The sequence below is a fragment of the Flavobacterium sp. genome (assembly GCF_030146175.1).
Classification (GTDB): Bacteria; Bacteroidota; Bacteroidia; order Flavobacteriales; family Flavobacteriaceae; genus Flavobacterium.
In genome coordinates, this window is record NZ_JASLCE010000057.1 from 1 (window position 1) to 43,370 (window position 43,370).

41 protein-coding genes are annotated in these 43,370 nt (G+C 40.5%); 21 read left to right on the top strand and 20 right to left on the bottom strand.

Features of this window, described 5'->3' with window-relative positions; all coding sequences use genetic code 11:
- From Q1R07_RS06920 to umuD, 5 genes are all read left to right on the top strand, one after another.
- Positions 1–638, top strand: a 638-nt coding sequence (locus tag Q1R07_RS06920) for a polymorphic toxin type 23 domain-containing protein (RefSeq protein ID WP_300487741.1), incomplete at its 5' end; no start/stop codon positions are given.
- Between the two features lie 12 nt (positions 639–650).
- Positions 651–1,247, top strand: coding sequence for a hypothetical protein (locus tag Q1R07_RS06925; RefSeq protein WP_300487744.1), 597 nt, complete (start codon positions 651–653; stop codon positions 1,245–1,247).
- 102 nt (positions 1,248–1,349) lie between these two features.
- Positions 1,350–1,982 (top strand): hypothetical protein, encoded by a 633-nt coding sequence (locus Q1R07_RS06930; protein WP_300487747.1) that lies wholly within the window; start codon positions 1,350–1,352, stop codon positions 1,980–1,982.
- A 73-nt stretch (positions 1,983–2,055) separates the two neighbouring features.
- On the top strand, positions 2,056–3,324 hold the full coding sequence (locus tag Q1R07_RS06935) for a Y-family DNA polymerase (protein WP_300487749.1): 1,269 nt from the start codon (positions 2,056–2,058) through the stop codon (positions 3,322–3,324).
- Complete coding sequence (gene umuD / locus Q1R07_RS06940; RefSeq protein WP_300487751.1) at positions 3,315–3,752, top strand: translesion error-prone DNA polymerase V autoproteolytic subunit; 438 nt, start codon at positions 3,315–3,317, stop codon at positions 3,750–3,752. Before Q1R07_RS06935 ends, umuD begins: the two co-directional genes overlap by 10 nt.
- Here umuD and Q1R07_RS06945 read toward each other — a convergent pair.
- The 6 genes from Q1R07_RS06945 to Q1R07_RS06970 form a co-directional block, all read right to left on the bottom strand.
- Positions 3,749–4,102: a hypothetical protein gene (locus Q1R07_RS06945; protein ID WP_300487754.1), complete on the bottom strand. Its 354-nt coding sequence runs from the start codon at positions 4,100–4,102 to the stop codon at positions 3,749–3,751. The two genes, umuD and Q1R07_RS06945, sit on opposite strands and share 4 nt — an antisense overlap.
- A 147-nt stretch (positions 4,103–4,249) precedes the next feature.
- Entirely contained in the window at positions 4,250–5,263 is a 1,014-nt protein-coding gene (locus Q1R07_RS06950) for an LLM class flavin-dependent oxidoreductase (RefSeq protein ID WP_300487756.1), read from the bottom strand.
- A gap of 66 nt (positions 5,264–5,329) precedes the next feature.
- A complete protein-coding gene (gene recJ, locus Q1R07_RS06955) occupies positions 5,330–7,027 on the bottom strand; it encodes a single-stranded-DNA-specific exonuclease RecJ (protein WP_300487759.1) in 1,698 nt (565 codons plus the stop codon).
- A 65-nt stretch (positions 7,028–7,092) separates the two neighbouring features.
- Positions 7,093–7,515: an OsmC family protein gene (locus Q1R07_RS06960; protein ID WP_300487762.1), complete on the bottom strand. Its 423-nt coding sequence runs from the start codon at positions 7,513–7,515 to the stop codon at positions 7,093–7,095.
- Positions 7,512–8,222, bottom strand: a complete 711-nt coding sequence (gene rsmI, locus Q1R07_RS06965) for a 16S rRNA (cytidine(1402)-2'-O)-methyltransferase (RefSeq protein ID WP_300487765.1) — start codon at positions 8,220–8,222, stop codon at positions 7,512–7,514. The genes Q1R07_RS06960 and rsmI overlap by 4 nt, the downstream gene beginning before the upstream one ends.
- Before the next feature lie 72 nt (positions 8,223–8,294).
- Positions 8,295–9,317 (bottom strand): hypothetical protein, encoded by a 1,023-nt coding sequence (locus tag Q1R07_RS06970; protein ID WP_300487767.1) that lies wholly within the window; start codon positions 9,315–9,317, stop codon positions 8,295–8,297.
- 104 nt (positions 9,318–9,421) lie between these two features.
- On the opposite strand from Q1R07_RS06970, the gene Q1R07_RS06975 reads away from it, so the two are divergent.
- The 9 genes from Q1R07_RS06975 (at position 9,422) to Q1R07_RS07015 (ending at position 20,083) form a co-directional block, all read left to right on the top strand.
- A complete protein-coding gene (locus tag Q1R07_RS06975) occupies positions 9,422–10,045 on the top strand; it encodes a thymidine kinase (protein WP_300487770.1) in 624 nt (207 codons plus the stop codon).
- Positions 10,046–10,048: 3 nt separating this feature from the next.
- Positions 10,049–12,481, top strand: a complete 2,433-nt coding sequence (locus Q1R07_RS06980) for a bifunctional UDP-N-acetylmuramoyl-tripeptide:D-alanyl-D-alanine ligase/alanine racemase (protein ID WP_300487772.1) — start codon at positions 10,049–10,051, stop codon at positions 12,479–12,481.
- 83 nt (positions 12,482–12,564) lie between these two features.
- Positions 12,565–12,942, top strand: coding sequence for a large conductance mechanosensitive channel protein MscL (gene mscL, locus Q1R07_RS06985; protein WP_300487773.1), 378 nt, complete (start codon positions 12,565–12,567; stop codon positions 12,940–12,942).
- A gap of 125 nt (positions 12,943–13,067) precedes the next feature.
- Positions 13,068–14,057, top strand: coding sequence for an aspartate-semialdehyde dehydrogenase (locus tag Q1R07_RS06990; RefSeq protein WP_300487775.1), 990 nt, complete (start codon positions 13,068–13,070; stop codon positions 14,055–14,057).
- Between the two features lie 100 nt (positions 14,058–14,157).
- The gene (locus Q1R07_RS06995; RefSeq protein WP_300487778.1) at positions 14,158–14,505 is read left to right on the top strand and encodes a hypothetical protein; all 348 of its coding nucleotides are present in this window, start codon (positions 14,158–14,160) and stop codon (positions 14,503–14,505) included.
- 72 nt (positions 14,506–14,577) lie between these two features.
- Complete coding sequence (locus tag Q1R07_RS07000) at positions 14,578–16,965, top strand: TonB-dependent receptor (protein ID WP_300487781.1); 2,388 nt, start codon at positions 14,578–14,580, stop codon at positions 16,963–16,965.
- A complete protein-coding gene (locus tag Q1R07_RS07005; RefSeq protein WP_300487784.1) occupies positions 16,958–17,278 on the top strand; it encodes a hypothetical protein in 321 nt (106 codons plus the stop codon). Before Q1R07_RS07000 ends, Q1R07_RS07005 begins: the two co-directional genes overlap by 8 nt.
- 62 nt (positions 17,279–17,340) lie before the next feature.
- Positions 17,341–17,844, top strand: coding sequence for a DUF4625 domain-containing protein (locus Q1R07_RS07010; RefSeq protein WP_300487787.1), 504 nt, complete (start codon positions 17,341–17,343; stop codon positions 17,842–17,844).
- Between the two features lie 130 nt (positions 17,845–17,974).
- The gene (locus Q1R07_RS07015; protein ID WP_300487846.1) at positions 17,975–20,083 is read left to right on the top strand and encodes a prolyl oligopeptidase family serine peptidase; all 2,109 of its coding nucleotides are present in this window, start codon (positions 17,975–17,977) and stop codon (positions 20,081–20,083) included.
- Between the two features lie 92 nt (positions 20,084–20,175).
- Here Q1R07_RS07015 and Q1R07_RS07020 read toward each other — a convergent pair whose 3' ends face one another.
- The gene (locus Q1R07_RS07020) at positions 20,176–20,979 is read right to left on the bottom strand and encodes a TIGR00266 family protein (RefSeq protein WP_300487790.1); all 804 of its coding nucleotides are present in this window, start codon (positions 20,977–20,979) and stop codon (positions 20,176–20,178) included.
- A gap of 211 nt (positions 20,980–21,190) precedes the next feature.
- On the opposite strand from Q1R07_RS07020, the gene Q1R07_RS07025 reads away from it, so the two are divergent.
- Positions 21,191–21,631, top strand: coding sequence for a DUF1842 domain-containing protein (locus Q1R07_RS07025; protein WP_300487793.1), 441 nt, complete (start codon positions 21,191–21,193; stop codon positions 21,629–21,631).
- Positions 21,632–21,707: 76 nt separating this feature from the next.
- Here the strand turns inward: Q1R07_RS07025 and mtgA are convergent, their stop codons facing one another.
- From mtgA to Q1R07_RS07045, 4 genes are read right to left on the bottom strand one after another with little or no spacing between them, the layout of a single operon-like run.
- The gene (gene mtgA, locus Q1R07_RS07030; RefSeq protein WP_300487797.1) at positions 21,708–22,451 is read right to left on the bottom strand and encodes a monofunctional biosynthetic peptidoglycan transglycosylase; all 744 of its coding nucleotides are present in this window, start codon (positions 22,449–22,451) and stop codon (positions 21,708–21,710) included.
- Entirely contained in the window at positions 22,451–23,569 is a 1,119-nt protein-coding gene (locus Q1R07_RS07035; RefSeq protein ID WP_300487800.1) for an FAD-dependent oxidoreductase, read from the bottom strand. The genes mtgA and Q1R07_RS07035 overlap by 1 nt, the downstream gene beginning before the upstream one ends.
- The gene (locus Q1R07_RS07040; RefSeq protein WP_136403428.1) at positions 23,569–24,255 is read right to left on the bottom strand and encodes a VTT domain-containing protein; all 687 of its coding nucleotides are present in this window, start codon (positions 24,253–24,255) and stop codon (positions 23,569–23,571) included. The genes Q1R07_RS07035 and Q1R07_RS07040 overlap by 1 nt, the downstream gene beginning before the upstream one ends.
- Before the next feature lie 31 nt (positions 24,256–24,286).
- A complete protein-coding gene (locus Q1R07_RS07045; RefSeq protein WP_300487804.1) occupies positions 24,287–25,789 on the bottom strand; it encodes a dicarboxylate/amino acid:cation symporter in 1,503 nt (500 codons plus the stop codon).
- A 259-nt stretch (positions 25,790–26,048) separates the two neighbouring features.
- On the opposite strand from Q1R07_RS07045, the gene Q1R07_RS07050 reads away from it, so the two are divergent.
- From Q1R07_RS07050 to Q1R07_RS07070, 5 genes are all read left to right on the top strand, one after another.
- Entirely contained in the window at positions 26,049–29,402 is a 3,354-nt protein-coding gene (locus Q1R07_RS07050) for a GEVED domain-containing protein (RefSeq protein WP_300487807.1), read from the top strand.
- Positions 29,403–29,537: 135 nt separating this feature from the next.
- Positions 29,538–31,439, top strand: coding sequence for a S9 family peptidase (locus tag Q1R07_RS07055; protein ID WP_300487810.1), 1,902 nt, complete (start codon positions 29,538–29,540; stop codon positions 31,437–31,439).
- Between the two features lie 333 nt (positions 31,440–31,772).
- Positions 31,773–32,480, top strand: coding sequence for a hypothetical protein (locus Q1R07_RS07060; protein ID WP_300487813.1), 708 nt, complete (start codon positions 31,773–31,775; stop codon positions 32,478–32,480).
- Between the two features lie 203 nt (positions 32,481–32,683).
- The gene (locus tag Q1R07_RS07065) at positions 32,684–33,880 is read left to right on the top strand and encodes a C1 family peptidase (RefSeq protein WP_300487816.1); all 1,197 of its coding nucleotides are present in this window, start codon (positions 32,684–32,686) and stop codon (positions 33,878–33,880) included.
- Positions 33,881–34,006: 126 nt separating this feature from the next.
- The gene (locus tag Q1R07_RS07070) at positions 34,007–35,203 is read left to right on the top strand and encodes a hypothetical protein (protein ID WP_300487819.1); all 1,197 of its coding nucleotides are present in this window, start codon (positions 34,007–34,009) and stop codon (positions 35,201–35,203) included.
- Between the two features lie 77 nt (positions 35,204–35,280).
- Here the strand turns inward: Q1R07_RS07070 and Q1R07_RS07075 are convergent, their stop codons facing one another.
- The 8 genes from Q1R07_RS07075 to pdxA all read right to left on the bottom strand — a co-directional run bounded on the left by Q1R07_RS07075 (position 35,281) and on the right by pdxA (position 42,001).
- Positions 35,281–35,856, bottom strand: a complete 576-nt coding sequence (locus tag Q1R07_RS07075) for an outer membrane beta-barrel protein (protein ID WP_300487821.1) — start codon at positions 35,854–35,856, stop codon at positions 35,281–35,283.
- Positions 35,856–36,929, bottom strand: coding sequence for a hypothetical protein (locus Q1R07_RS07080; protein ID WP_300487823.1), 1,074 nt, complete (start codon positions 36,927–36,929; stop codon positions 35,856–35,858). The genes Q1R07_RS07075 and Q1R07_RS07080 overlap by 1 nt, the downstream gene beginning before the upstream one ends.
- Before the next feature lie 99 nt (positions 36,930–37,028).
- Positions 37,029–38,378: an acetyl-CoA carboxylase biotin carboxylase subunit gene (gene accC / locus Q1R07_RS07085; protein WP_300487825.1), complete on the bottom strand. Its 1,350-nt coding sequence runs from the start codon at positions 38,376–38,378 to the stop codon at positions 37,029–37,031.
- A gap of 90 nt (positions 38,379–38,468) precedes the next feature.
- Entirely contained in the window at positions 38,469–38,954 is a 486-nt protein-coding gene (gene accB / locus Q1R07_RS07090; protein ID WP_300487828.1) for an acetyl-CoA carboxylase biotin carboxyl carrier protein, read from the bottom strand.
- A 22-nt stretch (positions 38,955–38,976) separates the two neighbouring features.
- Entirely contained in the window at positions 38,977–39,981 is a 1,005-nt protein-coding gene (locus Q1R07_RS07095; RefSeq protein ID WP_300487831.1) for a beta-ketoacyl-ACP synthase III, read from the bottom strand.
- 162 nt (positions 39,982–40,143) lie between these two features.
- On the bottom strand, positions 40,144–40,338 hold the full coding sequence (rpmF, locus tag Q1R07_RS07100) for a 50S ribosomal protein L32 (RefSeq protein WP_136403440.1): 195 nt from the start codon (positions 40,336–40,338) through the stop codon (positions 40,144–40,146).
- A gap of 9 nt (positions 40,339–40,347) precedes the next feature.
- Positions 40,348–40,881: a DUF177 domain-containing protein gene (locus tag Q1R07_RS07105; RefSeq protein ID WP_300487835.1), complete on the bottom strand. Its 534-nt coding sequence runs from the start codon at positions 40,879–40,881 to the stop codon at positions 40,348–40,350.
- A 70-nt stretch (positions 40,882–40,951) separates the two neighbouring features.
- Positions 40,952–42,001 carry a 4-hydroxythreonine-4-phosphate dehydrogenase PdxA gene (gene pdxA / locus Q1R07_RS07110; protein WP_300487838.1) on the bottom strand — a complete coding sequence of 350 codons (1,050 nt, stop codon included), beginning with the start codon at positions 41,999–42,001 and terminating at the stop codon, positions 40,952–40,954.
- A gap of 58 nt (positions 42,002–42,059) precedes the next feature.
- Between pdxA and Q1R07_RS07115 the strand changes: the two genes are divergently transcribed.
- Positions 42,060–42,650 (top strand): riboflavin synthase, encoded by a 591-nt coding sequence (locus Q1R07_RS07115; RefSeq protein WP_300487840.1) that lies wholly within the window; start codon positions 42,060–42,062, stop codon positions 42,648–42,650.
- A gap of 14 nt (positions 42,651–42,664) precedes the next feature.
- On the opposite strand, the gene Q1R07_RS07120 is transcribed toward Q1R07_RS07115, so the two are convergent.
- Positions 42,665–42,880: a hypothetical protein gene (locus Q1R07_RS07120; RefSeq protein ID WP_300487843.1), complete on the bottom strand. Its 216-nt coding sequence runs from the start codon at positions 42,878–42,880 to the stop codon at positions 42,665–42,667.
- Positions 42,881–43,370 lie beyond the last annotated feature (490 nt).

Below are 43,370 nucleotides of genomic sequence, written 5' to 3' on the forward strand. Positions count from 1 at the left end.
AATTCGGTGATTTTGTTTGGAGTAGCAGTATAAGTGCCGGTTATAATTCCGGTATGAGTTCATTAGGCGAAGCTGCTGGTGCCAGCTCTTATTATGGCATTGGAGGTTTTGCCGGTTACAATGACGGTCATGCCAATTATGGATTAGGCTATTCTTACAATTCTTTTGGTGGGAACACGGCACAAGGGGTTGGAGCCATCACTATACAAGCGGGAGATTTTGGTTTCAGACTTGATGAAGACGCGTTCATTGGAGATAACGGTGATAGATTTAGAACAGGTGGTATACTAATGACTTATAGAGAAAATAGTGATTTAACTCTGGTTTTTGGCGCAAGCATGATGACTGGGGAGGCTTTTGAAAAAGATGATATTATAGGCGGAAATCCTGGCAGAGTTAAAGGAATGCACAACGATACAATTTTAGGGAACTTGCGTGGAGGAACAATATATGGAGGTGTTATTCACAAAGGTCAAACCAGTTTTTATGGACATAATAGTGAAAAGAGACTGCACAGTGTTCAAAATTATATCCACAGACACATCCCTAACAAAACACCTTATTTTCCTAATAGAGATTTACCCTCAAAACCCTATACTTATTCGGGAAGCTATCATTCAAATTATTTGTATTATTAAAATTAGGTAGTTATGAAAATTTTAATATTAATAACAACAATACTTTTAATAGGCTGCTCTTATAAAGTAAAGGCTCCTATACAACCCTTATCATTTATAGAAACATATCCTTTAGATACCACAAAAATTAGATACGACGGATATTATAATAATATTTCAGATTCCGTTTTTATAAGAGGTAATTTTAAATATACTTTCCCAAAAAACAAAACAACAGAATTAGTTGTATTTAATAAAAATAAATTCATATACATTGATAGCGGTGCTACAATAGATGAAACGGCCTTATCCTGTGAGTATTATCAAAAAATAGAAACATGGTATAAAACTCATAATGAGGACTATTTAGGCTATTTTACAATAAAAAACGATTCAATTTATGCCTATACCATTACTACAATCGGAATTAAAAACGGAGCCAAAACCGCTGTTTTTTGTAATCATCGAGGCTTTATAAAAAACCGCGATACAATTACAGACTGGAAAGTGATACCGCCCTATCCAAAAGATTTTACAAAATTTGTAATTGAAAAAAATCAATGGCTATTTAAGTCAAAAACCCTATATTTTGTAAAAACAGATGCTGTAAAATGTTTACAGATGGATTGATATCTGCATTAAAGATGTAGCAATGGATCAAGGAAAAATGACAACTATAATACAAGCAGGTGACTTTGGCTTGCGGGTAGATGAAGATTATTTATAGTACTAATGAAACATGTATTTATCGTATTATTCGCTGTTGGTGTACTCGTTTTTTATGGAAACAACCCAAAAAAACAGGGTTCATGTTCACTAAAAACGAAAACCTTTTCAGATACCCATAACATCCGGTTAAACGGTGTCTATAGCTTATATGACACTTTTAAAGGTGTTGATAGTATTGAAGCTTTTAAGAAGTTTATTTATCATAAACCCATACTCTTTTTAAAGAAAGGTTATTTTATACAAAATACGTTTTCAACTTATGACTCTACTCTAATCGCTTGGACAAAAGGCAGGAAATCCATATTCGATTATGGAAGATATTACTTTAGTGGTGATACCATCCATCTGGAAGGTTTATTTACTTTTTTAACAACAGGAATGGATCATAGGCAATACCTTGCAAACTATACCGGATATTTAGATACAACCGGAGATACTCTTTATCTGAAATTAGCTAAGCCATTTCCTAAAATGGATATGAAGTTTAACAAAAAATTTAATAAACGTTTCTTCAAAAGAGTTCAGGAAGGTCTCTACCAGAAATATATTTTTAAACCTTTACCTAAAGACGATATTCCTGTTGATATTAATATTGAGCATCTTTTTCCAATTCAAAAAAAGAAAAAACGCAGATAATTGTCTAACAGTTGACAGTAACTTTTAACGCCTCATTTTGTCTCCCTAACGACCAAAATCGTAATTTTACACCATGTATGCTTTGGTCGATTGTAACAACTTTTACGCCTCCTGCGAGCGGGTATTTCAACCGCAATACGTGGGTAAACCCGTCGTGATTTTATCCAACAACGACGGTTGCATTATCTCGCGCAGTGAAGAAGCCAAAGCGCTCGGTATCCCGATGGGTGCTCCGGAATTCCAGGTACGGGACCAGTTAAAACAACTCGACATTAAAGTGTTTTCGTCCAATTATCCGTTATACGGCGACCTTAGTGGACGCGTGATGAATATCCTCCGACAATTTACACCTCACGTCGAAGAATACAGTATCGACGAGGCTTTTTTGAATTTCGACGGTATGGCAATAGCCGATTACCACGATTACGGAATCCAGATCAAAAAACGAGTGCAAAAGTGGCTGAGTATTCCGATATGCGTCGGCATGGCACCAACCAAAGCACTGTCCAAAGTAGCCAATAAAATTGCTAAAAAATTTCAGGAACGAACCGGTGGTGTCTACATAATCGACAACGAGGAAAAACGCCTTAAAGCCCTAAAGTGGACCAAAATTGAGGATGTTTGGGGTATCGGTTATCGTTTGATCAAAAAAGTAAAAACACAGCGAATCCTCACGGCCTACGATTTTACACTACCCGAACACGAAGCTTGGATCCGACGGGAAATGGGGGTTGTTGGTCTTCGATTGCGTAGTGAACTACTGGGAAATCCGGTACTCGAACTCGAAACACAACAGGATTCGAAAAAAAGTATCGCCATTACCCGTAGTTTCGAAAAAAAACTGTCCGATTATCGGGAAATACGCGAACGGATTGCCACTTTTGCTTCCGTTTGTGCCGAAAAACTACGCAAACAGAAATCCTGTTGTTATAGCGTGGTGGTGCTTTTGGTAAAAGATAAACATCAGACCCATACAAAACGCTACTATTTTAGTCAGATGGAAAACCTGCCGTTTGCCAGCAATTCGAATATTACAATTACCAACAAAGCCATCGACATACTCGAAAAGTTATACGAACCCAATGCGGTCTATCTGAAAGCCGGTGTAATCGTAACCCAATTGATGCCGCAGGATCAAAAGCAATTGCATTTGTTTGAAGAGGAAAATCCGAAACATCAGAAATTGATGGAGGTAATGGACAACTATCATCGAAAAACGGGCGATCGAAAAATCCGATTGGGAAACCAGGATTTGCAACGAACCTGGAAAATGAAACAACAGCATCTGTCACCAAACTATACAACCGACATTAAAGACATACTGGAAATACAATGCCACTAGACAAAACTCCCCTGAAATTTTTTATTCCCGAAGGCGATTCTTCAATGGAACTGCCTTTTATTGCCGATGGTATCAAAGCGGGATTTCCCTCGCCTGCCGCCGACTTCGACGGAACCAAAATTAGTTTGGATAAAGTGGTCGTTAAAAATCAGGAAGCTACTTTTTATGCCCGGGCCAAAGGAAACTCAATGACGGGTGCCGGTATCGACGATGGGGATATTCTGGTGATCGACCGTAGTCTGGAACCGAAAAATAATAAAATCGCCGTTTGTTATATCGATGGAGAATTTACCGTAAAACGGATTAAAATCGAAAAGGATTGTATCTACCTCATCCCGGAAAATACGGATTATAATCCGATAAAAGTAACGGAAGATAATGATTTGATCATCTGGGGAATTGTGACTTATGTATTGAAAAGTGTTTAGTTTTTACACAATTCATCCAGATAGCTATTGAGATCTAACTGGAAAAGCGTTCCTTCTACCAGGTCTTTAATCTGGTATACTTCTTTTCGCGTCACCGCAAGATCCAGGGCTTCAAAAGGCGTTTTTAATAAAAACTTATGGCAACGACCACGCATTTCACAGTCCGAACAACAGCTACTCTCACACGATAAATCGATCAGTTCCGAAAATTCCTGTATCTGTTCCCGGGTTAGGTAAAATCCGGTTTCCTTAAAGACCAACTGTACTTTATGACGTAATGTCTGCTGGTCTTTAATCCAGTAAAATGCTACTCCGAAATCGTTATGATAAAGTTGTTCTATCTGTTGCATCACCTTTAATTTTAAACAAATATAAAAAATTATTTATATTCATTCTAAATAAACTTATTTTATTTTTCAGGATAGCCAACCCTTATACCGGGGACCTACCAATATAAGGGCATTCCAAAAAACCATTTTTATTAAGGCTATCCGTAATTATTTCTGGAAGACGTCTGCCAATATTTCAAACGATCGCAATTTGGCTTTCTGATCAAAAATCTGTGAAATGGCCATGATTTCGTCAACTTTTGTAGCCTGTATAAATGCTGCAAAATGTTCCTGTAAAGTAGTCTTGTTTCCCACAAATGTAAAAGCCGTCATTTGCATCACCGCTTCCATAACATCGGCTGTCCAAACATCGTCCATATCGTCCACCGGAGGCATTAACGGGCGACGTGTGTTGGTAATGATTCCGGTAAAGGCCTGATAAAGCGAAGTAGCTAAATAGTTGGCTTCATCATCATTATCCGCGGCAACCACATTTACACAAGCCAGAATATAGGGCTCCGACAAATAATCGGAGGGTATAAAATGGTGTCGGTATAGTTCGATGGCACGGTAAAACTGCGCCGGTGCAAAATGAGCGGCAAAAGCATAAGGCAGTCCTAATTTACCCGCCAGAATAGCGCTTTCCATACTCGACCCTAAAATCCATAACGGGATATCGATGCCTTCGCCCGGAAAAGCCCTAACGTTTGCCGTACTGTTTTCGGCACTTAAATAGCGTTGTAGTTCCTGTATATGCGCTTCAAAATCATAATTCAGGTCGTAATTATTTTTGCGTAAGGCCATCGCAGTCGCACCATCGGTTCCGGGTGCGCGTCCCAATCCAAGGTCGATACGTCCGGGATATAAAGTGCTAAGCGTTCCAAATTGTTCCGCTACGGCAAGTGGTGAATGGTTGGGCAACATAATTCCTCCGGAACCAATGCGTAGGGTTTTCGTATGTTCGGCAATATTACCGATCAGAACAGAAGTAGCCGAACTCGCCACATGTTGCATATTGTGATGCTCGGATAACCAAAAACGCGAATAGCCTAAAGCTTCCACTTTTTGAGCCAGTTCCCGGCATTTTCGGAAGGTGTCGGAATAGGTGTCTCCCTGGGAAACTACCGCTAAATCCAGTATAGAATAGTGAACTCCGTGTAACGGATTTTCAGTTGAAATCATTTCTTGTTTTTTATAAAAACTAAAAGTAGAGAAATACTTTCTTCGGAAAACCCAACAAATTGTTAATTAAGATACTTTAATATCCCGTAAGCGAAGTTGTACACTTACAGTGCCATTCCATTCGTTTTCATCGATTGAAAAAACCGCATCGAAGTGTTTTCGATTGTGTGTAAGTCCGATTTTTTTGGCCAGACCAAAACCAATCGCCGCATATCCTTGTTCATCGGATTGTTGTTTAACAAACAATCGCAAATGTTCTTCATCCTGACCAATCGCTTTACCATAACCGGTATCGGTCAGATTGCGGGTAATAAAAACCGGTGTCATATTTTCAGGGCCAAACGGTTCAAACTGTTTTAGGATACGGATGAGTTTATCGTCAATATCCGAAAAATCGATTTCGGCATCGATACTGATTTCCGGTACCAGTAAATCGGGCGTAATGGTATTGGCTACGACTTTTTCAAATTGCAGTTTAAACGATTCAAAATCGCTTTCTTTTAGCGTCAATCCGGCCGCATACATATGCCCTCCAAATTGCTCCAAATAATCGGAACAGGCTTCCAAGGCATTATAAACATCGAAATCTTTAACCGATCGCGCCGAAGCTGCCAGTTTATCGCCGCTTTTGGTAAAAACCAGTGTCGGACGATAATACACTTCCGTCAATCGGGAGGCGACGATTCCGATAACGCCTTTATGCCAGTCTTCCTGATAGACAACCGTTGTAAATCGTTCCTGTTCGCCATTGGTTTCAATCTGTTTTAAGGCTTCTTTGGTGATCTGTTTGTCCAGATCTTTTCGGTCGGCATTAAAAGTTTCGATCTGACCGGCAAATTCTTCCGCCTGTTTCAGATCAAATTCGGTCAATAAGGCTACGGCATGGTTTCCGTGTTTGATTCTTCCGGCCGCATTAATACGCGGTGCGATAATAAAAACCACATCGGTGATCGTTAATTCCTGCTTTTTGACATTTTTAATCAGTGCTTTGATTCCAGGACGCGGATTCTTATTGATTACTTCCAATCCGAATTTGGCCAAAACCCGGTTTTCTCCGGTAATCGGAACAATATCCGCTGCTATCGCCGTCGCTACCAAATCCAGATAGGGAATCAGATCCAGTAAACGCTGTCCGCGCTTGGCCGACAAGGCTTGTATTAGTTTAAAACCAACACCGCATCCGCATAATTCCTTATACGGATAGTTACAATCCTGTCGTTTCGGATCCAGTACGGCAATGGCTTCCGGCAATTCATCTCCCGGACGGTGGTGATCACAGATAATAAAATCGATGCCTTTTTGGGTGGCATATTCGACCTTATCAATCGATTTGATTCCACAATCCAGTGCGATGATCAATGTGAATCCGTTGTCTTCTGCAAAATCAATTCCCATAAACGAAACCCCATACCCTTCGGCATACCGGTCGGGAATATAGGTGGCTACATTCGGATAATAGCTTCTAAGGTAGGAACTCATTAGTGCCACCGCCGTAGTACCGTCGACATCATAATCGCCAAATACCAAAATGTTTTCTCCGGCTGCTATGGCGGTTTCGATACGTGCCACGGCTTTATCCATATCCTGCATCAGGTACGGATCGTGTAAATGTTCGAATGCCGGACGAAAAAAGGCTCTCGCTTCCTCAAAGGTTTCTACACCGCGCTGCATCAATAAAGAAGCAATTAATGGCGTCACGCCCAATTCGGCAGCCAGTTGCTTTGTTTTATGGGGATTCGGATTGGGTCTGAGAGTCCAGCGCATAGTGGTATTTTGTATGGTTTATATAGTACACCTGACAGGTTTTCGAAACCTGTCAGGTGTTAGATTTATAGGGAGTGATAATGTATTTTAATTTCAACTTTGGCAAACTGACGGAACATTTCCATCACGCCACAGTATTTTTCCACAGAAAGGTTGACCGCTTTTTCCAGTTTTTTTGGCTCAAGGTTATTGCCGTAAAAATGGTAATCTACCCGAACGGTATGGTAGGTTTTCGGATGTTCTTCCGTTAATTCCCCTTCCGTTTCGATCGTAAAATCGGCCACTTCCAATTTCATTTTTTCGATAAGTGACGCCACATCCAATCCGGTACAACCGGCCAATGCCGACAACATCAATGCTTTTGGACGCAGTCCTTTTCCTTCTCCTCCATTTTCCGGTCCGGCATCAATCGTCATTAAATCACCACTGGGATTTGTCGATTCAAATTGCATTTTCCCTAACCATTTGGTACGTACCTGATGTGTCATATCGCTTCGTTTTTATCTTTTTTCGTTTCTTTTTCCGTGATCTTACCGCCTACAATCACTACAATTTCCCCTTTTGGTGGTTTGGCTTCAAAGTGTTGTAAAACTTCTTCGGCGGTTCCGCGTACGGTTTCTTCGTGTAATTTGGACAATTCCCGTGATACTGAAACCGGTCGGTCGGCTCCGAAATACTGTATAAACTCGGCTAATGTTTTCACCAGTTTATGTGGCGAAACATATAAAATCATCGTACGGGTTTCTTCCGCTAATGCAAGATAACGCGTCTGACGGCCTTTTTTATCCGGCAAAAAGCCTTCGAATATAAATTTGTCATTTGGCAATCCGCTATTGACCAAAGCCGGTACAAAAGCCGTAGCTCCGGGTAAACATTCCACTTCGATTTTGTTTTCCACGCAAGCGCGGGTCAATAAAAATCCGGGATCGGAAATGGCCGGTGTTCCCGCATCCGAAATCAACGCGATCGTTTCTCCGGATTGTAGTCTTCGGATAATATAATCGACCGTTTTGTGTTCGTTATGCATATGATGACTTTGCATCGGCGTAGCGATCTCGAAATGTTTAAGCAGTTTTCCGCTGTTACGGGTATCTTCCGCCAAAATCAAATCGACTTCCTTTAAAATACGGATCGCCCGGAAAGTCATGTCTTCCAGATTTCCGATTGGCGTTGGGACCAAATATAATTTAGACATAGCGTAAAATTTAAACACCAATCGGCACAAACCGCAGTTTATACCGATTGGTGTAATGAATTGGTATCGTGATTATGAAAAACGTTTCTCGACGATCTCCATAAAGCGTGTTTCGTATTCTTCTTTTCCTTCCCAGTTGTTGTAGTCCGGTTTTACCAGATCTTCAATAAAATTATGGGCGTCCTGATAATTGTCAAAACTGTTTAATTGCGACAATACGCGATTCAAATCTTCTCCGCTTCCGCCAAAAAGATTTTTTTCAAAAGCGATACGGTCGTTTAATCCCAACGAGATCGATTTCCCCATAGCATCGGTTTTACGACTATAGGCATCTTTTTCCGCATCAATCGAAACGGATTGTACTTCTGCCTTGGGCTCGAATACCGGTTCGAAAGTGATGTCGGCTACTTTTTCTACCTCAGCCGGTACATCTTCTACTTTTACAAATTCCGGTTCTTTATAGGTATGCTGCCCTAACAAATCCTCCAATGTGATTTGTTGCGCCTCTTTTTTCGGTTCTTCTTTTACCGGTTCAAAAACAGGTTCCTCCGCTACTTCCGGGAAAGCAGCTTTTTCTTCTTCGATCAGTGGTTCCTCTTCATCCAGATCACTTTCGTCAATGTCAATCTGACCTACGACTACTTTTTCCGCTTCTGCTTCTGCAACAACGGGCTCTTCTTCCACTTCTTCCTCCTCTTTTTCCGGTTGCGCCACAACTTCTTCAACAGCTGTATTCTCTTCTTCCGAAACCGAAGCTTCTGTAATTACGGCTTCCAGCGTCTCTTCCGGCGTAGTAATCGTTTCCACCTCCGGTTCATTTTCGGTTACAACCGGTTCTTCTTTTTTCGGCTCTTCAACTACGGTTACGACTTCCGGTTCCTTATTTTCAAAAGTTTCCTCCAGTTTTTCTTCCAGTTCCGGCAGACCGATCGTTGGCTTCGCTTCTTCAAAATTTTCTTCGTAAAAACGCAATACGGATAAGATTTCATATAACTTTTGCGTTTCCTGGTGTAACTGAATTACTTCCGATTTGTTTTTTAATTTCAAAATGCGATGCGCGATACTGATCAACTCGGCCTCTAACTTTTTCTTCATAACTTTTGCTTTTATATGGAGTAAAACGATGGTTATTTTAATAAATTTGTTTCCATTACAAAAGTAACAGAAAAAAACGCTGTTTACAGCTTGAAAAGTACAAAATGTTTCTCGAAAATACGGTAAATCATAAAGAACAATTTGGGTGGATTGAAGTCATATGTGGCTCTATGTTTTCCGGTAAGACGGAAGAATTGATACGCCGTTTAAAAAGGGCTCAGTTCGCCAAACAGCGCGTCGAAATTTTTAAACCGGCCATCGATACCCGTTACCACGATGAGATGGTAGTTTCGCACGATTCGAATGAGATTCGGTCGACACCCGTTCCTGCTGCGGCGAATATCCGTATTCTGGCCGATGGCTGTGATGTGGTTGGTATTGATGAAGCACAGTTTTTTGACGACGAAATTGTAGCGGTTTGCAACGACCTGGCCAATGCCGGCGTGCGCGTAATCGTTGCCGGTCTGGACATGGATTTTAAAGGCAATCCCTTTGGTCCGATGCCTGCACTAATGGCTACCGCCGAATATGTTACCAAAGTACACGCCGTATGTACCCGTACCGGAAATCTGGCCAATTACAGCTTCCGAAAAGCACAAAACGACAACCTTGTCTTGCTTGGTGAAACCGAAGAATACGAACCATTGAGCCGTGCTGCCTATTTTACGGCCATGAAAGAAATGCAGGAAAAGGAGCGAAATTCTAAAAACAAAAAAAACAACGAATAAGTTTTGAGTTTTACTATTAAAAATATAATCCCTGTCATTGCTGCCAAATGGTATGGGAATGACGAAAACTGCCCTATCGACAACGTTTCTATCGACAGCCGTTCGTTACAAAACGGTTCCGGAACGTTGTTTTTTGCTTTGGTGGGTCATAACCACAATGGTCATGATTATATCGAAAACCTGATCGAAAAAGGCGTTTCCAATTTTGTAGTCCATCATATCCCGGAAAAGCTTAGCGGAAAGGCCAATTTTCTGGTCGTAACCGATACCCTGCAAAGTTTACAACAGTTTGCCGCTTATTACCGGAAGTTATTCAAGATCCCAGTGATTGGTATAACCGGCAGTAATGGCAAAACGATTGTCAAAGAATGGCTTAACTTTTTACTAAGCCCGGAATATACCATCATCCGTAGTCCGAAAAGTTACAACTCACAAGTGGGCGTACCGTTATCCGTTATCGGGATTAACGAAAAACACAATCTGGGCATTTTCGAAGCCGGGATTTCCACTACCGGCGAAATGGAAAAACTGGAACCGATAATCAAACCAACGATCGGTATTCTAACCAATATCGGAACCGCACACGACGAAGGTTTTATCGATCGCCGTCAGAAAATAACCGAAAAAATCAAACTTTTCCAAAACGCAGACGTACTGATTTACCAGAAAAATGACGTTATCGATTCATTATTAGATATAAATCGTAAAACGTTTTCCTGGAGTTTTGACGATCCCAAAGCCGACGTTGTCATTCAAAAACAAGGCAATTCACTTGACATCACACATCAGGAACAGCACTTTTCGGTGACAGTCCCATTTCAGGATGCCGCTTCGGTGGAAAACACCATCCACTGTCTGATGACCTTATTGTATTTGGGCTATACCGAATCGGTTATACAGGAACGCATTCCGAATCTGTATCCGGTGGAAATGCGTTTACAGGTTAAAAACGGAATTCACAATTGTACCATTATCGACGACAGTTACAGCTCCGATTACCAATCGTTAAAAATCGCGTTGGACTTTCTCGAACAACATAAAACACATCAAAAGAAAACGGTCATTCTTTCGGATATTTTCCAAAGTGGTTTCCCAGTGGACGAACTGTATTCTAAAGTAGCTCATTTGTTAACCCGCAATAAAATTGAACGGGTAATCGGTATTGGCGAAACCATTAGCCGTTATTTATCCGATTTTAAAGGTTTTATTCCATTTAAAAACACTTCGGATTTTCTGAATCAATACAATCCGGCAGCTTTCGAAAATGAAACAATTTTAGTGAAAGGCGCACGGAATTTTCACTTTGAAGAAATCGTAACCCTTCTGGAGGAAAAAACGCACGAAACCGTATTGGAAATCAACCTAAATGCGATTAGTCATAACCTTAATTTTTACAAGTCGAAACTAAAACCGGGCACTAAGGTAATGGTCATGGTAAAAGCTTTCGGATACGGAAGTGGTAGTTTTGAAATTGCCAAATTACTCGCCCATCACAAAGTGGATTATCTGGGCGTAGCTTTTGCCGATGAAGGGATTGCATTGCGCAACGCCGGCATCGACATGCCTATTATCGTAATGAATCCGGAAAACAGTGCTTTTTCGGCTATGGTCGCCTATAATCTCGAACCCGAAATCTATTCGCCCGAGGTATTGAAGCGTTTTATTACGCTGGCACAACAAAAAAACCTGTCGAATTATCCGATTCATATCAAACTGGATACGGGTATGCACCGACTGGGATTTGAAGCCGGAAACCTGAACGAGCTGATTCAACTGTTACAACACAATAATTTTGTTTCGGTAAAAAGTATTTTCTCGCACCTTTCGGCTAGTGACGGACCGGAGTTTAATGATTTCACCTTACATCAGATTCACACTTTTGATCAGTGGTCACAACAAATTATAACCGCGTTGCAAATCCAACCGATACGCCATATCCTAAACACCTCTGGGATCTACAATTTCCCGGAATATCAATTTGACATGGTACGCCTTGGCATTGGTTTATACGGCGTAGGGAACGACGAAAACGAGATGAAACAGTTGGAAAACGTTGGCACTCTAAAAACCGTGATTCTACAAATCAAAGACGTACCAACCGGTGACAGTGTGGGATATAGTCGAAAATTTATGGCAACACATCAAACCCGAACGGCAACCATTCCGATCGGATATGCCGACGGTATTCCGCGAAGTTGGGGCAATCAAAAAGGTTATGTGATGATCAAAAACCAGAAAGCACCGATTATCGGCAATATCTGTATGGACATGTTAATGGTCGACATTACCGATATTAACTGTAAAGAAGGCGATAGTGTGATCCTCTTTGGCGAACAACCACGGGTAACCGAAATCGCCAAAACGATTGGTACCATACCGTATGAAATCCTGACCAGCATTTCCCAACGGGTAAAACGCATTTTCTATAAAGAATAAAAAATACTACTAAAATTGTTAAAATTTTAATCGGTTTTAGTACTTTAGTGTTACGTAAATTTTTAACTAAAATAGTATAAGGTATGGGAATGTTATCAGAATTTAAGGAATTTGCCATGAAAGGCAACGTTGTAGATCTTGCAATCGGGGTTATCATTGGCGGTGCTTTCGGTAAAATTGTCAGTTCGTTTATCGATGATGTGATTACACCTTTATTGTTAAAACCAGCACTGGAAGCGGCTAATTTGTCCAAAATCGAAGAGCTTACCATTTTTGGTGGCGTCAAGTACGGTATGTTTTTATCGGCCGTTATCAATTTTGTGATCGTAGCCTTTGTGTTATTTTTATTGATCAAAGGAATTAATTCCGCGAAGAAAAAAGAAGCACCGGCTCCTGCTGCTCCGGCCGGACCAACTCAGGAAGAATTATTGGCTGAAATCCGCGATTTATTGAAAAAATAATCGTCCTCCATAGTCTAAATGAAACCGTTCCTAATCCGAACGGTTTTTTTATTTATTGTTTTTTTAACAGCTTTATTATTTACATTTGTTCTACTAAAAATTAACTATATAACACCTCTATTAAAATGAAAGTAGCCGTTGTAGGAGCCACCGGAATGGTAGGCGAAGTAATGTTACAATTACTGGCAGAAAGAAACTTCCCCGTAACCGAATTAATTCCTGTCGCTTCCGAAAAGTCGGTCGGAAAACAAATCGAATTTAAGGGAAAATCATATGCGGTAGTAGGATTACAAACAGCGGTTGATCTGAAACCTGAAATTGCCATTTTTTCTGCCGGCGGACAAACATCGTTAGACTGGGCTCCAAAATTTGCAGAAGTGGGCACAACCGTTATCGACAATTCATCCGCATGGCGCATGGATCCTACGAAAAAACTGGTGGTTCCGGAGATTAACGCTTCAACATTAACCAAAGAAGACAAAATTATTGCCAACCCAAACTGTTCGACAATTCAAATGGTAATGGTATTAGCGCCGTTACACCAAAAATACGGTATCAAACGCGTGGTGGTTTCGACTTACCAATCGATTACCGGAACAGGTGTTAAAGCGGTAAAACAACTGGAAAACGAATATGCCGGAATTCAGGGCGAAATGGCTTATCCGTATCCGATTCACCGCAATGCTATTCCGCAATGTGATGTTTTTGAGGAAAACGGTTATACCAAAGAAGAAATGAAACTGGTTCGCGAAACACAAAAAATCATGAACGATAAAACGATTGCCGTTACGGCTACTGCTATCCGTATTCCGGTAGTGGGCGGTCATAGCGAATCGGTAAATATCCAATTTGCAAATGATTTTGACGTAACTGAGGTTCGCACTATTTTACACCATACACCTGGTGTTGTGGTTCAGGATAATATCGATACCAAAACCTATCCGATGCCCATTTATGCGCATGGTAAAGACGATGTATTTGTAGGGCGTATCCGTCGTGACGAAAGTCAGCCGAATACCTTAAACATGTGGATTGTGGCCGACAACCTTCGAAAAGGAGCCGCAACCAACACGATTCAAATCGCTGAATACCTGGTGGCAAACAACTTAGTATAAACCCTGTTTTATCACAATACTAACCGTTTTATTTTGGCAAAGCTTAAATTTTGTTAAAATAAAACGGTTTTCTTTTTTTCGTTTTCTATATTTGCAGGGAATGAAAAAGAAACTGGCGATATTTAACCTTTCTCTAATTCTGGCGGTATTGTTTGCAATACTGTTCCAGTCGGTTCATTCATTCGAACATTTGGCAGAGGAATTTACACACGAACACTGCCATCATAAATACGATATATCCAAAACAGAATTCACGCATGCCCATCATGATTTCGATCATTGTTTTGCCTGCGAATTTACATTTAGCAGTTACCTGCCAACCGAATTCTTTTCGTTTACCTTTACCAATACCTCCAAAACCCTAACGCAACACATAGCGAAAACAGAAAAACCGATTGTTTTTTCCGGTTCATTCTTTTCGTTACGGGCTCCCCCTGTATTCGCATAATTATACCAGTAGTTCCGCTTCATAATCCGTTTGGTTTTATGGGCTATCGTATATTATCTGAATCAGGAAAAAATGCAACAAAAATCTTTTCTTGTTCTCTGCTTGCTATGGGCTGCAATTTCCGGTTTTTCCCAGAATAAAATTTCAGGGACCATTACCAATGCAAAAAAACAGCCTTTAAACGGAGCGCATATTCATATCGCAGACAAAAGTACTGCGACCAATCCCGTTGGCGTATTTGAAATTAAAAATATTCCGTCCGGTAAAAAACGTCTTATTATATCCTATGTAGGATACACTACTATCGACACCCTTCTTACGGTTGAAGATGATATTTCCATTTCATTTCGAATGAAACAGGATCTTAATGCCTTAAAAGAAGTCGTTATCAACAAAGCCGGACAACCGCAAAGTGTAAAAAATTCCGAAAAGGTCAATCAGAACTACATTCAGGAATCCTATGCCGGATCACTGGCCAAATCGTTGGAAAAACTTCCCGGTGTGAATGCAATGGAAATCGGAGCCGGAACCTCCAAACCGATTATCCGCGGATTGGGTTTTAACCGGATTGCCGTAACCGAAAACGGTGTTAAACAGGAAGGCCAGCAATGGGGTGCCGATCACGGATTGGAGATTGACGCTTTTAATGCCGAAAACGTTGAAGTCATTAAAGGCGTAGGCGCGATCGAATACGGAAGTGATGCCATGGGTGGCGTGATCAGTATTAACAACGATGCCGTTCCGTCCAAAAACAGCTTTTCCGGTCAGGCGTTAGCCATCGCTAAATCGGTTAACAATACTATTGGAACTTCCGTAGGAATCAAATACCGGAAGGATCATTTCTTTTACAAACTAAAAGGAACGGTATTGGATTTTGGGGATTATAAAGTTCCGACAGATGAAATTCTGTACCTTAACACTCATATTCCGGTATACAATCAGCGGTTAAAAAACACAGCCGGCCGGGAAACGGATTTCTTCGGACAAATCGGTTATGTGAGCGAAAAATTCAAATCCACGATAAGCATCAGTAATGTCTATTTTAAATCGGGATTCTTTCCGGGTGCACATGGTATTCCGTCGATTGCCGCCGTTCAGGATGATGGCGACGATCGCAATATCGGGTTGCCGTATCAACGGGTGAATCATTTTAAGATTATCAATAACAACCAGTGGAATTTCGAAAATGCACAGTTAAATGCTTCGGTTAGTTTTCAAAACAACCACCGCCAGGAATGGAGTAAATTCCATACGCATTACAGCAATCAGCAACCACCGGAAGTAAATCCGGATCTGGAATTGGATTTTAATCTTAGTACGCTGGATGCCCAGTTAAAATACAAATACATCTGGTCGACCGCACATCAAACTACGGTAGGCGTACAGAATCAGTACCAAAGCAATACGATTGACGGTTATAGTTTTCTGCTTCCAAAGTTTACGCGAAACGCTATCGGTGCTTATATGATCCATGATTATACCGCTTCGGACAAACTAAAACTCAATGCCGGTATCCGATTTGACTGGGCAAGAGTCGCTATTGACAGTTTTTTTGATCAAACACTATACGACTACCTAACCGGAAACAGCCAAAGTCAGACCGTTGCGAACTTCTACGCGCAAAGAAGTCAGGATATCGACAAAAATTTCTCGAGTTTTAATGCGTCCGTAGGAATGGGTTACACGATAAATACCAATTGGAATCTGACGGCTACATTGGGTAGTAATTTCCGTTTTCCAACCGCTATCGAGTTAAGTGCCAACGGAATTCATCACGGTGCTTTCCGACATGAAATGGGCGATGCTACGCTAAAACCCGAACAAGGAATTTCATTCGATACCAAACTGAGTTACGCCCGAAACAGTTTTAAAATGGCTTTTAGTCCGTATCTGTACTATTTCAGCAATTATATTTTCCTAAAACCGTCCGGGCAATTTTCGATTTTACCGCACGGCGGACAGATTTATCAATATTCGCAATCGGAAGCGCTTTTATCCGGATTTGAAATCAGTATCGAAAAACGTTTCTTCGACCGGATCACAGCCGAAGTCGTACTGGAATACCTTTACAACCGCCAGATTACTTCCGATGCTTCCAAAGATTATCCATTACCGTTTACGCCACCGGCGAATGGTTATTGGGAAATCGGTTATCAGTTTAAACCGTTAAAAGCCTTTAGCAATACTGTTTTATCCGTGAACGGCCGAACCGCTTTGGAGCAAAACCGAATTGCCCAAAACGAACTCATCACACCGGGTTATTCGATTTTTGGCGGCGCACTGAAAAGCGACATTAAACTAGGCAATTTTCTGGCCAATGTACAGCTATCGGTAAACAATGCATTTAACACCAAATATTTTAATCACAACAGTTATTACAGGGCGTTGGAAATCCCGGAAATGGGACGTAACATTCAGTTATTAATCCGTATCCCTTTTGGAAAAGCAACACATGAATAAATACAAGCAACATATTGTTATACTGCTGTGTCTGATTTTTGCTTTTCCGCAAATCAATAATGCGGTTCACTATTTCTGGACGGAACACACGTTTCATTATACCGCTGAGAAAAAGATTGTCTTTGGCGAAAAGCACAATGCCCATAATTGTGAACTGCATATTTTTAAAGTACCGGCGATTACGGCGATTAGCTTTTTTAGTTTTACGCCTTTTATTCCGGTATTTTCTATTGAAAAGCCATTTCGACTTATTAAAAAATACGGATCACAAACCTTATTTTCCTGTTTTTTAAGAGGGCCGCCAGCGTTTTGATTTTATCCGTGACAACACAACAACGAAATCAAATAAAATCAAACACTTTTTAAAATTATATCATGAAAAATATCAAATATCTATATGCATTTGCCACTATTGCCGCTTTAAGTTTCACCTCTTGTAGTAGCGACAACGACGATAAAGACACTGAAAAACCGGTGATTACCATTACAGAACCCGTGGTTGACGAAGGTTTTACACCCGGAACGGAAATCCATCTGGAGGGCGTTTTAACCGACAATGTGGAGTTGGCTTCTTATAAAGTGGAAGTTCACAGTGCAGAAGATGGCCATACACACGGAAAAATGGCCGGTGCAGAAGCAGCCAGTTACTTCCATTATGAGCAGACTTTTCCGATCGAGGCCGGATTGCGTATTAAAGAATTTCACCAACATATCCCAATTCCGACATTGGATGCAAACGGACAACCGTTTACCGACGGACATTATCATTTAGGAGTATTCTGTCTGGACAAAGCCGGTAACCAACAACAGGTTTTTCTTGAAATCTATATTGGTGCCAATGGTGGTGATCACGGACATGATCATAAATCGATTAACTAAAAAATAACCGATTCTGCTAAAAAGTGCTGTGCTATCACAGCACTTTTTTATTTTAACGAAACTATAACAATTGATTCCTTATTTTTGTTAGAAACCAAAAACCAAATAGATGAAAAAAACAATAACAACCATGGCTGTGGTTTGTAGTCTTACCATGAATGCACAAACATCCAAGGGGCCGGTAAAATTAAAATACCCGGATACCCGTAAAACCGAAACGAATGATACCTATTTCGGCACCAATGTTAAAGATCCTTACCGATGGCTGGAAGACGATCGTTCTGCCGAAACAGCTGCCTGGGTAAAGGCCGAAAATGAGGTAACTTACAAATACCTGAGTCAGATTCCTTTTCGCGATGCTTTAAAAGCCCGTTTGGAAAAACTGTGGAATTACGAAAAAATTAGTGCTCCTTTTAAAGAAGGAAACTATACCTATTATACCAAAAACAACGGTTTACAAAACCAATCCGTGATCTACCGTAAAGATGCTTCCGGAAAAGAAGAAATGTTCCTGGATCCGAATACGTTCTCAAAAGACGGAACGACCTCTTTAGGCGGTCTTGATTTTTCCCGCGACGGTTCGAAAGTGGCCTATTCCATCTCGGAAGGCGGTAGCGACTGGAGAAAAGTGATCATCATGGATGCCATCACTAAAAAAATAATTGAAGATACCTTACTTGACGTTAAATTTAGCGGTGTATCATGGAAAGGAAACGACGGTTTCTACTATTCCAGCTACGACAAACCAACCGGAAGTGAATTATCGGCCAAAACCGATCAGCATAAATTGTATTACCACAAACTGGGAACATCCCAAAAAGACGATAAAGTTGTTTTCGGACTGGATCAAAAAAGACGTTATGTTGGCGGATCGGTAACCGAAGATGACAAATATTTAGTGATCACGGCGGCCAATTCGACCTCCGGAAACGAATTATATGTGAAGGATCTTTCCAATCCGAACAGTCCGCTTATTACCATTCTGGATAATTTTAACAGCGATAGCTATATCATGGAAAACGAAGGTGGAAAATTGTATATCATGACCAACCTGAATGCGCCAAACAGACGTATCGTTACTACGGATATCAGCAATCCGAAACCGGAAAACTGGAAAGATTTTATCGCCGAAACCGAAAATGTATTGACACCAAGCACCGGGGCCGGTTATTTCTTTGCCAATTATATGAAAGATGCCGTATCGGTTACGAAACAGTATGACTATAACGGAAAACTGATCCGCGAAGTACAACTTCCGGGCGTAGGAACAGCTTCCGGATTTGGTGGTAAAAAAGAGGTAAAAACCTTGTATTTTTACTTTACCAACTATACGACACCAGGAACGATTTATTCCTACGATCCAAAAACCGGAAAATCGGAAATCTATCAAAAACCAAAAGTAGATTTTAACAGCGAGGATTATACGTCCAAACAGGTATTCTATACGTCTAAAGACGGTACTAAAATACCAATGATCATTACTTATAAAAAAGGAACAAAATTAGACGGTAAAAACCCGACGATCCTATATGGTTACGGTGGATTTAATGCCAGTCTTACACCTAGTTTCAGTATTTCGAATGCCGTTTGGCTGGAAAGTGGCGGAATTTATGCCGTTCCAAACCTTCGCGGTGGTGGTGAATATGGTAAAAAATGGCATGATGCCGGTACCAAGCTTCAAAAACAAAATGTATTTGACGATTTTATCGCTGCAGCAGAATATTTGATTGCCAATAAATATACTTCGAAAGATTTCCTTGCTATCCGCGGTGGATCGAACGGAGGATTATTAGTAGGTGCTACGATGACACAACGTCCGGATTTAATGAAAGTAGCTTTACCAGCCGTTGGTGTAATGGACATGTTGCGTTACCATACGTTTACAGCCGGTGCCGGATGGGCATACGACTATGGAACTGCGGAAGACAACAAAGAAATGTTTGATTACCTAAAAGGGTATTCACCGGTTCACAATGTAAAAAAAGGCGTACAATATCCGGCGACTCTGGTTACTACCGGTGATCATGACGACCGTGTGGTTCCGGCGCACAGCTTTAAATTTGCAGCCGAATTACAGGAAAAACAAACAGGAAACAATCCGGTTTTAATCCGTATTGATGTGAATGCAGGACACGGTGCCGGAAAATCGGTTGCCGCTTCGATTCAGGAAAGTGTTGATATCTTTGCTTTTACGCTATATAATATGGGAATTAAAAGTTTACCAAATCTGAAAAAGTAAGCTATCCATTCTCTTATAAAATTCAAAAAGCGCCCGCAATTGCAGGGCGCTTTCTTTTTATAAAAATCAATTAATTAGAAAAAAATGCTTTTTTAAAAACGGTTGTCTCCGTCCAGTAGGTTTCCTAAGCCTCCTAAAAGACTTCCTTCTTCTCTGCTTGTTCCGCCAGCTCTCGGAGCCGAAGCTATAATTCTGTCGGCCAATCGGCTAAACGGTAATGATTGTACATAAACCACTCCCGGCCCGCGAAGGGTTGCAAAAAATAAACCTTCACCTCCAAAAATCGAGTTCTTGATACCGCCGATAAATTCAATGTCGTAATCAATATCTTTAGTAAAACCGACAATACATCCGGTATCCACTTTTAACACTTCTCCGGCTTGTAATTCGCGTCGCGCCAAAGTTCCTCCGGAATGCACAAAAGCCATTCCGTCGCCTTCGATCTTTTGCATGATAAACCCTTCCCCTCCAAAAAGTCCGGTTCCTAATTTGCGGGAAAATTCAATCCCGATAGAAACCCCTTTGGCCGCACATAGAAAGGAATCTTTCTGACAAATAAATTTACCCTGATATTTCGTAAGGTCGATCGCTACAATTTTTCCGGGATACGGTGAAGCAAAACAGATTCTGCTTTTACGGTTGTTCTGATTCGTATAAGCGGTCATAAAAAGACTCTCACCTGTTAGAACCCTTTTTCCGGCCGAAAGCAATTTTCCAAAAATTCCGGATTGCTGTTGCCCCGATCCGTCTCCAAAAATGGTTTCCATTTTGATACCGTTGTCCATCATCATAAAACTTCCCGCCTCAGCAACTACTACTTCCTGCGGATCCAGCTCTATTTCGACGTATTGCATTTCTTCACCAAAAATCTGGTAATCGATTTCATGTGCGTACATAATTGTTTGTTTTTTGATTGTTCTTATTAGACGCCTGACCTTTACAATTGTTACAAAACCTTTTTTATTGTTCTCTTTCAAAACACCTAAAAAGCTAACAGTCAAACCCTAGCACGTAATTTTACGCAAAAAGAAGATTCCGTACTTCTACGTTAAAATAGTTTCTCCTAACCTCAGAAATTTGTTATCCTAATCTCAAATCTATTTCATTATGGAATCAAAATCTGGTTTATTCATCGTTTCGTACAAGATTGCTTCTCCAAACCTGGGAGCACCAACTTTCGAAGTACATTTTGCCGTAAACACACCTGCACAAACCGTTACCGGAAAAGGAGTGGTTCACAATGCTACGGTTAATCCGCCTTTTACATTGTTTACCGATTTACGTGGTGACTATACGTATATGACAGTTATGCCAAATAGCTCACATATTTTGGTAACTGCCGAAGGATATCCAAACATTAAATTCCCTCCGCATGCCGGAATCGGACCGGTTATTTTACCAAACACCAAACTAAGAATGGTATTGGAATCGGACTGGCAATCAGGAAAAGCGAATTTTATGTATACCGATGATAAAGGTAACTGGCACGAAGTAGTCGATGCTAACGTGTCCATTATCAAAGTTGGCGAATTAGCTGCCAGCAATTAATCTCTTTTGCAAGATCAAAAAAAGGCTGTTTCATTTAGAAACAGCCTTTTTATATAGTATGATTTTTTATTTTCTATTAGTATTCAATCTTCCCGATATGTCGCATTACGCGGACAATCTTATCTTTTCGTTTGTTGATATAGGCCGATGAATTGGAAGCTTTAAATCGTCTCGGACTTGGCAATATGGCTGCAATTCCGGCCGCTTCGTATTTGGACAGGTTTTTGGCACTTTTACCATACCAATGTTCCGATGCCGCTTGTGCGCCGTAAATTCCGTCGCCCATTTCGATACTGTTCAGGTAGACTTCCATGATGCGTTCTTTACCCCAAATGAGTTCGATCAGTACCGTAAAATAGGCTTCCAGTCCTTTGCGCAGGTAACTTCTTCCCTGCCATAAAAACACATTTTTGGCGGTTTGCTGCGAAATGGTACTTCCGCCTTTTAGTTTCCGGCCTTTCTGATTACTGCTAAATGCTTTTTGCATGGCGCCAAAATCAAAACCTTTATGATCCAAGAATGTACCGTCTTCGCTGGCGATAACTGCTTTTTGCAGGTTTTCGGAAATATCTTCCAACGGAACCCAATCGTGTTTACAAACCTTTTCTTTACCATCTGTTCGGGTTTCCATGGCCCGGATTGCCATTAGAGGCGTAAACGGAACCGGTACGAATTTAAACAGGATTACAAAAAATAGGGAAATGGCAAAAAACCATAGAAATGCTTTAAGGCAAAAGCGTGCTACTTTTTTGCCAAAACTTCTTTTTTCCTCTTTTGATTTGGGTTTGGTGTTTGTTTTTGATGTCTTTTTTACCGCCATTATTCTAATAAATCTGCTAATTCCTGTCCGATCAGGCTTCCGATAGCCACTCCCATTCCGCCCAGGCGAACGCCACAGAAGACGTTTTGAGAGCGTTGTTCTACGATTGGTTTTTTATGCGTTCCCATTCCCATGATTCCGCTCCAGCGATGGGCAACCTGAAACTCCTGATTCGGCAAAATTACATTTTTTAACAATTCTTCCAAACGGTTTTGAATTTGTTCCGTCAGACCAAAAGTTGTGGTGGTTTCGCCTTCAAAATCGAGGTTTCTTCCGCCACCAAAAAGAATTCTGTCGCCGATATTCCGGAAATAATAATACCCGCTGTCGATATGAAAGGTTCCGCGGATATCAAGATTTGGGATCGGCTCGGTAATTAAAACCTGCGCTCTCGCCGGTCGAACCGCACCATTGGTGATTGTTCCGGCAAAGCCATTGGTCGCAAAAAACAGCTTTCCGGTTGTCACGATAAAATCGTTGGTATGTACCTCAACGCTGTTTCCTTTGTCCAGATAACCGGTAACGGTTTGATAATTTAAGATTTGAATATCGTTTGCCACAGCTTCTTTTAACAAAGCCTGCATCATGTTTCCGGTATCAATTTGTCCTTCAAACGGATTAAAGATCAGATAATCCTGAATCCCTTTAAAGTCGAAACGATCTACTTCTTTTGAAAAAACATCGGCTTTAAAAAGCGGTTTCAGCACTTCGTTGACAAATGGCATTTTCTGAAGACATTCGGCATAGGCCGATTCATCGTCTTTTAAAAACAACTCATAACCGCCATACGGACGGAAATCTATCGTTTGATCACCGAGTCTTTTACGAAGCAATTGCAATCCGCGCCAACGTTTTTCGATTAGTTGTACCACTTCGTCTTCGGTATGATTTTTCAGATCGTCTATAATTTCCGACAGACTTCCGAAACACGCAAAACCGGCATTTTTAGTGCTCGCACCTTGCGGTAACGGCCCTTTTTCGAGTACCAGGATCTTACTTTTCGGAAATCGTTCGCGCAGCCGCAATGCCGTGTGTAATCCGACAATACCACTGCCCACTATCGTATAGTCGACGTTTGAAAACCAGTTTTTAATTTCCCAGTAACTCAGACTAAGCATTAGCTTCTTCTTTCTTTGATTTTATTTTTCAGATAATTAATCGCAAGTGGCGATGTAGAAAGGATAATAATGGCAATTACGATATATTCGATATTGGCTTTTAAATCCATATTGTGGTTGTCCAATAAATAGCGGTACAGATAGTGTCCTGAGAAAATCAGGGTAAACGACCATAGGAACGAACTCACGATGTTGAAAAACATAAATTTCTTTTTCTCCATCTGAACGATACCCGCTACAATAGGAGCAAACGTTCGTAAGATTGGTAGGAAACGGGCAAAAATAATGGCACGTCCTCCGTGTTTTTCAAAAAACAAACGCGATTGGATCAGGTATTTTTTCTTAAACCAGAAGTTGTCTTCTTTGGCATACAGATAATGTCCGCTTTTCGCACCAAACCAGTATCCGAATATGTTCCCGATGATTCCGGAAATCGCTACAAGAGTGGCCAGCAAGGCTACATTGGCAAAATCACCATGAACAGTCATTAATTCGCGCATTAGCACTTCACTGTAGATTCCGGAAAGGAATAATAAACTGTCTCCCGGTAAAAAGAAACCGGCAAACAAGCCTGTTTCTGCAAAAACGATAAACAATACAACGTAAATTCCAATATGGTGTCCGCCGATTTCCAGGTTAATATAAAACTCCGGATTCAACAATTCTGTCCATTTAAAGCCTTCCATAATTTTTGGGTAAATTATATATAAATATTAGTTAGTTAGTTTCATTCGCTGTTTCCCATTTGTCTACGGCTGTGGTTGCCAACGCATTTCCAAGAACGTTAGTCATGCTTCGCGCCATATCACAGAAATGGTCAATTGGTAATATCAATGCAATCCCTTCGGGTGGAATACCAAACATGGCACAAGTCGCCACCACTACAATCAGTGATGCTCTCGGTACACCGGCTACTCCTTTACTGGTTAGCATGAGCACCAGTAACATGGTTAATTGTTTTTCAATCGGCATATCAATTCCATATACCTGTGCGATAAAAATACTCGCGAAGGTCATATACATCATACTACCGTCCAGATTAAACGAATAACCTAACGGTAAGGTAAACGACACAATACGTTTCTGGCATCCAAAGCGTTCCAATTCCTCAACCAGTTTTGGAAAAACCGCCTCACTACTGGTAGTTGAAAAGGCAATTAACAATGGGCTTTTGATGCGTCGCAACAACTCCCATAAACGTTTTCCTAAAATCACATAACCCACGGTGAGTAATACGACCCATAACAGGGCAATTCCGATACTAAAATCCAACAGGTATTTGGCATATAATCCGAAGATTTCAAAACCATAGCTTGCCACAGCGGCCGCAACAGCACCGAATACACCCAATGGCGCCACCCACATAATATAGGTTACCATTTTCAGGATCACATGCGAAACAACATCCAGCATTTTAATGATTCCTTTGGCAGCCTCACCCAGAGAAGCCAGTGCAATTCCGAATAAAACCGAGAAGATTACAATCTGTAAAATCTCGTTGGTTGCCATCGCTTCAAAAATACTTTTCGGAACCACGTGTTTTACGAATTCTTCCAGCGAAAACGATTGTGTTTTTTCCAATAATTCCCCGGCCGAAGAAGCATCTTCCATTTTAATTGGTGTTCCTTTACCCGGTTCTAACCAGTTTACCAATACCATCCCTAATAATAAGGACATCAGAGATGCTGAAATAAACCAACCCATGGCTTTCGCTCCAACGCGTCCCACCATTTTCATATCGCCCATTTTTGCAATTCCAACCACTAAGGTCGAAAACACCAATGGTGCGATGATCATTTGAACCAGACGAATAAAGATGGTTCCCAGTAATTTTATTTTTTCGGAAAACGAATCGATATTATCAATAGACGTAACGGATTCATTAACCGATTTATGCGTTTTTTCAAGTTTTAAAGTTTCGTTGGTTTTTAACACCTCTGGTACCACGTTTACTTTTTTACTGCTTGCCACCACGACCATAACGTCTGCCGGCAAGGTTTTATGAAGTTGGTTGTATTCCAGACTGTCTTTTATAACAAAAACTTTTTGATGGTGGGTTACCCCGTCATTGGTCTCAAATATCAGTTCATCGGCACCTTCTTTTGCAGGTGTATACCGGAGTGTATTTCCTTTTCCTAATGAATTGACCAAATACCCCAGGAAGACGCCCAGTACTAATGAGATGATAATTGCGATAAATAGTTTGTTGTTACTTTTCACGTGCATTCAATTTTAGTCCGTGAAAATAGGTATATTTTTCCAAACTGCCCGTTGCTATTTTCATAAAAAGCAATTTATCATCCGCTTCCGACCTCTTTTATCCGCTCCAAATTAGCAAAATCACAAACAAATCATTTTACCCCTACAAAAAGTTAAGATTAAGATATGGTTCACTTATGATCATCTTTAACTGATTCAAACAAAAAATGTTAAAATATATTTGTTATTCGAAAAATTTAACCTAAAAAACTCACAACCTATGAAGTGCAAATTACTTTCACTTGCTTTATTGGCAATTACGAGTGTTTCCTTTGCCCAAAACGGGAACCCTTTCTGGAAAGTGTCTTCTAAAAAAAGTAGTATGACTACTTTCGAAAAAAGAGCACCACTTCCTGTTAAAAATCTTTTTGACCTGAACCTTAACGGGCTCAAAACGGCACTTTTACAAGCACCGGACCGGTCGCTGACGTACGCCAAATCAAATGTCATCATTGCATTCCCGAATGCCGATGGCGAACTGGAACGTTTCCGTATGACGGAAGCTTCGGTAATGGCTCCGGAACTTGCCGCCCGTTATCCCGAAATAAAATCGTATGTCGGACAAGGCGTTGACGATCCATCAGCCATTATTCGTATCAGTGTTTCGCCATTGGGCGTACAGGCGATGCGAACAGCTGCCGACAAGCAGACGGTTTTTATCGAACCGTATTCGACCGATCTGGAAACCTATTCCGTTTTTAAACGTTCGGATAAAATAGCCGGTTTTACAAAATTTGAATGTGAAGTACTGGATCATGCCATTTCGAAAGTGGGCAATTCCGGTGAAGCACTTCGTCCGAATGCCGATGATAGCACACTACGTACCTATCGCCTGGCAATGTCGGTAACCGGCGAATATACCTCCTATCACGGCGGAACCAAAGCCTTGGCGCTGGCCGCAATTAACAACACCATGACACGTGTAAACGGCGTTTTCGAAATGGATTTCGGCGTTCGAATGGTGTTAATTGCCAATACCGATGCGGTGATTTATACCAGTGCCAGCACCGATCCATACGGAAGTACGGATGCCAATTATAACTCGGAATTACAATCGACTTTAACCAGTGTTATTGGTGCGTCCAATTATGACGTCGGCCACCTGATGTCTGCTATCGGAAACAACGGAAATGCCGGATGTATCGGATGTGTTTGTAAATCGAATAAAGGCAGTGGCTTTACCACCAGTACCGTTCCGACGGGCGATAATTTCGACATCGACTTTGTAGCACACGAAATGGGTCACCAATTTGGAGCTAACCACACCTTTACTTTTAGCAACGAAGGAACCGGTGTACAAACCGAACCGGGAAGTGGCACAACGATTATGGGTTATGCCGGTATTACCGGAGCCACCGATGTACAGGCACATAGCGATCCGTTTTTCCATGCGGTGAGTATCCAACAGGTAACCAATTATATTAAGACCACAACTTGTCAGACCAATACGGCTACCGGAAATTCCGTTCCTACAGCCAATGCCGGCGCCGATTATACCATTCCGAAAGGCACTCCTTTTATGCTAACCGGAACCGGAACCGATGCCAATGGCGACACATTGACCTATTGCTGGGAGCAAATGGATTCCGGAACGTCAACGACCACCTATCCGAGCGTAACCGCTACATCCGGACCTGCTTTTAAATCGTTTATACCAACCACATCCGGAGTGCGTTATTTTCCGCAAATGAGCACCGTTAAAACCGGAGCAACTTCCTGGAAATGGGAAGCTGTACCAAATGTAGCCCGATCGATGAATTTCCGTTTAACGGTTCGCGACAACCGAGCCGGAGGACCTGCCAATAATAGTGATGATATGGTTGTAACCGTAAACGCTACCGCAGGACCTTTTACCGTAAGCGCACCAAACACAGCGGTATCATGGGCTGCCGGATCGGCGCAAACCGTAACCTGGAACGTAGCCGGAACAACTGCCAATGGCGTAAACGCAGCCAATGTGGATATTCTTTTATCGACCGATGGCGGAAATACCTATCCGATTACCATTCTGGCCGGTACACCAAACGACGGAACACAATCGATTACCGTACCGAACAATCCGGGAACACAAAACCGTATCATGGTTAAAGGTTCCAACCATATCTTCTTTGATATTTCAAACGTGAACTTTACCATCACCGGCGGAACCGGAGGCGACATACAGCCACCAACCGCTCCGACGAGTTTAGCCGCTTCCGGAACGACGCAGACAACGACCAATTTATCCTGGACCGCATCGACCGATAACGTAGGTGTAACAGGTTATGATGTGTATCGTGGCACTACCTTATTAGGTACGGTAACAACAACTACTTATAATGTAACCGGATTAACGGCGAATACAACCTATACCTTTTCGATAAAAGCGAAAGATGCTGCCGGCAATATTTCGGCCGAAAGTAATATTGTTTCCGTAACGACCTTACCAGCGACGGCGAGCTATTGTACGTCCAAAGGGAACAGCGTAGCCGATGAATATATCGGACGTGTTCAGTTGGGCACAATTAACAATGCGTCTACCGGCGGAACCGGATATACTGATTTCACCAGTATTTCTACCAACCTGACCAAAGGCAGCGCCTATACGATCACGGTAACGCCAACCTGGACCGGAAGTACCTATTCTGAAGGTTTTGCCGTTTGGATTGATTATAATGGTGATAAAGATTTTGACGATGCCGGTGAGTTAGTATGGAGCCGCGCGGCTGCCACAACAACTCCGGCTACCGGAACCTTTACCGTACCCGCTACTGCAATCACAGGCGCAACAAGAATGCGTGTTTCGATGAAATACAACGGGGTTCCAACAGCCTGTGAAGCGTTCTCCTATGGTGAAGTGGAAGATTATACCGTAAACCTTCAAACCGGTGGAATAACTCCGGTTACCTATTGCACTTCTAAAGGAAACAGTGTCGCAGACGAATATATCGGACGCGTTCAGTTGGGCACAATCAACAATACCTCTACAGGCGGAACCGGTTATTCCGATTATACCAGTATTAGCACCAATCTGGTAAAAGGTGTTGCTAATACGATTACCGTAACACCAACCTGGACCGGAACGGCTTATTCTGAAGGTTTTGCTGTTTGGATTGATTACAATCAGAATGGCGATTTTACCGACAGTGGCGAACTGGTATGGAGCAGAGCGGCATCAACCGCTACTCCGGCATCAGGTTCCTTTACGGTACCGGCTACAGCTCTGAATGGCGCAACAAGAATGCGCGTTTCGATGAAATACAACGGGGTTCCAACTTCCTGTGAGGCGTTCTCCTATGGTGAAGTGGAAGATTATACCGTAAACATCACGACTTCGGCTAAAGAAAACTATGTTGGCAGAGACACTACAGTGACCGATATACAGCTATATCCGAATCCGGCCAGTGACATCCTAAACATTACCAATGTATCCGAAAAGGCAACTTTCAGAATCTTTAACCTGTTAGGCCAGGAGGTTCTTAACGGTTCCGTCCGCAACAACAACATTGCGATAAGTACCATCGCTACCGGAAATTATATTCTTGAGATCCAAGATAACGACACGGTTAGCAGCAAACGTTTTATCAAACAATAATCGTTTTTGCTATCCCTTAATTAATCCTTCTAAAGCGGCCTCTTCATAGGGTCGCTTTTTACTTTACAGTCGGAACGGTCTAATCTCAATAAAATGCTTACTTTTAAGCTTTCTTTTTTTAAAATTAATTCACGAATGAAAAAACTACTTATTTTAACCCTGGGTATGATGGGACTGACAAGCACAGCACAAGAAACCCTGAATCCGGATATTCTCTGGAAACTGGGACGTCTTTCCCCTATCGGGATTTCAAAAGACGGGAAGAATATTGTTTACAAAGTAGCCACACCTTCCATTGACGAAAACAAACTGAATTCTAAATACTACATCCTTCCGGTGAATGGTGGTATTCCTACCGAGGTTCCGGATGTGAAAAATCTGGTGGCCGATAAAAATGTTTCGCCCGATGGAAAATACATCGTATCGCACAAAGAGGTAAAAGTAGCCAAAGTCCTTGGAAAAGATTTTTATCCGGAATTGAAAAAATCGGAAGCACAAATTTACGACGGACTGGATTACCGTCATTGGGATACCTGGAATGACGGAAGTCATAACCACGTTTTTTATGCCGAAAACACCGATAAAGCTCGCGCTATCGACATTATGAAAGACGAGCCGTTCGACGCTCCGCAAAAACCTTTCGGTGGAGACGAGGATTATATCTGGTCGCACGATGGTTCCAAGATTATTTATGTAAGCAAAAAGAAAGCCGGTACCGCATATGCCATCAGTACGAATACCGATTTGTACGAATATGACATCGCAACCAAAACGACTCGCAACCTAACGGAAAACAATCCGGGATATGATACGCATCCAACTTTATCACCTATGGGTGACCTAAGCTGGTTGCAAATGAAACGCGACGGATATGAGGCCGACAAAAACGACATCATCGTTCGTCATAAAGGAATCGATATTAATTTAACCGCAGCATGGGATGGAACCGTAGATGGTTTTAAATGGAGTGCCGATGGTAAAAAAGTATATTTTATTGCCGCTGTAGACGGAACACGTCAGTTATTTGAAGTAAACTTTCCGGGTCTGACCAAAATTGCCGTACGCGTTACTCAAATTACCAATGGCGATTTTGACGTTACCGAATTGATTGGTTTCAATGGGAATACGGCTATTGTAACCCGTACTGACATGAATCATGCACCGGAAATCTATGCGTATGATCTTAAGAAAAAAAGCTGGAAGCAATTAACGACTGTAAACAACGATAGTTACGGCAAACTGACTTTAAGTAAAACCGAAAGACGGTATGTAACCACTACCGACGGTAAAAAAATGTTGGTTTGGGTGATCCTTCCTCCAAATTTCGACAAAAACAAAAAATACCCTACCTTATTATATTGTCAGGGTGGACCACAGTCGGCTTTAACGCAAAGTTATTCCTTCCGTTGGAATTTCTCACTAATGGCTTCTCAGGGTTATATTATCGTAGCACCAAACCGTCGCGGTATGCCGGGTCATGGGGTACAATGGAACGAGGCCATCAGTAAAGACTGGGGCGGACAAGTAATGGACGATTACCTATCGGCTATTGATGATGTTGCTAAAGAATCCTATGTAGATAAAACCCGATTGGGTGCTGTTGGTGCCAGCTATGGCGGATACTCGGTATTTTACCTGGCCGGAATTCACAAAAACCGTTTCAAAACGTTTATCTCCCACTGTGGTGTCTACAATCTTGAAAGTATGTACGGAACTACCGAGGAAGTATTCTTTAACAACTGGGATCACGGTGGTGCGTATTGGGAAACCAATAATCCTGTCGCTCAGAAAGCCTACAATCAATTCAATCCTATAAAACTGATCAACAACTGGAATACACCTATCCTGATTATTCAGGGCGGAAAAGACTACCGCGTTCCAATCGGACAAGGGCAGGAAGCTTTCCAGGCAGCACAGCTAAAAGGGATCAAAAGCCGTTTTATGTTATTCCCGGAAGAAAATCACTGGGTTACCAAACCACAAAACGCGCTGGTATGGCAACGTGAATTTTTTAAATGGTTAAACGAAACCTTATAATAACAGAAAACCGGAGCACTGCTCCGGTTTTTTTATACCACAAAATCCCAACCGGGCTATCCAGATCCATAAGGGTTGTCCTTTTGTATTTTCTACAGAAAAAGCTCATTCACAATAAATTGTATATTACAATCATACATAGTACTTTCTCAAAAATACTACATTTGATATTTTTTTATATATTTACATCATAATGATCCGTCACTATTCCTGACCGGAACATTATCTCATTTACCTCCCCTTTTTTTACCGGCATGATCCCCCACCGGAATATTGTTTTGCTCCAAAGGCATTTAAAACATTATATCTAAATACTAACTTAATATTTATGTCATGCGATCATGTTCTGAATCCATTTATTTTATTAAAGTTACAAATGCAGAAAAGCTGCTTACTTTATTAAAAGATAATAGTCCCTATCTGCCTGCAAATTGTAAGTCGGTAATTTCTGAACTAGAAATGACCATTTCCATTATTAAAACGCAGAATGCGACTATCCATCAAAAAAAACAACTGTATTCCGATGCGGTGGAGAATCTGAAACGAATCTTTATTAAAAGAGACGATGCCATCCGCAAACGCCTGTCTTGTATCGGAGCTTTTATTAAAGAGCATTTTGGAAAAACCTCTCAGGAAGCACTTCTGATTTCGGATTTTATATCCCAGATACGAGGCGCCAACAGGATTCACAATGTTGGCAATAGCAGTATTGAAAATAATATCAACCAAGCCTACCTCTCTTATATCACGCAGATTCAGTTGTTTTCGTCCGTGATTACGTTACTTGAAGATCTTAAAAACGCGTACACCGTCCTGGACAAAACCTTATCTATTTTGGCATTAAAAGCGATAAAGAAAGAAGCCATCGAGGCCAATGATACCGTAATCACGACCTATTCTGAATACCTACTGCTAAAAAACAACCGGGCAAAAGCCTGTACCCGATTATCCGAACTCACTCAGGAAATCAAATCTTTGGTTAAAGCGACTTCTACTATCCGGAAAACTGAATTCCGGCTTATTAAGAATCTAAAAATATAAGCCATTCCAACCTCCCCCTTTTTTATTCCCTATCCTTTTTTAATTGATTGATCCTTCAATTTCCCCTGTCAATAAATTCGTCCCGTAAGAAAATCCTTTTCACTAAGGTTACCAAAAACATAAATATGTGTTAAAATTTGGTTTCCCGTGTAACAACATCCTAATTTCGGACTCAAATTAATTGAAATCAAAAAAATTAAATTATGTACAATTTTTCTATTAAACCAGTTGTAATGGCTTCGGCTTTACTAATGGGTTTAAGTTCCGGATTCGCACAGGACAACTTAGTAAATGCGTTAAAGAATAATGCGAGTTCAAACAGTAAAGAATCATTCAAATTTACCGATGTTATTAACCTGGAAAATACATCTATCAAAAACCAGGGTTCATCCGGAACCTGTTGGAGTTATTCGGCCAACTCGTTTATCGAGTCGGAAATGATCCGTATGGGAAAACAGCCGGTTGAATTATCTCAGATTTTCTCTGCCCGTAACGCTTATGTAGAAAAAGGAAAAATGTATGTTCGCATGCATGGTGCCGTTACTTTAGGCGATGGTGGTGCTTTCCATGATGTAATGAATATGTACCGTAAATATGGTGCTGTTCCGCAAACCGTTTATACCGGATTAAACTACGGAACCGACAAAAATAAATTTGCCGAAATGAGTGGTGTGATGGAAGGTGTATTGGCAGCTGTAGTTAAAAATCCAAATGGAGAGTTAACACCAAACTGGGAAAAAGCCTATACTGCTGTTATTGACGCTTACTTAGGTCAGGTTCCGACTTCTTTCGACTATAAAGGAAAAAAATATACGCCGCAATCTTTTGCTAAAGAGGTAGTGGGTATTAACCCGGACGATTATGTGGAAATTTCTTCCCTACAGGAATATCCTTACTATTCTAAATTCACCTTATTAGTACCGGATAACTGGGCTTTCGATCAGGTATATAACGTAAAAATGGATGAGTTAACAGAAATCATCGACAATGCGGTGAAAAAAGGATATACAGTAGCGTGGGCTGGTGACGTTAGTGAAAAAGGATTCAGCTGGAAAAATGGTGTAGCCTTTATTCCTGAGAAAAACTTTGCCGATATGACTCCGGAAGAAAAAGCGGATATGTTTAACGGTCCGAAACCGGAAATGAAAATCACAGAAGAATTACGTCAGAAAGCATTTGACAATTATACAACTACCGATGATCACGGAATGCACATCGTGGGAATTTCTAAAGATCAGAACGGTAAAGAATACTATATCGTGAAAAACTCATGGGGTCTTTCCAACGATTACAAAGGGTATTTGTATATGACGAAAGATTTCGTAAAATACAAAACTACCGATATCATGGTTCATAAAGGAGCGATTCCATCGGCCATTGCTAAAAAGCTAAAATTATAATATACCTCACTTACCTTACTATCATCAATCAAAATCAAAATCAAGTCCCGAAGCCATCGCTTCGGGATTTTTTTATGGCATACTATTTATATGAAAATACAGTTATATTTATAAAAACGAATTGCCATGCCATTGAAGAAATATCTGCTGCATTTTTTATTTATTTATTTCATTTTCCACCTGTTCAGTTTTCTATTTGCATTGGTACTGAATCCTTTGGTATTCTGGTCGGCCAAAAACATCTTCCATATTGGCTATTCGTTCGAAACCAGTGGTAGCGGAAGCGGCGATAACACCTATGCCTACATCACTACGTTTTGGAACCTCTGTCTTAGTTTGATTCTGGCGCTACCGGTAACCATGCAGCTCAGTCAGCTTAACAATAAAAATACCTATACCACCATACGTTACCTTTTTCAGGTCACATTGCGATTGTATCTCGCGTTTTATATGTTGGTTTACGGATTTAGTAAAGTATTTCCGTTTCAATTTCCCCCTATTTTATATTTCCGACTGGCACAGCCTTACGGCGAATCGTCGCCAATGGGACTGGCATGGACTTTTATGCAGTTTTCGCCCTATTACACCGCTTTTACCGGCCTGGCCGAAGTACTAGGCGGTCTTTTACTATTAAACCGTAAAACGATCACCTTAGGAACTGTAATCCTTACCGGAGTACTCACCAATATTGTGATGATGAACCTTTGTTATGATATTCCGGTTAAAATCAGTTCCATTCATATGTTGCTGGCGGCGTTGATACTCCTGTATTACGAACGTGTCCGATTGATACGCTTTTTTATTCTGGACAAAGCCGTAACGCAAAAAGAACACACTATCTATTTGGGCGATGCCCGATCGGAAAAAGTATTGCAGTATATCAAAACCGGTTTTAAACTACTTTTATCGGTTGGAATATTTTCGGCTTTTCTAATCGCCTATCTGAAAATGCACAACCAGAACAGTAGTAATCCGCCACTCTATGGTTTTTATGAAGTGACCGATTCGGAAAACAATTCCGGTTATTTGCATTTTGTTTTTGAAACCCGCGATGCAGCCGGAATCCGCTATACAAACAATCGGGAAATGAAGTTCACGTCGACTATCGATACGGTGGCCAAATCCATCGTGTTACGCGAAATAACCGATAACGACAAAACGGTTCCCAAAGCGGAGTATTTCCGTTATGAAAAAACCAAAGACGGTTTGTTATTTCATACCGCCGATTCGGTAAAAATACAGCTAAAACACAAAACCAAAGCCGATTTTCTACTTACCGGACGTGGGTTTCACTGGATTAACGAAGAACCGTTTAACCGATAGTAATCTGATCGTATTATCCCGGTTACTCTAAAAAAGAAAACAGGCTGTCTCCATTAAGTGAGACAGCCTGTTTATATTTAAAAATGAAAATTAAGCTGAATATATCCCGTTTTTCCAAATCCGGATTCCGACCAAGTGGTCCTTTTGTTTTCCAGAAAGGTAGCGTTATCAATCACAATATTGTATTTAAAATACAACATCGGTTCGATCGATATCGAAAAATTATCCACTATGTTATACTGGATACCCAGGAGCGGCGCAATACCAACAGCATAATTATCTTTATTAACGTTTTTAAAATTGGAATAGCTACTCAATATATCGGCTCCAAAATAGAACGTCCAGTGTTTGTTTTGGCGAAACACTTTATCAGCACCTATCTTTAACCCTATTTCTGTAAATCCGCCTTCACTATCGTCTTTTTCATAACTTGCTCCGGCCCGAAGTGCATATTTTTTATTTAATGCATAACGGTATTCGAGATTATAAGCATTCTTATCGGATGAAAAAGCAGAATTAATAAAGTTCGAAATTCCTATTCCCAATCGGCTTCTAAATTGTACCGTATCAACTGTTTTTAATGGTTCGTTTTGCGAAAAACAGCATAGCGAACCCAGTAATACAAATAACAATATCGTATTTCTCAGGATCATTAATTCAGGTAATTTTCAAAGATCGCTCTGATTTTTGTTTCAAAATCACCTACATAAACATCCACATTCTCACGGGTTCCGTCTGCATAAACAATATAAATCTTTGTAGTACCATTAACCTCGTCATAAATCAGGTTACCGATCTTAGCATTATTATAATACACTTCGGCATTCGTATTGTTGTTGATTTGAGCCGGAGTTGGGTTTTCATAAGCCGTAATCGCTTCAATATTGGCTGCATAAACAATTTTAAGATCACCCACCGATACTGTTCCATTTGCCGTTTTCACATCACTGATTGATGTAATATTCCCATAATCCGAATGTTTTAATTTCACATTAGTAACAATCGAATTGGTACATCCCTGTGGCGTAGCGGAAGTATAATTTAACTGAAAATCTACAGCCGAATTTCTTCTCCATGAAAAATTATGCGTATACGGAGCCGTATAGATCACTACATCAGCATTGGTAGGCATACTAAAGTTTGTATTTACATTAAAAGTAATGTTGGATGCATTTAACGAAAACACCAAATTATTATCTCTTTTTAATGTAAAATTCACCAACGTCGGTAACCAATATGTTTCGGAAGTATAAGAAACCGAAGTATCATTGTATGCATTTAGGCTAAATTCCGCATCGTTCCCGGAATGGTTTTGACGCGATGGAAACCTTAACGTAATAATATTAGATGCCGCTTGTTTGGTCCAGCTTTGCGATGTGGAATTCCATACATATACACCGGCTCTATTGGCAAATTGCAGTTTGTTATTTAAGAACATTTTACCATATTGTCCTTCAAATTTGTTGGATAAATTTTTGATCCAGGAATCATTATAATCCTGATTTCCGGAATTGAACAATGAATATAGTATAAAATTCGAAAGTTCTCCATCGTCAAGCGTATTCAAACAGTTATAAAAACTATTAAATGTGTTGGTAATGTTTTGCTTTGCATCAGCTACCGATTCCGGTGTTGAAGCAGACGAATCTGAAGAAGAGTCGGACGAACACGAATACAGGATGGCAGCAAAAACTGTCAATCCTAAAAGTAATTTTTTAAATTTCATAAGGTTTGTTTTTGTGCGCCAAATATAGAGTATCTGAAAGCATAAAAACAAAAAAATCTCACTGATGTGTGAGATTTTTAATTATTCTGTTTTTCGGGCTTATTCTACCGGGTCTTTCATTACAAAACCTTCCATGAATTTTGTAGTATAGTTACCAGCAACATAATCCGGATCGTCCATTAATTGTCTGTGGAACGGAATTGTCGTTTTGATTCCTTCGATTACGAATTCATCCAAAGCACGTTTCATTTTGTTGATCGCTTCTTCTCGGGTTTGCGCTGTAGTGATCAACTTAGCGATCATCGAATCGTAGTTTGGCGGAATGGTATATCCGGCATACACGTGTGTATCCAGACGCACTCCGTGTCCTCCCGGCGAATGCAACGTTGTGATTCTTCCTGGTGACGGACGGAAATCGTTATACGGATCTTCGGCATTGATACGACATTCGATAGAGTGTAACTGTGGTAAATAGTTTTTACCGGAAATTGGCACTCCAGCCGCAACCAAAATTTGCTCACGGATCAAATCGTAATCAATTACCTGCTCTGTAATCGGGTGTTCTACCTGAATACGGGTATTCATTTCCATGAAGTAGAAGTTACGGTGTTTGTCAACCAAGAACTCAACCGTACCAGCACCTTCATATTTAATATATTCGGCCGCTTTAACCGCTGCATCTCCCATTTTCGTACGTAATTCGTCCGTCATAAATGGAGAAGGCGTTTCTTCTGTTAATTTCTGGTGACGACGTTGTACCGAACAATCTCTTTCTGAAAGGTGACACGCTTTACCATAGGAATCTCCTACAACTTGTATTTCAATATGGCGTGGTTCTTCGATCAGTTTTTCCATGTACATTCCATCGTTTCCGAAGGCTGCACCGGCTTCCTGACGCGCGCTTTCCCATGCTTTTTGTAAATCTTCTTTTTTCCAAACTGCTCGCATCCCTTTTCCACCACCACCGGCAGTAGCTTTTAACATGATAGGGTATCCGAATTCTTTGGCTAATTTATCCGCTTGCTCATACGATTCCAATAGACCTTCTGATCCCGGAATAGTAGGAACTCCCGCTTCTTTCATGGTTGCTTTAGCCGTAGCTTTGTCTCCCATTTTTTCGATCATTTCCGGTGAAGCTCCGATAAATTTAATACCGTGCTCTTCACAAATTTTGGAAAATTTAGCATTTTCCGAAAGGAATCCATATCCGGGGTGAATTGCATCTGCATTGGTGATCTCTGCAGCCGCAATAATGTTAGACATTTTCAGATAGGATAAATTACTTGGCGGAGGACCGATACAAACTGCTTCGTCAGCAAATTTAACATGTAGGCTTTCCGCATCTGCAGTCGAATATACGGCCACAGTTTTGATGCCCATTTCTCTACAGGTTCTGATTACGCGAAGCGCAATTTCTCCCCTGTTTGCGATTAATATTTTTTTAAACATCTCTTGAAATTTTAAATTCGGGTTAAATTTTAAATCATTTTAAATGCGGCATAAAAAAACCATCATTCAAAATTTAGCATTTAAAATTTCTTATGATGGGTCTACTAAAAATAACGGTTGGTCGAATTCTACTGGAGAAGCGTCGTCAACTAATACTTTAACGATTTTACCGGATACTTCCGATTCGATTTCATTAAATAATTTCATGGCTTCGATCACACAAACCACATCTCCTTTATTGATAGTGCTTCCTACTTCTACGAAAGGCGCTTTATCCGGTGATGGTTTACGGTATAATGTTCCGATAATTGGTGATTTAACTACCAGGTATTTGGAATCGTCATCAGCAGCCGGAGTGCTTACCGGTGCTGCCGGTGCAGGTGCTGCTACTGCCTGAGGTGCTGCCGCTTGCGGAACTGCCGCTTGCATTGGAACATGTTGAACATAAGTAGTTTCTGCTGCTCCTGCTTCTGTAGTTTTAATGGTGATCTTGAAATCATCCATCTCTAATTTTACTTCAGTAGCACCAGACTTCGCTACAAATTTGATTAGGTTTTGAATTTCTCTAATATCCATCTTGTTCGGAATTTTGATTTAGTTAGTTTTTTTGTTTATTGTAGGCCCATTTTAAATAGATAGCTCCCCAAGTGAAGCCACCACCAAATGCGGCAAAAATTATATTATCTCCTTTTTTTAAAGAATCTTCGAAATCAGACAACAATAAAGGTAAAGTTGCAGAAGTGGTATTACCGTATTTCTGGATGTTTATCAATACTTTTGATTCGTCTAACCCCATTCGGTTTGCAGTAGCATCAATGATACGTTTATTCGCCTGATGCGCTACCAACCAATTGACATCTTCTTTTGTAAGCTTATTACGCTCCATTATTTTCTCACTTACGTCAGCCATTCCGGAAACCGCATATTTAAAAACGGTTGTTCCATCCTGATGTACAAAGTGTTGTTTATTTTTTACCGTTTCTTCCGAAGCAGGTAAAATAGAACCACCGGCTTCAATTTTCAGGAATTCGCGTCCAATGCCATCACTTCTTAAATATTCATCCTGGAAGCCTAAACCTTCTGTATTCGGTTCGAACAATACGGCACCGGCACCATCTCCAAAAATAATACAAGTCGCTCTGTCGGTATAATCAATGATAGAAGACATTTTATCAGACCCTATCAATAATACTTTTTTATAACGTCCTGATTCGATGTAAGCAGAGGCTGTAGAAAGCCCGTATAGAAAACTGGAACAAGCCGCCTGCAGATCGTAGGCAAAAGCATTTGTCGCTCCAATTTGTGTTGCGGTATATACTGCCGTAGAGGCTACCGGCATATCCGGTGTTGCTGTTGCCAACAATACCAGGTCAATTTCTTTAGGATCAATTCCCGATTTTTCAATCAGGTTTTGTGCGGCTCTAATTGCCATAAAAGAAGTCCCTTGTCCTTCTTCTTTGAGAATACGTCTTTCTTTAATTCCCGTACGAGTGGTAATCCATTCATCGTTGGTATCAACCATAGTTTCCAGAACCTGATTCGACAAAACATAGTCCGGAACATAAGATCCAACCGCTGTAATGGCTGCTGTAATTTTAGTCATATGGGTTACTTTTTCTTTTTCAAATTTTAGCTGAAAAAAGTGGTGGAAATTACAAAAAAAATCCGAAACCAAGCCTTTTTTATCGCTACTTAATTCGTTTCAAAGGGTTTTTAACAAAAAAAACTCCCACATAGTGAGAGTTTTCTCTATTATTTTCTTCGATTAAGCAACAGCTTCTTGCTTATCAATTACAACCTGACCTCTGTAGTACATTTTACCTTCATGCCAGTAAGCTCTGTGATACAAATGCGCTTCTCCTGTTACAGGACATGTAGCAATTTGAGGAACCGTCGCTTTATAATGCGTTCTTCTCTTATCTCTTCTTGTTTTCGAGGTTTTTCTCTTAGGATGTGCCATCTTACTATATTATTTATCCGTTAATAGTTGTTTTAATTTGTCCCATCTGGGATCTGTATTTTCTTCTTCTTTGTGTTGTTCTTTTGGCGCTAATTCATTTAAGCGATCAATTGCTTCCGATTGTAACGTTCCGTCTTTTACTCCGGGATGAATCCTTTTGCTTGGAACCGACAATACAATTGCTTCATAAATGTATTGCATAATGTTGATTTGATATTCGCCATGAGGTAACACCAGCAACTCATCGTTCTCATCATTAAAGGTATCTCCGAATTTTACAATTAAATTCATCTTACCTTTAATTGGCAAATCAAAATCCTCGTTTGTTATATCACATGGGACATTTACCGTTCCTTTGTGTTTAAAAGCGAGTTCAAGCATTGTGCTTTTTTTGTCCAGAACCACATCAACTTTGACATCGACACCATTATAGTCATCAAAATCAAAGTGTTCAAAGAACTTCTTATCTATATGATATTCAAACTGGTGTTTTCCCTGCTTTAATCCAACAAAAGGGATCAAAAATTCTTTATCATGATTCATAACAACAGTTTTGAGCGTGCAAAGATATAAAATTATTGGAATTTCAAAGGAGTTGTAAACATTTTTTTGTTTATAACTGTTTTTGTTTGGTTTTCAAAGGGTTTTTAACCAGTTCTTTATGTTCGTTCCGGTTATTATACACATCAATTGCCAGATAAACCGCTTCTTTAAACGAATTATAATCGGCTTCTCCTTTTCCAGCAATCTCATAAGCCGTCCCATGATCGGGCGATGTTCTGATTTTATTCAGTCCGGCCGTATAGTTTACTCCGTTTCCAAACGACAAGGTTTTAAACGGAACCAATCCCTGATCGTGATAGTTAGCAATAACCGCATCGTATTTTTCATACTGACTTAATCCAAAAAAGCTATCGGCCGAAAACGGTCCGAAAACCATAATTCCACTGTCAAATAGTTTTTTCAGAGCCGGTTTGATCACCTCATCATCTTCTTTTCCGATAACACCGTTATCACCACAATGTGGATTTAATCCTAAAACAGCAATTTTAGGTCGTGTAATCCCAAAATCCTGAATCAGCGCTTTATGAACGGTTTCTATTTTTTTATGAATCAGTACTTCCGTTAGATGGTTCGACACTTCGTTAACCGGAATATGATCCGTAAACAAACCTACGCGTAAACCATCCTGAACCATTAACATCAAGGCATCACCTTCCAGTTCCTGATCCAGATAGTCGGTATGTCCCGGAAAATGAAATTCTTCCGATTGTATATTGTATTTATTGATCGGTGCCGTTACCAACACATCTACCAACCCTTCCTTTAGCGCTTTTGTAGCCGCTGTAAACGATCGGATAGCATATTTCCCTACGTTTTCATCATTGACACCAAATTCAAGATTAACACCTTCCCGCCATACATTCAATACGTTGATTTTTCCGGGAACAATTTGCTCCATCTTATCAATCCCGTGAAGGTTTGCATTGAGCTGTAATGTTTTCTTTATAAAGGAAAGGATTTTCACATTAGCAAAAATGACCGGTGTACATAGCTCCAGCATACGGGTATCCTCGAACGTTTTCAATACTACTTCGCTCCCAATCCCGTTTAGATCCCCTATGGAAATTCCTACAATTATATTTTCTGCTTTTTTCACCATGCCGACTAGTTATTTATTACTAATTTTGGATATGCAAATTTAGCAAAATAAATCAGTTATGTTTACAGGAATTATCGAAACTCTCGGAACCATCCGGAACATCCGAAAAGAAAACGACAATATTCATATTCACGTCCAATCTTCCATAACCCACGAACTTAAAATTGACCAAAGTGTTTCCCACAATGGAGTCTGCTTAACCGTGGTCGCTATTGATGGCGACACCTATACAGTAACCGCCATAAAAGAGACACTTGACAAAACCAATTTAGGCAGTTGGCAGACAGGAGATTTGATCAACTTGGAAAGAGGAATGAAACTAGGCGATCGTCTGGACGGCCATATCGTTCAAGGTCATGTGGATCAGACTGGAACCTGCAAAAATATTCAGGATGCGAACGGCAGTTATTATTTCACGTTTGAATATGATTCAAAATTACGCAACATCACAATCGAAAAAGGCTCCGTTACCGTTAATGGTGTAAGTCTTACTGTGGTTAACTCCAAAGAAAACGAGTTTAGCGTTGCCATCATACCGTATACTATGGAACACACTAACTTTAAGAATTTTAAAGTCGGCACTACCATTAATCTGGAATTTGATGTGATTGGAAAATATGTCAGTAGGTTACACGAACTACGACAATAAAAAAAAGCGTCCGATTATTCGGACGCTTTTTTTGTATGATAGTTTTTGTAATAGTAAAATGCATATAACAGCCCTACACCCAACAGTAAATAAAGGCGCTCGTCTATAGGCGCTCCCGGAGGTGGCGGTGCACCATTTTCCGGAGGCGGCGGTACCGGCGCTCCAATAGCTGACAGTGTATTTAAAATGAAATAGGAAAAGACTCCTATTTTTATAAAGCTGTTTTTCATTTGGCAAAAATAAAAAATATTCTTAACGTGAATAAAAAATATTTTACAAGAAATTGTTAATCTATTTGAAATAATCGCAAATTTCACACAGAAAAAAGGCCTTTCTTCCAGTAGTTCTGCAGGACACGAATGTAGCAAGTTTTTTTAACAAAACAATCTTTTTCCTTAAAAAAATAGACCAATACTCCGTTTTTTCTGTTTATCTGCAAAAATTAGACTAATTGTCCCAACAAGACTTATTTATGTCCCAGGAGACCTATTATTTTACAAACGACACTTCTAGCTTTAAAGTGTTTCCTTTCAAAAAAATGCTACAATACCTCTATTTTCATTAATACTTCTAACACCTATTTTCTTTTTTTACTTTTTAGACATTATATGATCAGTTTATTCTCGCAAAAAAACCGAGACAAAACGTTCGTTAAACTGGAAAGAAAGATCACTTTTTGGCCAATCTAAAAAGGCAACTTTAATTTTCCATTCCCAACTC

What these genes read in the sequence shown, in the direction of transcription:
- Q1R07_RS07055 (WP_300487810.1), top strand. Translation starts at nt 29,538, where the DNA reads ATGAAAAAACTACTTATTTTAACCCTGGGTATGATGGGACTGACAAGC.
- Q1R07_RS06970 (WP_300487767.1), bottom strand. Translation starts at nt 9,317, where the DNA reads ATGAAGAAAAAGTTAGAGGCCGAGTTGATCAGTATCGCGCATCGCATT.
- recJ (WP_300487759.1), bottom strand. Translation starts at nt 7,027, where the DNA reads ATGCGCTGGACTCTCAGACCCAATCCGAATCCCCATAAAACAAAGCAA.
- Q1R07_RS07070 (WP_300487819.1), top strand. Translation starts at nt 34,007, where the DNA reads ATGCCATTGAAGAAATATCTGCTGCATTTTTTATTTATTTATTTCATT.
- pdxA (WP_300487838.1), bottom strand. Translation starts at nt 42,001, where the DNA reads ATGGTGAAAAAAGCAGAAAATATAATTGTAGGAATTTCCATAGGGGAT.
- Q1R07_RS07095 (WP_300487831.1), bottom strand. Translation starts at nt 39,981, where the DNA reads ATGACTAAAATTACAGCAGCCATTACAGCGGTTGGATCTTATGTTCCG.
- Q1R07_RS07000 (WP_300487781.1), top strand. Translation starts at nt 14,578, where the DNA reads ATGCAACAAAAATCTTTTCTTGTTCTCTGCTTGCTATGGGCTGCAATT.
- Q1R07_RS07010 (WP_300487787.1), top strand. Translation starts at nt 17,341, where the DNA reads ATGAAAAATATCAAATATCTATATGCATTTGCCACTATTGCCGCTTTA.
- Q1R07_RS07080 (WP_300487823.1), bottom strand. Translation starts at nt 36,929, where the DNA reads ATGAAATTTAAAAAATTACTTTTAGGATTGACAGTTTTTGCTGCCATC.
- Q1R07_RS06930 (WP_300487747.1), top strand. Translation starts at nt 1,350, where the DNA reads ATGAAACATGTATTTATCGTATTATTCGCTGTTGGTGTACTCGTTTTT.
- rpmF (WP_136403440.1), bottom strand. Translation starts at nt 40,338, where the DNA reads ATGGCACATCCTAAGAGAAAAACCTCGAAAACAAGAAGAGATAAGAGA.
- Q1R07_RS06995 (WP_300487778.1), top strand. Translation starts at nt 14,158, where the DNA reads ATGAAAAAGAAACTGGCGATATTTAACCTTTCTCTAATTCTGGCGGTA.
- Q1R07_RS06975 (WP_300487770.1), top strand. Translation starts at nt 9,422, where the DNA reads ATGTTTCTCGAAAATACGGTAAATCATAAAGAACAATTTGGGTGGATT.
- umuD (WP_300487751.1), top strand. Translation starts at nt 3,315, where the DNA reads ATGCCACTAGACAAAACTCCCCTGAAATTTTTTATTCCCGAAGGCGAT.
- Q1R07_RS07115 (WP_300487840.1), top strand. Translation starts at nt 42,060, where the DNA reads ATGTTTACAGGAATTATCGAAACTCTCGGAACCATCCGGAACATCCGA.
- accB (WP_300487828.1), bottom strand. Translation starts at nt 38,954, where the DNA reads ATGGATATTAGAGAAATTCAAAACCTAATCAAATTTGTAGCGAAGTCT.
- Q1R07_RS07005 (WP_300487784.1), top strand. Translation starts at nt 16,958, where the DNA reads ATGAATAAATACAAGCAACATATTGTTATACTGCTGTGTCTGATTTTT.
- Q1R07_RS07065 (WP_300487816.1), top strand. Translation starts at nt 32,684, where the DNA reads ATGTACAATTTTTCTATTAAACCAGTTGTAATGGCTTCGGCTTTACTA.
- Q1R07_RS06950 (WP_300487756.1), bottom strand. Translation starts at nt 5,263, where the DNA reads ATGATTTCAACTGAAAATCCGTTACACGGAGTTCACTATTCTATACTG.
- Q1R07_RS07040 (WP_136403428.1), bottom strand. Translation starts at nt 24,255, where the DNA reads ATGGAAGGCTTTAAATGGACAGAATTGTTGAATCCGGAGTTTTATATT.
- rsmI (WP_300487765.1), bottom strand. Translation starts at nt 8,222, where the DNA reads ATGTCTAAATTATATTTGGTCCCAACGCCAATCGGAAATCTGGAAGAC.
- Q1R07_RS07035 (WP_300487800.1), bottom strand. Translation starts at nt 23,569, where the DNA reads ATGCTTAGTCTGAGTTACTGGGAAATTAAAAACTGGTTTTCAAACGTC.
- Q1R07_RS07075 (WP_300487821.1), bottom strand. Translation starts at nt 35,856, where the DNA reads ATGATCCTGAGAAATACGATATTGTTATTTGTATTACTGGGTTCGCTA.
- Q1R07_RS07060 (WP_300487813.1), top strand. Translation starts at nt 31,773, where the DNA reads ATGCGATCATGTTCTGAATCCATTTATTTTATTAAAGTTACAAATGCA.
- accC (WP_300487825.1), bottom strand. Translation starts at nt 38,378, where the DNA reads ATGTTTAAAAAAATATTAATCGCAAACAGGGGAGAAATTGCGCTTCGC.
- mtgA (WP_300487797.1), bottom strand. Translation starts at nt 22,451, where the DNA reads ATGGCGGTAAAAAAGACATCAAAAACAAACACCAAACCCAAATCAAAA.
- Q1R07_RS06960 (WP_300487762.1), bottom strand. Translation starts at nt 7,515, where the DNA reads ATGACACATCAGGTACGTACCAAATGGTTAGGGAAAATGCAATTTGAA.
- Q1R07_RS07020 (WP_300487790.1), bottom strand. Translation starts at nt 20,979, where the DNA reads ATGTACGCACATGAAATCGATTACCAGATTTTTGGTGAAGAAATGCAA.
- Q1R07_RS07105 (WP_300487835.1), bottom strand. Translation starts at nt 40,881, where the DNA reads ATGAATCATGATAAAGAATTTTTGATCCCTTTTGTTGGATTAAAGCAG.
- Q1R07_RS07050 (WP_300487807.1), top strand. Translation starts at nt 26,049, where the DNA reads ATGAAGTGCAAATTACTTTCACTTGCTTTATTGGCAATTACGAGTGTT.
- Q1R07_RS06945 (WP_300487754.1), bottom strand. Translation starts at nt 4,102, where the DNA reads ATGCAACAGATAGAACAACTTTATCATAACGATTTCGGAGTAGCATTT.
- mscL (WP_300487773.1), top strand. Translation starts at nt 12,565, where the DNA reads ATGGGAATGTTATCAGAATTTAAGGAATTTGCCATGAAAGGCAACGTT.
- Q1R07_RS07015 (WP_300487846.1), top strand. Translation starts at nt 17,975, where the DNA reads ATGGCTGTGGTTTGTAGTCTTACCATGAATGCACAAACATCCAAGGGG.
- Q1R07_RS07120 (WP_300487843.1), bottom strand. Translation starts at nt 42,880, where the DNA reads ATGAAAAACAGCTTTATAAAAATAGGAGTCTTTTCCTATTTCATTTTA.
- Q1R07_RS06990 (WP_300487775.1), top strand. Translation starts at nt 13,068, where the DNA reads ATGAAAGTAGCCGTTGTAGGAGCCACCGGAATGGTAGGCGAAGTAATG.
- Q1R07_RS07025 (WP_300487793.1), top strand. Translation starts at nt 21,191, where the DNA reads ATGGAATCAAAATCTGGTTTATTCATCGTTTCGTACAAGATTGCTTCT.
- Q1R07_RS06925 (WP_300487744.1), top strand. Translation starts at nt 651, where the DNA reads ATGAAAATTTTAATATTAATAACAACAATACTTTTAATAGGCTGCTCT.
- Q1R07_RS06935 (WP_300487749.1), top strand. Translation starts at nt 2,056, where the DNA reads ATGTATGCTTTGGTCGATTGTAACAACTTTTACGCCTCCTGCGAGCGG.